Source organism: Leisingera sp. NJS204, from assembly GCF_004123675.1.
Classification (GTDB): Bacteria; Pseudomonadota; Alphaproteobacteria; order Rhodobacterales; family Rhodobacteraceae; genus Leisingera.
On sequence record NZ_CP035417.1, the window covers coordinates 993,516 to 1,051,005 of the forward strand.

The window sequence follows — 57,490 nt, forward strand, 5'->3', positions numbered from 1 at the left end:
CACGACATCATTCTATGTTTGTTTCACCTGATCTAGTCGCCACCGATGACTACAAATCGTTCTGGTCAGACTTGGCGAATGGCAAAGTGTTCTCAGACCAGTTTCCTCGAGTGACAAAATCCGGTGAAACGATCTGGATTCAGGCCACTTATGCGCCAGTTGAAGGCGAAGACGGTAAGGTAGAACGGGTTGTAAAAGTTGCATCAGACATCACAGAACGCCGCCGAGACCTTGAAGAAATCGGAGAGGGGCTTCAAGAGTTGAGCAAAGGCAACCTGACGCACAGAGTGGCGATTTCTGATCTGCCGGACATTGGAACACTGGGAGAAACCTTCAATCATTCTCTGGAACAGCTTAGCACGTCTATAACGGCGGTGAAGCAAGTGTCATCGGCGGTTGGCCGCACTGCAGATGAGATTTCACAATCTGCCAATGATCTTTCGCAACGAACTGAAAGCCAGGCAGCGACTTTGGAAGAAACTGCTGCAGCAATCGAAGAACTGACTGCGACCGTGAAAGCATCTGCTGAGGGCGCTCGGACGGTCGAAGGCATTGTGGCTGATGCTAAAACTTCTGCCGTGCAAAGCGGCGAAGTCGTGGGTAGTGCAATTGACGCTATGGCGAAAATCGAAAGCTCTTCAGAGCAGATTTCGAAGATCATCGGCGTGATTGATGATATTGCCTTCCAGACCAATCTTCTGGCACTGAACGCTGGGGTTGAGGCAGCACGTGCCGGAGAGGCCGGACGCGGCTTTGCCGTCGTCGCCTCTGAAGTGCGGGCGCTTGCGCAGCGGTCCGCAGACGCGGCTGGCGAAATCAAACAGTTGATAGGCGAGAGCAACCAGCAAGTGGACACGGGCGTCGCCCTTGTTGGGAAATCCGGCGAAGAACTGCAGCAGATTATTAAGAGCGTTGCCACTATCTCCGAACATATCCAGGAAATTGCCACCGGAGCTTCGGAACAATCAACAGCGTTGCTGGAAATCAATCAGGGCGTATCACAGCTTGACCAGGTAACTCAGCAAAACGCAGCCATGGTGGAGCAAACTTCGGCGGCCAGCCAGATGTTATCGAATGATGCAGGCCAGCTGACTCAGGAAGTGTCCAAGTTCAGAGACGGGTATGAGGGTGCGGAACCGGTTTCTCGGCCTGAAAAGCGGGATCAGTCAAACTCCTATCCGGAACCTGCGTTCGAACAGGAAGAGCTTCGTGCGGCCCAAGGATGGGATAACTTTTGAACAACGACAGTTCCAGTGAAGGTATCAAGTAAAACAACGGGCATCTTAAAAAATGCCCGTTGTTTTTTCAGGCCGTGTCGGCAAGAGGGGTTCACATGAAATTCGATAGGGTCGCAATCTGCGCAAACTTGCCGTTAGCTGCGAGCTATCATGGGTTTATACGATTGCGGAGAGGGCAGGTAGGAAACGGCGGTTGCCTGCTCCCGCAACCAGCACTAATACGTTAGATATATCAAAGGCTTAGGGTGAGCTGTCTGGGGCCTTGGCTGTGTTCGCGCCCTCCGCACCCGCCGCAAGGCGCAAGAGACCCGCCAGGTCGCCCTGAGCCTCCCCCAAAGAAGTGGTCCGCCCCTATGATTAGGAAACGGAGGACCATAGATGGCGACCAAAAGGCCCAAGCCTGAAGAGATTGTCGTGAAGTTACGGCAAGTTGAAGTCCTGATAGGGCAAGGCATGCCTCGGATAGACGCGATCAGACAGATCGGTGTGACTGAACAAACCTATTACCGCTGGAAGATCGAAGCATCGAACGCCATTGGTTCGAGAGAGATGCTGAGGGTACGGCGGAATGGGCACGGAACAACTCAAGGAACTGAAGCGGCTCCAGAAAGAGAACGAGCGTCTTCGCCGGGCCGTCTCGGATCTGACATTGGACAAATTGATCCTGTCGGAAGCCGCAAAGGGAGTGATGGCCGTCTAGGAATTGATCCTGTGGATCAATTCAGGCCTGAACGGGCGGAGCCCCTGAGCCCTTCGCGTCGTCGCGCCTGCATCGAATTGGTTCGCGGCAAGGTGAAAGTTTCGGAGCGTCGCGTTTGCCGCGTTCTGGGCCAACACCGATCCACACAGCGGCGAGTGCCGCAGGGACGTGCTGACGAGGAGCGCTTGATCGCGGACATGATCGAGCTGACCCGCCAGTACGGCCGATATGGCTATCGACGGGTTGCTGCCCTGCCGAGAGATGCTGGCTGGCAAGTGAATGGCAAACGTGTCGAACGCCTGTGGCTGAACCCTCTCGGGACATTGCTTCGCAATGCCTTGCCGGGCAGTGGACGGATCATGTGTCCGGCTGCGTCTCGAGTATCGTAATCACGTCTGGTCGTATGATTTCATGCATCATCGAACCGATGATGGCAGGGCATTCAGAACATTGAACATTCTGGACGAGCACAGCCGGGAATGTCTGGCGTGCGCATTCCGACGTATTCGGCCACTGATTCCGATTTTTCCGGCCACCTGTACCGAAGTATTCGGCCACCTTTGACGCGTCGCCGTGAGGCATAGGTTTCGGGGTATCAGGTCTAAGGTGTTCCGTCATCCATTTTGGCGATGGTTTTACGCATGGACTGCCCCTCAAGTTGGAGTCGGTAGGCATTGTGAACGATGCGGTCGAGGATGGCGTCCGCAAAGGTCGGCTCGCCGATGACATCGTGCCATGCCTTGATGGGCAGCTGGCTGGTGATCATGGTTGAGCCGCGGCGGGCGCGGTAATCGACATCTTCCGGGCAGGCGCCCACATGGCGCAACCTGGCCGCGCGCATGCGGGCGTCAAAGCGCTTGGTCTCGCGGCTGGCGGCTTCACGGTCGGCAAGCAGGCCCAGCCATTCGGCGTGGGTCAGACCAGCGGCGCTGTCCTGCGCCTGCAATTCGGCAAAGGCTTCCGCCATGCCATCGAGGCGCAGGGCTTTCAGGCGGTCGAGGGTTGGGTGGGGCAGCATGAATATCCTTTCAATGGAAGTAGTCGGCGCGTCCCGCCGAAGGCGGGCCATGAGTAACAGGCGCCCCTTTGGGGGCGGCGGATGTTGGGGTGGGTGATTGCAGGCTCCTCCGCGGCGCGGGTGCAGGGCTTGCGCTCCAGCCCGTTCTTCAGGATCGAATGGACCGATGAATAGGAACGGGCGTTGATCTCGAGCGCCCGCTTGCAGGCAGCGTCAAAGCGGTCCCGGCCGAACTTGTCGGCCAGGCGGATCACACCCAGGCAGGTGCGGTAGCCCTGTTCGGGATGTTTGCGCCCGCGCATCACCACCTCGGCGAAGATCGCCACATTCGGGCCCACACGGGCGGCCCGGGCATGGATGCGCTGCGGCGTCCAATCTTCGCGGAACCGGTGATGGGCGGGCATATGATCCCGCTGGGTGGAGTGCTGTCCATTGCCGGAGGTGCGGACATGCGAAGCCATACGTTGTCCGCCGTGGAAAGCCTCGACGGTGCGGGCGGTGATGCGGGTCCACAGCTCTTTCTTCACCAACTGATGCGGCACGGAATAGTAATGCCGGCCGAATGCGATGTGGTAATCGATCCCCGCGCGGTATTTCTTCCATTCGGCATAGACGTAAGGCTCCGCCGGCAGCGGCTTCAGGGCGGGCCTGTCCAACTGATCGAACAGCTGCCGGCGGCTGGCGACAAGGTGGCGGGAGACCTTGTTGTTGAGCCTGTCCAGCAACGGGCGGATGGCAGCGTTTACTTCCTCAAGGCTGAAGAATTGCCGGTTGCGCAGCCGCGCCAGGATCCAGCGTTCGACCAATAGGAAAGCGCTCTCGGCCCTCGCCTTGTCTTTTGGTTTGCGAGGCCTCGCGGGCAGTGAGCCCGTGAAGGCGCCACTGGTTCAAGCCCACTGGCGAACGGCAGTATCGTAGTGCGCGGCCAGATCCGCGCAGGTACGGTTGAGCTCGGGATCGTAGAAACGGGCTTTGTTGACGCCGGCCCGAAGATTATCGGGTACAACTTGAGCGGTCACACCGCCAAAAAAGGAAAAGGCCCGCACGTGGCTGGAGATCCAATCCGGCAGCGTCTGGGTCCAGGTCGCCTCGGCGAAGGTGAAGTTGGAAGCACCGAGGGTAGCGACAAACAGCTGCGCCGCGCGGACCTCGCCGGTCTCGGGGTCGATCACGTCAATCGTGGCACCGGCATAGTCGACAAACAGCCGCTCGCCTGCGGGATGGCGCTGGCGCATGACCGGCGACAGCTTACCTTCCCAGCAGGAATAGAGGTCACAGAAACGGCTGTATCCGTAGCCATCGGGGTGGGCCGCGCGGTACTCCTCCCAGAGCAGGGAAAGCGTGACGCCCTTGCGCCGCAACTGCAGGTGGACATAGGACCAGTCCGGTTGAGAGGCGCGCCGGGCTGCCTCCCGGGCAGTGCGCGGATAGAGGTGTCGTTCAAGCTCGCTGTCCGACATCTCCGCTGGCAGCGGCCAGCTTAAGCCTGCCTCATGAGCGCGATCCAGATACCCTTGCAGCGTGGTGCGGCCAATCGCCAAGCTCGACGCCATCTGGCGGGTCGATAAACCCTCGGCTGAAAGTCGCAGTACGTCTCGTATCTTCCGCATCGGTAATCTCTTCATCGTGCTTCCTTCGGTCGGGAAAACCGAAAGGGAGCGAGTTGAAAGGTGCCTCGCAGCTGGGCGTCAGAAGGGTGGCCGGATGTTCCGGATTCAGTGGCCGGATAAAATCGGAACCAGTGGCCGGATGTTTTTGGAATGGGTGGCCGGATCAAACTGGAATACGCTTGGCGATCCGAGTGAAAAGGAAACTGAACGCGAACGAGGTCATCGACGCACTGACGGACCTGTTTATCCTGCGTGGCGTGCCTGCTTACATTCGGTCAGACAATGGCCCTGAGTTCATAGCTCAGGCCGTCAGGGGGTGGATCAAAGCCGTTGGCGCCAAGACAGCCTGCATTGAGCCTGGATCCCCTTGGGAGAACGGATACTGCGAAAGCTTCAACGGGCGAATGCGGGATGAATTGCTGAACGGTGAAATCTTCTATTCGTTACGCGAGGCTCAGATAATCATTGAAAGCTGGAGGAAACACTACAACACTAGGCGGCCCCACAGTGCTCTGGGCTACCGCCCACCTGCGCCAGAGGCCATCGTCCCGATGGACCAAAGGCCAACCATGCACTAACTTTCAAACTGGACCACTCAAGTGGGGCTGCTCACCCCTCCAGGGGCAGATCCAGGCCAGCGCCCTCCGCCGCAGGCGGCAGCACGATCCGCTCCACCAGTGCCCGCAGCGCCTCCTTGGCTTCATACATGCCTTCGGCAGAGCCAGCTTACCGTCATTTGGGTCGGAGTCTCCGCTTGTCGCATTCACGATCAGGTGGAACGTCGGGTTCAAAGGTGTCTCAGAAAGTCTATAGCTGTTCTGTGACCGCACGCCCCAGGCCCGGATGTCCTGCCCTTGGAACTTCCCGAATTGATGCATGGCTTCAATCCCATAGTACAAAGCACCTTTTTCGCCATAATTTCCCCCGCCAATGACTGCAAACTTGCTGGTCCGGTCAATACCGGCGAAGAGATACAGCTTGCCCTCCGCAGTCTGCAGCTCGGCAATATTTATATGAAAAAAGCCGATAGGACAGCGCTTGGGCTTCTGCCACTTACGTGACCGGCATTCTTGCTTGTAGTGACATGATCCCGCCCTCGGAATGGCTGCCCCATGTCTGGGGCGAGACTGGCGAAGCACATTTTCCTGACCGGAAAGCCGCAGAAGAAACGATCGGTGCCGTCATGGCGCATTACAATTCGGTGGCCGAGGCGATGTCCCGCTCGTTTTGGATCGAACCTGTTTACGAGGTTGATCCCAACAGCGACGAGACGATGTGGGAGCCTTGGGTCGACGGCTTCACCCGTTCCATGGGCCTGCGGGCGGAAGCTTGGGAACGCCTGCTCGATCAGGCCGACGAAGAGACGCGGGCTACGATGATCTTCTTGATGGCGTTACAGGACATCTACACTGGTCAAAGCAAGTTCACGGACGACGAAATTGACCAGATCGACCTTGAAGCCCCCGATCTGATCCCGAACTGCGTTGCGACAATACTGGACCAGTCACGTCCTGAACTTTCCCGCCCTGAGCCTGAAAATCTTTCCGGCATGCCGTTCAAGGCTAGTCCTCGACCAGGTCGAAACGATCCGTGCTCCTGCGGGTCTGGCCGCGAATACACGCAGTGTTGCGGTCGGAACTGACTGATCTCCAAAGATTTCATAGCAACCACCTGCAGAGCGAGGCACCGGTCTAATCGGGGAGGAGCTCGCAAACTGCACCTGTCATCAGATCGGACCGCATGGGGCGGATCGGCTGCACCCAGCCCGATGCGGCCACTGGGTCAGCAACCTGCATCTAAAGACACTAATCTAGCCTTCAAAGGCCAGGCCGGGGGATCGCGAGGCCGTCTGGCCTTTTAGAAATCAACCGCCCGGCAGAGTGGACGTAAGCCAAGGGCCTCAGGAAAAACTCCGGCGCAATTGGATTGCGCCGGAGCTCAGGGCTTAGGACGTGAATTTCTTCAGCTCGCCACCTTTCAAGCGAGCGGTGTAGGAAAAGAGTTCCTTTTTCACCAGTTTCATCAAGAAGTAGAGGCAGAAGATGTTGACCACAGCCATGGCAAAGATCGCTGCATCAGAGAAGTCGATGACCGGACCCAGGCTTGCTGCTGCACCAATCACGATGAAGATGCAGAAGATGATCTTGAAGGTCAGCTCCGCCAGTTTGCTTTCGCCAAACAAGTAAGTCCAAGCCTTCAACCCGTAGTAGCTCCAGGAAATCATCGTCGAGAAGGCGAAGAGCACAACTGCGATAGCCAAGACATAGGGGAACCAGCTGATGCCGGAGGCAAAAGCGGCGGAGGTCAGCGCAACACCGGAGTTGCCATCGACAGTTGCAATGGCTGTGCCCGCTTCGTTCAGCATGTAGTTGCCCGTCGCCGGATCGATAAGCAGCTGCTGCGAGATGACGATCACCAGCGCCGTCATGGTACAGATGACAACAGTATCAATCAGCGGCTCGAGCAGGGACACAAAACCTTCGGTGATCGGTTCCTTGGTTTTTACCGCAGAGTGCGCGATCGCCGCCGAACCGACACCAGCCTCGTTTGAAAACGCCGCTCGTTTGAAGCCCTGGATCAGCGCGCCGACCATGCCGCCTGCCACGCCAAGGCCGGTAAAGGCGCCGTCAAAAATCTGGCCGAAAGCCCAGCCGATCTTGTCATAGTTCACCGCCAGAATGACCAGTGCGGCGCCGACATAGAGGATCCCCATAAAGGGCACGACCTTTTCTGTCACATTGGCAATGGATTTGATGCCGCCAATGATCACGGCAAAGACAATGCCAGCAAAAACGAGCCCGGTGATCCAGCCCGGATAGTCTCCGACGATGCCGGATATCTGGGCATGTGCCTGGTTCGCCTGGAACATATTGCCGCCGCCTAGCGCACCAAGGATGCAGAAGACCGAGAACATGATCGCCAAGAACCGTCCGCCCGGCAGGCCAAGTTCTTTGAAGCCCTTGGAGATATAGTACATTGGTCCGCCGGAAACGGTCCCGTCAGAGTATTCGTTACGGTATTTCACACCTAGGGTGCATTCGGTGAACTTGGATGCCATGCCCAGAAGACCTGCAAGTATCATCCAGAACGTCGCACCAGGCCCGCCGATTCCAACGGCAACCGCGACCCCTGCAATGTTGCCAAGGCCGACCGTGCCGGAAAGAGCGGTGGCCAGCGCCTGGAAATGGCTCACTTCGCCCGCATCGTTGGGGTCAGAGAAGTCGCCTTTGACCAGCTGGACAGAATGTTTGAAGAAGCGGAACTGAACAAAGCCGAAGTATAGGGTGAAGATGCTGGCAGCGATGACCAGCCACATTACAATCCAGGGAAAGCTGGTGCCTGGAAACGGTGCAAAGATCAGCCCTACAAAGGGGCCGGTCAGATCCGCAAAGACCTGATTGACCTTTTCGTCAATACCCATCGCCTCCTGGGCGGAAAGCGGGGTGGACGCGAAGGCCGCGGCTGCGGCCAGCCAGAGTTTGGTCATTTTCATGATCTGCCCCTATCCTACAACCGTGACAGGCACATCGGCGTGCATCACGAGGTTCTGCGTCGAGCTGCCGAAAATGCGTTTGGCAAATCCGTCCGAAGAGGCCCGGCCAACGATGATCTGCGACCCGCCGTTTTCGACTGTGATCTTGTTCAGGGTCTCAGCCACATCGCCGTGCCGCACCAGACCGGTTGCCTTGAACCCGGCCTCTTTCAGTGCGCTGACAGCAGGTTCGACAATCCGGCTGTTGGCCAGTTTGATCTCCTCCTCGCGCCGTTTGTGGCGCTGAGCGTTTTCTTCGGGAGTCTGAAACGTAAATGGCGACCATTCGATGACATAGACGGCAAGCAGCTCACAAGCGTCGATTTTCGACGCCAAGTCCTTTGCAAAAGTGAGTGCGCGTTCACCGGTATCTGTCCCGTCAAGCCCTATGACGATTTTGACAGTCATTTTTTCCTCCGTGTGCAGTGTTTTTTTGACTTGGAGCGCGGCTGCTCCTGGACTGAGGCAGGCGGGATGCAAATGATTGACACCCTTGATCCCCAGGATCAGTATCAGTGATATTCACTAGTAATTGGGCATGTTGTCAGCGTTTGTGCAGGAAATGTTGCCTGCAAACAGCCGAAGAACAGGGAATATCACTGATGAGCAGGGATTTGGATAAGATTGACAATCGGATCCTGGAAGAACTGGAATCTGACGGGAGACTTTCGATTGTCGAGCTTTCTCAGCGGGTGAACCTGACCAATACCCCCTGTTCAGACAGGGTCAAGCGCTTGGAGAAATCCGGCTATATCAGCGGTTACCGGGCAGTTTTGAACAAGGAAAAGCAGGGACTGGGCCATTTGACTGTTGTGCAGGTTTCACTTGCGGCAACTGGCGGTGACAATTCGCTTGATGCGTTTAACGCGGCTGCGGCCCTAGTTCCTGAAATTGAAAGCTGCCTGATGATCGCCGGTTCATTTGACTACCTTCTGACAATCCGCACCCGGGACATCTCGCATTTCCGCCAGGTTCTGGGGGACAAAATCAACAGGCTGCCGAACATCCACCAGACCAATTCCTACACAGTTATTGAAGTTGTAAAGTGATCTGTGGTGGAGGGTGCGGAGTTCGGCACGGCTGGGTTGCCAAGCTCAGCAAAAAAACAATCCAGAAAGTTGGAACTCGCGGCAATGTTCCTCGGCGTTTCCTGGCAGAAAACCCTTGCCGCAGCCGGGGCCGCCACTTCCTGCTGGATTGCTGCTTTCGGAACAATGACCCAAGTGCTTCGCACTCGCAGCAGAGCAGTCACTGCGCCTGATGCGAGGGTCGTGGAGTTCGTCCCGATTTCCGGACAGATTGATTATTGACCCTATGCTGCGATTTTCCAAGTCATGGTCACGTATGCTTGCGCAGGGGGTGATTGCGGGAGCTGCGATCATTGCCTTGGCCGCCCTCAATGTGCTCGCGGCAGCCCTCGTTGCGGCCTTGATCGAAGCCGGAATTGATACGGGCTGGGCCGCTTTGATCATCGACGCTCTGTTTGGGGGCTGGCATTTGTCTTGATCAGTAAAGGCCTCAATGACCTTAGACTCTCAAACCTTGTGCCGACACGGACGGTCAAAAACGTCCAATGTGATGCAGCGGCCGTAAATGACGCATACGATGACAAATGATAACCGCAGCCCGAAGGGAATCGAACGAGAGATAGAAGAACAGCGTTCGGATCTTACGTCAAATCTCGAGGATTTGCAGGACAAGTTCTCTATCGACACCGCCGTTCGCCAGATCAGCGAACAATTTCGCGAACATGGCGGCGATATGGGGCGTTCCATCTCCGATCAGGTCAATGCAAATGCGATCCCGCTGGCGCTAACCGGTATTGGCCTGGCCTGGATGATGTTTGGAAGCCAGCAAAGACCGGCAGCAGCTTCGCGTTCATATGAGGATGAAGGCTGAAGCAGTGCTGAACGTGATTTCCGCCGCTCCCGACGGGAACAGCACCGCTCCTATACACCGCCATCTTCCTATGCGCTGCAGCATGACAATACGCCGTCATGGGCGCGGGATGAAAGCCATGACAAGGGCGCATCCATTGGCGAGAGGTTGTCTGGCGGCGCCGGCAGTGTCCAAGACAAGGCTGCGCAAGCCGGAGCGTCTGGCAAAGCAGGTGTGTCCTCAGTTGTTGATGGCGCATCGCGCGCCGGGTCTTCAGTTTCAGACACCGCTGTACCTGCCAGAACGTCTGCCGCCAGCAGCCTGCAGACCGCGCGTGAAGGGGTGGCAGCAGCGGGCAGCCGCATTGCCGAGGGACAGAGGCGATGACGCAAGAGGCCCGGCAACGGGTCATCACAGCACGCCGCAAAGCAATCGAGATGCGGAACTCTGCGTTGCGTTCGATGAACGATGGCGCAGATGCAGCCGCGGTTTTCTACGACCGCCAACCGCCAACCGCTGATGGCGGGTGCGCTCGCGCTTGCTGCCGGTGCCGCGCTGGGCGGTGCGCTGCCCCGGACAAAAACCGAAGATGATATGATGGGCGCGCAGAGCGGCACTCTCTTTGATCAGGCAGAACGCATCTCCGAGGAAGAAAAATCCAAGGCGATGTCCGTTGCAAAATCTGTTAAGGATGAGGTCAAGGATATTGCCTCTGAAACCAAGGTTGATCTCGATCCAGGCGCGCCCGGTGGCAAATCCGCTGTTGAAGCGGTTGGGGGCAAGGCCAAATCAGCCGCCAAACGCGTTGTAGATAAGGCTCAACTCCTTTGCCAAGGACGAGAAACTTGGTAGGCCCGGTACCTGAGATACGAATAGGGGGGGCGAGATTGGCCCCTATTGAACAAACTGGAAGAGGGCAAGCTATGGCACGTGGCCGCACCGCTGAAACACCTGCCGGCGTTCCGGCCGCTGGCTGGAAGGACATTGCATTTCGCGTGAAGGATGAAGTCGCAGAAGACCGGGTAGGGCTTATCGCTGCCGGTGTTGCCTTCTATGGCTTGCTGGCGCTGTTTCCCGCAATCACAGCATTGGTTGCCATCAGCGGTCTGCTGGTTGAACCAAGCGCAATTGTAGAGCAGCTGCAGGCGTTGTCCGGAATAGTGCCCGAAGAGGTGATAGCGATCGTTACCAAACAGGCAGCCGCTGTGGCGGGCTCTCGTGAGGGCGGTTTGGGGCTGGCCGCCGCCTTTGGTGTTCTGGTGGCGCTCTATTCCGCGTCTAAAGGCATGGCGAGCCTGATGGAAGGCATAAACGTCGCATACGATGAACAAGAGGAACGCGGCTTTATCAAGCTCAAGCTGGTGACGTTCGCGCTAACGATCATTCTTATGACCGGGCTGCTGATCGCGTTGCTGTCGATGCTGGGCCTCCCGGCTGTGCTTGCGTTTGTGGATCTGGGCACCTTTGTTGAGACAATCATCACCATTGGTTTCTGGATCATCCTTCTTGCGCTGTCGATCTTCGGGCTTTCGCTGCTGTACCGCTATGCGCCATCCAGAGACGAGCCCGAGTGGAAATGGGCCTCGGTGGGCGCCGTGGCTGGCTGTGTGCTTTGGGTTTTGGCTTCGGCCGGGTTTGCATTTTATGTCAGCAACTTTGGATCATACAACGAGAGCTTCGGGACGTTGGCAGGGGTCATTGTGTTGTTGATGTGGTTCTGGATCTCGGCGTTTATCATCCTGATGGGTGCGGAGCTGAACGCGGAACTGGAAGCACAGACGCGCTCGGATACCACGCAGGGCCAAGATGAGCCGATGGGCCACCGGGATGCCGAAAAAGCAGACAATTTGGGAGAGGCAGCCGGCAAGCAATGAACGTATCAGTTAAATGTTGAGTGCTCTTTTCTGGTCGCTTGCTATTGCTGTTCTGGTAGTGACAGCATTGCCACTGACAAACAGCGTGCAGTGGTGGATACGGATGTGGGATTTTCCACGTCTGCATATCGCAATTGCTGCAGTGATCCTTATCGCGGCAACTTTGCCTTTTCCGGTACAATTCAAACCAATCCTATTGGGGGCGCTGGCAACCGCGTTTGCCTATCAAGCGGTGCAGATCTTTCCTTACACGCCCTTGGCATCAACCGAGGTCGATCTGTCGCCTGCACCCTCTGCAGCTGAGGAAGTGAATATGCTGGCGGTTAATGTGCTGATGGAGAATACCCGCTACGATGATCTGGTCGAGATTATAAATCGCGAAGATCCCGACGTGTTGCTGCTGATGGAAACCGACGCCGCTTGGGCAAAGGCACTGCAAGGTGTTTTGGCACGCTACAATACCGTCAAATCGCATGTGGCGGACGACCACTATGGCCTCATTTTCGCGACCCGTCTGGATGTTGTCAGCGCGGAATTTCTGTGGCCCGCCGATGATGATACGCCTGCGGTCAAGGCCGTCTTGCGCGCTCCGAACGGGCCTGAATTCAACTTTATTGGCCTGCACCCGCGACCACCGGTTCCGGGCAACGATACAGAAACCCGGGACAGGCAGATCAAGAACGCGGCTCTGATGACCTCATCATCGGATCGCCCCACTATTTGCATGGGCGACTTTAACGATGTGGCCTGGTCCTGGACAACCAAGCGTTTCAAACGCTACGGCAATTTTGCTGAGCCGCGTGTCGGCCGTGGAATGATCTCCAGCTTTCACGCCGATTACCCATTCATGCGCCTGCCCATTGATCAGATTTTTGTAACAAATGACGTCGGTCTCGTCTCTTTTTCACGGCTGGAGAGCTTTGGTTCGGATCATTTCCCGATGATCGCCACCGTGTTCTTCGAAGAGGGCAGGAGGGTAAACAATGGACAACGATGAACAGCCTGCCGGATCTGACACTGTTGAACCCGCAGAAACGCCCGGTTTTAAGCGTCTCGAATTTCCAATTATGGGTATTTTTGGCCTTTTACTGCTGCAAGCCCTGGTATCTGCCAGCGATTTCCTGGTTCCAGTCATAACAGCGGTGTTGGGTTATTTTGTCCTGAACAGGCCCCGCCGCTGGCTGGGCCAGGCCGGTGTGCCGCCAGTGCTCTCTGCCGCCTTGTTTACGGTTCTGCTGGCGGTGATCATCGTTATCCTGCTGGTCCAACTCAGCAGCCCAGCTGCGCAGTTCATTGAAGATCTTCCGTCGCTGATGGAAGAGATCAAGCAAAAATTAACGGCGTCAGGCGGCGCTCTGGAAGCGATTAATGACGCTGCAGACGCTGCGGAAGAGATCATGGCGGACCAGGATGCGGATACTGTTGCCGTCGAAGTGGTGTCGAACACAGGTGTCGCAGCAACGATTTTCAGCATGGCTCCGGGCTTCTTGAGCCGGATTGCGTTCGCTCTCCTTCTATTGTTTTTCTTGGTCGCCTCCGGTGACATGTTTTTGACCAAGACAGTGCAGAGCTTCAACAGGTTCAGTGACAAGCGGCGCGCAGTGGAGGTCCTCTATGCGGTCGAAGATCGATTGGGCTACTATCTGGGTGGAATTACAATCATCAACGCGGGCCTGGGTGTCGCCATTGCCATCGCAATGCATCTATGGGGGCTGCCCAACGCACTAGTATTCGGGTTCACAGCCTTCGGCCTGAACTTTGTTCCGTTTCTGGGCGGGCTCATGGGGGCTAGCATTGCTGCAGCCGTCGCGTTCGTCAGTCTTGACGGGACATGGGCCGCCGCCGGGGTATTTGCGACATATGTCTTGCTTACATCCATCGAAGGGCAGCTCATTACTCCACTCGTCATCTCCCGCCGGATGAGGCTGAACACAACAGTTGTTTTCCTGTCTGTCGCGTTCTTTGCGTGGATTTGGTCGGTCATGGGGATGGTGATTGCTCTGCCAATCTTAATTGTGATCAAGATCGTCTGCGACGAAACCGGGACGCTTCAAACATTCACAAGATTCATTGGCGATGAGGAAGACGCTCGTTCTGACAAGAACGCTTAGGCCATAAAACACGGGCAGCCCGTAAACTTGTGGTCTGAGCTACTTCCCAATGTTTGGGCAGGATCTGGCGTAGTTTAAGCTACTTTCTGCTCCTGCTGATTGGTTTGGGGTTCATTATTTCTCAGCCAATAGACCGTGGCGGGAGGTTTGCCGCCAAGGTCGGAATGTGGGCGTCTCCGGTTATAGAACTCGATCCATCTGCCGACACCCGTTTTGGCTTCCGATCCGGTCTCCCAAGCATGCAAGGTAAGCGTTGTGCCTGGCGCACATTGTAGGGTTGCTTTGGTACTGCGAGATATCGCCCATCTCATAGTGGGGAGTGCGTTTCGCAATGTGTGCTACAAATTCGCTTCTCAAATCGTTGGGCGTCGAGATTTATTCGTCAGGTTACCGTCGGTGGCCGGATGCTGTGAAGGCGCAGGCTGTTTCGGAAACGCTTGAGCCAGGAGCGACGGTGAATGGGGTGGCGGCGCGGTATGGGGTGTTGCCAAACCAGCTGTCGGCCTGGCGCGCGCTGGCGAAGCAGGGGAAACTGGTATGTGCCTGCCCGTTGAACCCGACCTGTTCCGGCAGGGCTTGGCCTGTTACGCTGCTTTGGCAGCGTAACGCCAGGGTAGGAGCTCGTCGAGGCGTGTGATTTTGTGGTCTGCAATTTGGGCGAGAACCCATGTTAGCCAAGTCTGAGGATCGACGTCGTTGAGTTTTGCCGTTTCGATGAGGGTGAAGGCGATGGCCATGGCTTTTCCGCCGCCTTCAGAGCCTGCGAACATCCAGTTCTTCCGGCCGATGGCCACAGGCTTGACCGCACGCTCGGCTGTGTTGTTGTCCAACGCAAGGTGGCCGTTATCAAGGTATGGCCGCGCCTTTGGTATCCGGCCAAGGGCGTACCTGACAGCCTGGGCCAGTGGCGACTTGCCCGAGATTTTGGGCAGTTGCGCATGCAGCCATTCTTCCAGATCATCGAAGATCGGTTTTGATCGCGACTGTCTCAGCGCAACGCGCTCATCGGGCGCTTTGCCGCGCCCGTCTTTCTCCACTGCATAGAGTTCCGCAATCCGGCGGATGGCCTCCTCGGCGATGGCATTACCTTGGGACGCAAAGACATCCACGAACTTGCGTCTGACATGGGCCATGCAGGCCATCTCATCGGCCTTGCCCTCACCAAACAGACCATTGAAGCCAGAGTAGCCGTCAGCATGAACCCAGCCCTTGTAACCTGAGAGATGACTAACGGGATGCTCACCTTTGCGATCAATTGTGAACTGATACCATGCACAAGGCGGTGATGCTCCCGACCAGGGCCGCTCATCGCGCACATAGGTCCAGACCCGCGCGGTTTTGGTCTTCTTCTGACCGGGAGCCTGCATCTTCACTGGCGTATCGTCAGCAAAGAGAGCCCCACCGCGCCGGACGATCCGCCCGATCTCGTCGGCCAGGGGTTCCAAGAGCGCCGTTGAACGGCCCACCCAATCAGCCATGGTCGAACGATCCAGGTCGATCCCTTCGCGAGCATAGATTTGGCTCGTCGATACAACGGCAGATGATCGGCATACTTGCTGACCAGCACATGCGCCAACAGGCCGGGGCCGGGCCGCCCGCGCTCGATGGGGCGCGATGGAAGTGGCGATTGCACAATCGCGTCACAGTCCGAGCATGCCTTGCGGGGACGAACGATCCAGTTCACAACGAAGCGACCGGGGACGTATTCCAGTTCTTCGGTGACATCCTCACTGAGTGTCTTCAGCTTGCCGCCGCAGCGGGCGCAGTCTTCGCCCGGCGACAGCACTTCGTCATGCCGGTCCAGATGATCAGGCAGCGGCTTACGGCTGTGTTGGCGCGGCACCCCATCTTCACCGGATGATGGTTTGGTCCTGGCCTGTTCCTCCGCCACCTCAGCGATCTTCTCATCTGCTTCAAAGGTCAGATTGAGCTGATCCAAGTTCTCTGATCGTACACCAAAACGATGGCGGCTTTGCCCCGCTAATTGATGCTTCAGCTTCTCGATCAAGAGCGCCTGGGATTTGACCTCATCGGCCAGCAGCCGGTTCACAGCCCGCAGCTCTGCGGGATCGTCTGGCGTGATATCGAGGTCCTTGATCATCGCCAATCATATACTGGATCAGGGACAGAACGTGAATCCCGAAAGCGGTCAAAGCATTGTATTTATTGACTTAACCGACCTGCAATGGTCGCCAGGTCTTCTGTGGCATCCGCCAGTCGATCCCTTCCAGCAGCATCGACAATTGCGCTGGTGTCACACTGATCTTTCCATCCTTTGCAGCGGGCCACACGAACCTTCCCTTCTCCAGCCGCTTGCTGAACAGGCAGGCACCTTGCGCGTCCCACCAAATGATCTTGAGCAGATCCCCGCGCCGCATGTCCGTGACACCTGCCGCCAGCCAGACGCGCGTATTGCTAGGAACCGGGATCAAGCCATTAAGCCCTGTACCAAACCAATGATGGACCCAAGCGGCATCGGCCCTTCGATCAACACGCGCCACCCATCGGACAGCGTAATATCAACCTTGTTTGCGGAAAGAACTGTGGCTGGCGTGGCAACAATATCCGGAACTGGATGGGAGGCTGCGGCCGACACATCCAATTCGATGAAAGGCGCATCCGCAGGCATGGCAAGATCTTCCGCATCCGGTGCAAAGCGCGGATCCTTCAACCAGTTGTGGATCATATTGGCATTGGCGCAATAACGCCGCGCAATCTGTGCAACCGATGCCCCTGGAAGAACGGCCTGCTGGCAGATCTCCCGCTTTTCCTCATCAAACCACTTCCGGCGTTTTTTGCGATTACTCATAACTGACCCCTAAGTGTCCATTCAGCTAAGTGGACACTTAGATCACCGAGAAACGACGCGTGAGGTCGGGTTCATCGGACGCTCACCATGCAAGTAGACGCACTTGTATTTCAGGCTCCGCCACAGACGTTCCACGAAGATGTTGATCCACTGCCCTGCAGGGCAGTGCGAAGCAATGTCCCGAGAGGGGAGGAACCGGCCTTTGCCATCCATCCGCTGGCGTCGAACTTGAAGATGCGCTGAGCATCGCCGAGCAAATCGACATTTGAACCAAGTTGGCGGGCGGCACGTGCCGTTTGCCAATCCGGACCAGACCTGCGCTCGCGCCGCAGCAGTGGGCCGGGTCGGAGAAGCGCTCAAGCGGGAAATCGCGGGGTTGGGATTGGGCGGACCACCCCAGGTCTATGGGGATTTGAGCCGGTTGTTTGCCTTGGATTTTGCGGAGCTGGATGAGGCGGCAGCACTCTTGCAGGCGGCCTCAGCATAGGTTTTGCGGGCTTTGCTCAACATGCGTTGTATCCTGCGGTTTTCGTGACCTTCTGAACCACGGGCATCTGGGTTCCGGCCATGCCGGTGGGGTCGCAACCGGTTTTGAGCGCGGTTGAGATTGGACTTCCGGTTTTTGGCGCGCGTGTCATGCAGAAGCCCTCGCTGTTCCTGGCGGCGCTCTGGGGCGCCGTTCTGGCGCCATGGTTTCGACGATGACCAACCGCCCGCCGCAGCAGGGGCATGGCAGCGCGAGGACGCTGGCAAGTGCATCGGATGCATCGATATTGTCATCGCGAGCGTGACCCTGATCTGATCTTTCGGCCCCGAGCAGTTCCTTGATCCTGGCGATATTGGCGGCACGGTTGCCATTCCCGAAGAAGCCGTAGTGGCGGATGCGATGCTGCCCCTTGGGCAGGACATGGATCAGGAACCGGCGGATGAACTCGCCGGTCTTGAGGGTCATGGTGGTATGCCGCCCGGGACCGTTGACGCGGTAATCCTTGACGCGGAAGGTGACGCTCCGGCTGTCCATGCGGATCAGGCGGCTGTTGGAGATCGCGACACGGTGGGTGTAGCGCGATAGGTATGCCAGCACGGCCCTGGGTCCGGCGAAGGGCTCCTTGGCATACACAACCCAATCGATCTTGCGCAGCGGTCGCAGGAAAGCGTCGAAGGCCGCGCGATCGACAAGCCCGGCATGATCGCCGAAGAAATGCAGCTTCCCGGCTTTGTGCAGCCGGGCCAGCCCGTCCAGGATGAGGCGCCGGTAGAGGCGGGACAGCACCGGACAGAGAGGAAGAAATTCCTGCGGCAGGCGACCCAACCGGTGCCATCGGCAGACAGGCCACCGCCCGGTACGATCATGTGGACATGCGGATGGTGCGTCATCGCCGAGCCCATCGTGTCGAAGACGCGCCTCCGGCACGATGTGTGCAGGACGGATGTGATGCCGGCCCGGACGCCAAGGTGCTTGGATCCGGGCACGCCCGGGTCCTGGCTCGCGGGGCGTTGGGTCCACCACTCGCGCAACAAACCCAGAATGTCCCCGGGCAACATCACGTTGCGATCCTTGCGGCCTTTGGCCTGCACAATGCGGATGATCTTCTGTTCCCCGTCGATATCGCCGACCTTCAGCCGGACGACCTCGCCCGCGCGCATGCCGCACCCATAGGCGAGCGACAGCATTACGCGCGCCTTCAGGCCGGGCGCCATGGCCAGAACGCGTTTGACCTCGTTGCGGCTCAGCACCAGCGGCACCTTCACCGGTTCCTTCAGGTGGAAAACCTCGGCTGCCAGATCATGCCGCCGCAGGGTGACCCGGAACAGAAACTTCACCCCGGTCTTGGTTTGGTTGCGGGTACAAATGCTGGTCCCGGTCTCGATCAGATGCTGCTGGAAGTGCTTCACGTCATCCGGTGAAGCTGTGTCCGGAGATCGCCCGAGCCAGGAGGCAAACCGCTTGCAGGCCCGCAGGTGGCTGGTCTGCGCGGCTGGTCCGAGATTGCGTGCCGACATATCCGCGATCATGCGGCTACGAAGCGGTGTCGTCGGTGTAGGATGCTGAATGGTCATGGCGAAACCCTCTGTCAATCGAGGTAAAATCACCTCGACCAACAGCACACACCCGACATCGAAAACCGCGAAACAAATCCCGGTTCAGCGCAACGCCTGCCACACAGAACCCCTATCGCTGAGCGATTTAGTGCCTGAGCCCGTTTTACCAAATGCTGCGCAGCGCATTAACTGGTGCGAAGCCGACGTTGGCCGCGGTAAGATCGGCGCTGTTTTCTGAATGCCGTCTACCTCAACCCTGCAGTGCGGCCCGGGAATCTCCAGTTCGTTTCAGACGCTGCATCTATGCTGCACGACCATGATCAACAGCTTCATCTCTCGCAGCTTGCGGACACTCTCAATCCAGAAATACCGCATGGAGCAGGTTATCAGGCGGAGGCATGGCTGACCGGTGCGACATTGGTGATGGCCTGGTTCCTTGGATGGCAACCGGGTTGCCAATACCCACTGCGGGGGACTGTGCCCGCAAGGCAACCTGGAAGAAGCTGGGAGCCAGCAATGGAAACCCCGCCACATTCAGGAGAGTCCAGATGAGTGTTCCCGAACCGCAGACCGTATGGGCACAGGACCGCGCCCATCTTCTGCACCCCTACACGGATTTTGCCGCCTTTGCCGAAGAAGGCAGCCATGTCATCGCGCGTGCCCAGGGCATGCATGTCATCGATACCGAGGGCAACCGGCTGCTGGACGGCATTGCCGGGCTGTGGTGCGTGAACATCGGCCATGGCCGCGAGGAGATGGCCGAGACCATCGCCAAACAGGTGATGGACATGCAGTATTACAACCCGTTCGGGCACAGCACCAATGTGCCGGCGGCCCAGCTGGGCGCCAAGCTGGCGGAATTGGCGCCGGGGGATCTGAACCACATCTATTACACCTGCGGCGGCTCCACCGCCAATGATGCCGCAGTCCGGCTGGTCCACTACTACTTTGACATGAAGGGCCAGCACCGGAAGAAAAAGATCATCTCGCGGCAGAACGGCTACCATGGCGCCACCTATGTGGCGGCCTCGCTCACCGGCATCCATGGGACCAAATACGGTTTCGACCGGATTGGCGAGGAGTTCATCAGCCACGTTTCCGAAGCCAATCTCTATGCCAAGCCGGAGGGTTGGAGCGATGCGGATTATTGCGACCATTTGGTGCGCGAGTTCGAAGCCCGCATTCAACAGCTGGGCCCTGACAATGTGGCCGCTTTCATCGCCGAACCGATCATGGGTGCCGGCGGTGTGCTGGTTGCGCCCGCGGGCTACCACAAGCGCATGTATGAAGTCTGCAAGCGCCACGGCATGCTCTATATTGCTGATGAGGTGGTCACCGGCTTTGGCCGTCTGGGGGAGTGGTTCACCTCGGAAACGCTGTATGGCTATACGCCGGACATCCTGGTCTGCGCCAAGGGGCTGACTTCGGGCTATATCCCGCTGGGGGCAACGCTGATCTCGGATGAGATTTACGGCATCATCGCCAGGCCGCAGTGTGAGGGCGGCGTATTCTCAATGGGGCTGACCTTTTTCGGGCATCCCGTGGCCTGCGCGGCGGCGCTCAAGAACATCGAGATCATCGAGCGCGAAGGCATTCTGGATCATGTGCGGACGGTTGGCCCTTATCTTCAGGAAAGCGCCCAATCTCTGCTCAATCTGCCGATTGTGGGCGATGTGCGTGGCAGCCATCTGATGCTGGGCATCGATCTGGTTGCCGACAAGGCAAGCAAGGCCCCGCTCGATCTGTCCGAGCAAGCAGCCAGCAAGGTGTTCAAGGGCTGCATGGAGCGGGGCGTCATCGTGCGCCCGGTTGGCGACCGGCTCGTCCTGTCACCGCCGCTGATCATCAACAGGGAGCAATGCGACCAGCTGATCGGGGCTGTTGCCGGCTCAATCAAGGACTTCATTGAGCCAGGAGTGAATGCATGCGACAGATAACGCTTGCTGCATCCCAGATGGCCTGCAGCTGGGACATCGACGAAAACATCACCAAGGCTGAGGCGCTGGTGTCCAATGCCGCCGAAGCAGGGGCCCAGGTTATCCTGCTGCAGGAGCTGTTCGAAACGCCCTATTTCTGTCTTGAACAGTCACTAGACCACCTGCAGCTCGCCCGGCCGCTCGAGCAAAGCCGGGTGGTGTCGCATTTTGCGTCGCTGGCGCGGAAACTGGGTGTGGTGCTGCCAATCTCCTATTACGAGGAGGCAGGGCTGGCGCGCTACAACTCGCTGGCCATCGCCGATGCTGACGGGACCATCCTGACCAACTACCGTAAAACCCATATTCCGCAGGCACCGGGATATGAGGAGAAATTCTATTTCTCGCCGGGCGACAGCGGCTTTCAGGTGGTTGAAACCCGCTTTGGCCGCGTCGGCTGCGGCATCTGCTGGGACCAGTGGTTCCCGGAAACCGCCCGCTGCCTGGCGCTGCAGGGGGCTGAGGTGCTGCTGTTCCCGACCGCCATCGGCACCGAACCGAAGAACCCTGAATTGGACAGCAGCGGCCATTGGCGGCGCACGATGCAGGGCCACGCCGCGGCAAACATGATCCCGGTGGTGGCGTCCAACCGCGTGGGCACCGAACAGGGTGGCGAAACAGCCGGTGTCTTTTACGGCACCTCCTTCATCGCGGGCTATACTGGAGAGATTCTAGCGGACGCCAACCGCACGGAGGAAACCGTCATCACGGCAGCTGTCGATCTGGACGCCGCCGCGCGCTACCGCAGTGCCTGGGGGGTGTTCCGGGACCGCAGGCCGCATATGTACGGGGCGCTGCGTACCTTGGACGGCGAAACAGGGGCACTGCGATGACAAACTTGCTGACGATCCGAGCGGTTGAACAAAGCGACCGTGAATGCTGGGACCGCCTTTGGACCGGCTACCTCACCTTTTACAAGGCTACGCTGCCGGCGCGCATCTACGACAGCAGCTTTGCAAGGCTGCTGTCGGCGGATGCGCGGGAATACAGCGGCCTGATTGCTGAACTGAATGGCGAAGCCGTTGGACTCGCCCATTATTTGCTGCACCGCGACATGTGGTCGGTGGAAGATACCTGCTATCTTCAGGATCTGTTTGTCGATCCGCAGGCGCGTGGAGCCGGTATCGGGCGGGCTTTGATCGATGAAGTGGCGCGGCGGGGGGCGGCCGAAGGTGCCTCTGTCCTCTACTGGCACACGCAGGAATTCAATCACACTGCACGCAAGCTCTACGACCGGATTGCCGCGCTCACACCTTTTGTGAAGTACGACAAGCCCCTCTCCCGCAACTGAAACAGGGGCCAAGCAATTGGCCCCTTCTTTTTTGCTCTCAAACCGCGGGCACCTGCTGGGTGATGCAATGCACCCCGCCACCGCCGCCGCCGATCATGCGGCCTGAAACGCCCACAACGCGACGGCCGGGGAAAGCCTCGCGCAGGATGGCGAGGGGCTGGTCATCCTCGCCCTTCCTGCCGGACACCGGAACGACTACAGCGCCATTACAGATGTAGAAGTTCATGTGAACAACGTCATAGCTGGTCAACGGGATCTCAATAACCTCGAAGCGCCGCCCGTGGACGCCGGTTTCCTGCTGCAGGATGCGCTTGGCATCCTGGGTGATTTCGTAGTTCGGATCGGAGCGGTCATCGGTTGTGTGCAGCAGCACGACGCCCGGCGCGGCAAAGGCTGCCATGCCGTCCACGTGCCCGTCGGTGACCGGGTCCGGGGTGAGGCCGCGAGGCAGCCAGATCACCTTCTGAACACCCAGACCCGCCTTCAGCTCTGCCTCCACCTGGGCTTTGCTCCAGCCAGGATTGCGGTTCTTGTGCAGCAGGCATTCCTCGGTGGTCAGCAGGGTGCCCTGGCCGTCCACCGCCACAGCGCCGCCTTCCAGCACCAGATCGGACGTATACATTGGCAGGCCAAGGTGTGCCGCAAACCGGCCTTTTGCCAGCGTGTCGTGTTTGTAGGGCGGAAACTTGCGGCCCCAGCCGTTGAAGGTAAATCCAGCGATCCGGCGCGCGCCTTGCGCGTTCTGCACAATCATCGGCCCGCTGTCGCGCGACCAGGCATCGTTCAGCGGCATTTCGATCAGGCTGATCTCCGAGGACAACAGCTTTTTCGCCGTTGCCATATCGCGCCGCCGCACTGCCATGGTGACGGGCTCATACTCCGCCACGGTATTGGCCGCCTCCGCCCATTCCTTGCGCGCAGCGTTGAGCTGGTTGGGATACCAGTTCTGCGGCGGCGGGAATTGCATCAGCGTGCGCTCGTGCCGGACCCATTCGGCGGGAAAGGCAAATCCGTCCGCACCCGCGCTGCCCGGAATGATCTCAGCCCCGGTTTTGGCGTAGTTCACAGACCGGGCTGCCGCGGCAGGGCTTGCTGTCAGCGCACCGGATAGCGCCGCCGCCCCGGAGGCGAGAAAGTTTCGTCGGTTCATATCAGGGGTTCCTTGTTCAGATGCCGGCTTCGGACGCGCCAAGCGAAGGGTCGAGGTGGTCGCGCAGGCTATCGCCAAGCAGGTTGAAGCCGATTGCAACCAGGGCAATCGCGCCGCCGGGGAACACCGCCAGCCACCACGAGGCCGGCTGGTGAGTGAGGCTGTCAAAGATCATCGCGCCCCATTCCGGCGTTGGCGGCTGCGCACCCAGCCCAAGGAACGACAGTCCGGATGCCGCCAGGATCACAAAGCCCACGTCGGTGGTGGCCTGGACGATCACCAAGGGCCAGACCATCGGCAGCAGGTCCGAGAAGATCAGCCGCAGGTGCGAGGCGCCCATGCAGCGGGCGGCGGCAATGAACTCCTGCTCTTTCAGCGACAGGATGCGGCTGCGGATCAACCGGGCGTACCAGGGCCAGAACACCGCCGACAGGGCAATGGTGGTCGACAGCATCCCGCCGCCAAAGCTGGCGGCAATTGCCGCCGCCAGGATCAGCGCAGGGAATGCCAGGAACAGGTCGGTCACCCGCATCAGGATCTCATCCGCCAGCCCGCCGGCATAGCCCGCAATCAGCCCGAAGCTGGTGCCGATCACCGCAGCAACCGTCAGCACGGCAAAGGACACCGACAGCGAGATCCAGGACCCGGCCACCACCCGCGCCAGCATGTCCCGGCCGATCTTGTCTGTGCCCATCCAGTGCTCTGCCGAGGGCGGATCAAGCCGCGCCCGGATGTTCATCTTCAGCGGATCAAAGGCGGTGATATACGTGTCCATCGCATAGGCACCGAAGGCAAGAAGCGAGATCGTCAGCACCAGGGTGACAATTGCCACTGCCAGAGCAGCCTGGCCCGATGAACTGGCAAAACCGGCAACCGGGCGGATGATGCGGCCCAGGGTTTTTGGCAGGCGGGTGCGAGACGGGGGCAAAGAGGTTTCAGCGCTCATGTCAGATCCACCCGCGGGTCGAGGAAGGAATAGCTCAGATCAACCAGGAAGTTGATCAGCGTATAGGCCATCGACACCACCAGGGTGATGGCCATGATGGCGTTATAGTCGGAGGCCGAGATTGCATTGGCGGTGTAGCGGCCCAGCCCCGGCCAGTCGAAGATCAGCTCGATGAACACCGCGCCGGAAATCAGCAGCCCGGTGTTCAGCCCGAAGATGGTGACGATCGGCAGCAGCGCATTACCCAGCGCATGTTTGAAATAGACCCGGACCGGCGAAATTCCTTTGGCGCGCGCGGTGCGGATGAAATCCTGCGACAGCACCTCCAGAAGCGAGGTCCGCACCACCCGGATGGTGATCGCCATGGACGGGATCGCCAGCACAGCAACCGGCAGGACCATATGGTGCAGTGCGTCAGTGAACAGGTCGAACCGGCCCGCAATCAGGCTGTCGATGGTCATGAAACCGGTGACAAACTCAGGCGCTGCAATCCCGGTGCCAAGCCGTCCGCCAAAGGGCACCAGCCCCAGGGTAGCAAAGAAGATCAGCTGGCAGACCAGCGCAATCCAGAAGTCTGGCACTGACAGGCCCAGAACCGCCACGCTGCGCACGCCGGCATCCGCGGGCCGGCCGCTTTTGACCGCGGCCATAGTGCCCAGCAGCACCCCCAGAACCAGTGAGATCAGCCCCGCCGCAATGACAAGTTCCAGCGTTGCAGGAAAAAAGGCCTGGATGTCCTCGGATATAGGCCGCCTGGTAACAACCGAGCGTCCGAAATCGCCCTGCAGCACGTTGCCTGCATAGGCCGCGAATTGCGTGGTGACCGGGTCATCCAGGCCAAGCCGCTCGCGCACCGCAGCCACGGCCTCTGCATCGGCGCGGGCGCCGGCGATCAGGCGCGCGGGATCGCCCGGCAACAGCCGGGCGAGCGCAAAGGTCATCAGCACAACACCTGTCAGCAGAACCAGGGTGGCTGCCGTGCGCCTGAGAATGAAACGCAGCATTCAGACACCCCTCATGACGTGCGCGACAGGTTGTACATATCGAGCGTCGCCACATAGACCGGGTTGTTCTCCAGCCCGGCAATGTCGCTGCGCGATACAAACTGCGACCGCTCCTGCAGGATCGGCAGCCACGCCGGGTCTTCATTCGTCAGAATACCGGCAAGGCGCTGGAACTTGGCCGCCATTTCGTCATTTATCACCTGATTGCGCAGCTCGTCGATCAGCGCCGTCGCCTCGGCATTGCCGTAACGCCCGGTATTGCCGTCAAAGGTCGCCGCATCGCCGCTGAACAGCCCCCAGGCAAAGCTGTAGGGATGATCCACATTGGGCCACCAGGAGAAATAGAACAGGTCCGGGCGCTCCTCGGCGGCGCCTTCGCCAAAGAACACGTCGAGATAGGCGGAGAAGGACATTTCCTGCAGTTTGAGGCTGATGCCGATCTCGGACAGCCAGGCTTGCAGCAGCTGGCCTTCAATGTCCCCGAAACCGGAGTAATAGGCCATCGTCAGCTCGGTGTCTCCGGCAATCCCGGCCTCGGCCAGCAGCGCGCGGGCCTTGTCCAGGTCAAACGGCAGCAGCCGGTCCTTGCCGTCCATGCCCTGCATCAGCGATGGAAATACCGAGGTAGGTTTGTCAGCGGTGCCAAGCGCCACTTCCTCGATATAGGTGTTATGGTCAAAGGCATGGCAGAGCGCCTGGCGGGCGCGCGGGTCGGCCAGTTTCCCGTCGGTGGCAAAGGCCACATACTGCACGGTGAAGGTCGGCGTATCGGCCAGGGAGAACCGCGGGTCATCGCGCAAAACCACCATATCCTCGGGTTCCATCGCCAGGGTCATATCGGCTTCGCCGGTTTCCAGCAGCTGGCGGCGGGTGGCGGAGACCGGAATGGTCTTGGTGATCACCCGGTTGAAATGCGGATGGTCCCAGCCGCCGCGGAATTCTGTATTGGCGGCAAAGGTTGCATCCTGACCGGGGTTAAGGCTTTCCAGCGTATACGGGCCGGTGCCCACCGGATTGGCCTGCAGGTATTGCGACCCCATGTCATCATCACCCTTGGAATGCGCCTCGGCCGCGGTGGGGCTGGCGATCCAGAACCCGTATTGCGAAGACACCTGGCGATCGAAGAACGGGCGCGGCTCGCCCAGGTCAAAGCGGATGGTTTTGGCATCCACCACCACGATCTGGCTGTCCGGGTCATCCAGCTGCCAGGTGCCGGCCAGCCCGGCGGGATGCAGCACCAGACGGGTGACCGCTTTTTTCACCGCTGCGGCATCGCAGGCGGTGCCATCGTGGAACATCACCCCCTCGGCCAGGGTAAAGGTCCAGCTGCTGGCGTCTTCGCTGGCCTCCCAGGAGGCTGCCAGCGCCGGTGCCGCCTTCAGCGTATCGGTGCCGTCCAGCACGGTCAGCGTTTCATAGACCGGGCGCAGCCCATAGGCCCATTCGATATTGGTCGCCGGGTCAAGGTTTTCGACTGTCGCATCCACCAGCACTACCAGGGCATTGGGATCGCGGGCGCCAAGGCTGGGCGGAACCGCAGAACCTGCGGCCCAGGCCACCGTATCCGGCGCCGCCGCCAACGCGGCAAAGGCACAGCTGCCGGCCAGAAAGGACCGGCGCGGCAGATGGAATTGCGGTGTGTTCGGGCGTTTGGGCGGATGGCTCATGTTCAGCTCCCTATGTTGTCAGGAAATCTGCGCCTCGGCCAATCAGGGAGCCGCTTACCGTTTCCTTGCTCCTAAACTCCCAAAATAGTGCTGTTCCTGTCGATACCACCTATGGGGCACAGCCACCTGAAGCGGATGGGCTATAGTAATTTGCAATGCCCCGGTTCTCTCTGTGTGCCGGGGACACCCTGGCAAAAAGGATGTTGCGCGCGCCATGGCACTATTGGACGTCACGGATCTGAAAGTAAGCATCAAGGCAGGCGATCGGACGGCAGCAATTGTCGCCCCCCTTAGCCTGCGCCTTGCAAGGGGCAAATGCCTGGGCATCGTGGGTGAAAGCGGCTCCGGCAAAAGCACTGCGGCGATGGCCATTATGGGGCTGCTGGCAGATGGGCCTCTGCAGGTCTCCGGGCAGATCCTGTTCGATGGCGCCGATCTGGCACAGCTGCCCGCTGCGGAGTTCCGCAAACTGCAGGGCACCGGCATTGCGATGATCTTCCAGGACCCGATGAGCAGCCTGAACCCGGTGATGCGCATCGGCGATCAGATTGTGGAATGTCTGCAGGCGCACCGGCGCCTGACCAGAGCCGAGGCCCGCCGCAAGGCCATAGAGGCGCTGTCACGGGTCGGAATGCCGGACCCCGAAGGCATGATGGCCCGCTATCCGCATCAGTTGAGCGGCGGCCAGCGCCAGCGTGTCATGATCGCGATGGCCATTGTTTTTGAACCCAAGCTGCTGATCGCAGACGAGCCGACCACCGCGCTTGATCTGACGATCCAGGCGCAAATTCTGCAGCTCCTCAAAAAACTCTCACAGGATCTGAACATGGCGCTGGTGCTGATCACCCACGATCTGGGGGTGGTCGCCGGAATGGCCGATGAGGTGATCGTGCTTTATTCCGGGCGCGGCGTGGAGCGCGGACCCACTGCTGAGGTAATGGAAAACCCGCAGCATCCCTATACGCAAGGATTGCTGGGGGCGCATCCGTCAATGGACGGCGAGCACGCCCGGCTGACGCCCATTCCCGGAACCCCGCCGACGATCTGGCAGCGGCCCTCGGGCTGTGCCTTCCGCGACCGCTGCCCGGCAGCATTTGACACCTGCGCCCTGGTTGAACCGCAACCCGTTGCAATGCCGCAGCAGGCGCATAAGGTCGCCTGCCTGCTGCACGCCACCCTTTCCCAGGCAAAGGAAACCGCATGAGGCCGACACCGTCCCCGGCGCTTGAGATCAACAATCTTGCCGTCGAATTCCGTGCCTCCGGCAGCCGGGCGCTGTTTGAGAAACCCGCAACCTTCAAGGCGCTCAGCGATGTAACCCTGGAGATCCGGCAGGGCGAGGTGCTGGGCCTGATTGGTGAATCCGGCAGCGGCAAGACCACGCTGGGCAAGGCCATCGTCGGCCTCACCGGAACCTCTGCAGGCGGCATTCAAGTCAACGGCCAGCATATTGATCCTTCCTGTTCACCAGAGCGGCTCACTCTCGCGCGGCGGGTTCAGATGGTGTTCCAGGATCCCTATGCCTCGCTGCATCCCAGAAAGACCATCGGACGCATTCTGTCGGAACCGTTCAGGATCCAGCAAACCGCCTCGGGCCCTGAGCTCCAGTCCCGCGTCCGGGCGCTGCTGCGGCGCGTCGGGCTGAGCCCGGACCATGCGGCGCGCTATCCCCAGCAGTTCAGCGGTGGTCAGCGCCAGCGCATCGCCATCGCAAGGGCGATTGCCAATGATCCGCCGGTGATCATCGCAGACGAGCCAGTCAGTGCCCTGGATGTATCGGTGCAGGCGCAGATCCTGAATCTGCTGGACGATTTGCGTGCCGAACAAAACATGGCGATGCTGTTTATCAGCCATGATTTGTCGGTGGTGCGGCACCTGTGCCAGCGTATTGCGGTGATGTATCTGGGCCGGATTGTCGAGATCGGTCCGTCAAAGCAGATGACCGCTGCGCCTGCGCATCCCTATACAACGGCCCTCTTGTCGGCAGCGCCGCGGGTCAAGGCCAGGAACCGGGCACAGGCCGCGCCGATCGTGCTGTCCGGCGACGTCCCCTCACACGCCGCCATCCCCGCCGGCTGCCCCTTCCACACCCGCTGCTGGCTGTATGAGCAGAAGGGCTGCCCGGCCCGCTGCCGGACCGAAGTGCCGCAGCTGGAAACGCGGGCGGGTGGACGCCAGTCGGCCTGCTTTTTCCCGGATGAGGCGGCCAGACCGGCACCGCCCCCTGCGGCAGCCGGCCGCTAACTGCCGCCGGTTTCTGTCAGCATCCAATCCCATAACGCCCGGACCGCAGTGCGCTTCAGATTGCGTTCCAGGGTCACAAGGCGGTATTGGCCGCCGCCGCGCAGGCTGACAGGGCTTAGCACCTGCAGCCTGCCCGCGCGGACCAGCGGCTGCGCCAGCGTCCTGTCGCACAGGCACATCCCCAGCCCGCGCGTGGCGGCATCAACTGCCAGTGCGGTATCGGAGAAGTTCAGCCCCTTGGCGCAATCCGCCCGCTCCAGCCCGGCGGTCAGGAACCAGCTCTGCCAGTCATCGGGGTGTTCGTCATGGATCAGGGGGGCCTCGCCCATGCGGTTTTGAAAATCCGCCGCCAGACCGGGACTCGCCAGCGCAATGCGTTCTTCGCGCAAAAATGGCGCCGCGGCAAAGCCTTCACCAATCGGCGCCTCTGTTGTCAGCGTGATGTCAAATTCGGATTCGGTGAGATCGACGTCGTGGCTGCCGGTATAAAGCCAAGGGTCCACATCGGGATGGCTGCCGCGCAAACGCGCCAGCCGGGGCGCCAGCCAGAGCGCCCCGAAAGCGGGCGGCATGTGGATGACCACCGAACCGGGCTTGGAATAGGCGTCCAGCCGCCGCACCCCCAGCCGCACCGTCTCCAGCGCCTCCTGGGCAGAGACCATCAGGTCGCGGCCGGCGTCTGTCAGTTCCACCCGCCGGCTGATGCGCAGGAACAGCGGTTGCTGCAGATGAGTCTCCAGCGTCCGGATCTGATGCGACACTGCCGATTGCGTCATGTTCAGCTCTTCCGCCGCCAGCGAGAAACTGCCGAGCCGGGCCGCGGCTTCGAACCCGATCAGGGCGCCCAGCGGCGGTAAGGGGCGATAGGGGTTATTCATTAAAATATCTCATCCTAACCCGTAGAAATCCGCGTTTGTGCATTACATATTCTCACATTTAGACTGGTCGGACAACATTTCCTGCATAATGGAGCCCTCCATGTCCGACCAGCAAACACCAAAATCCGCGGGCTTTTGCATGCCCGCTGAATGGGCGCCGCACCAGCGCACCTGGATGATGTGGCCGACGCGGGAAGGGTTCTGGCCCGATATGCAAGAGACCCGCCGCAACTACGCCGCCGTGGCCCGCGCCATCCGCGAATTCGAACCGCTGACCATGCTGGTCCGCCCCGAAGATGCGGCAGAAGCAAAGTCGCTGCTGGGGTCGGATATCGACGTCCTTACCAGCCCGATCGACGACAGCTGGGCGCGCGATGCCGGCCCCTGTTTCCTGACCGATGGCAAGGGCGGCCGCGCCGGCGTGTCCTTTGGCTTCAACGCCTGGGGCGGCAAGTACCAGCCGTTTGATGGCGATAATGCCGCTGCGGATGCGATCCTGAACGCCGCCGGTGTGCCAATCTTCCACTCCGGTCTGATCGCCGAAGGCGGCGGCGTCTCGGTCGATGGCGAAGGCACCATCCTGACCACCGAGAGCTGCTTTCCCAATGCCAACCGCAATCCTGGCTGGAGCCGCAGCCGCATCGAGGAAGAGCTGAAGGCCATGCTTGGCGGTGACAAGGTGATCTGGCTGCCCGGCAATGTGGAGGAAACCGAAACCGACGGCCATGTCGACGGCATCGCAAACTTTGTCGCACCGGGCGTGGTGCTGATCGAGGCGGAAGGCCCCGCTGATCACGATTGGCACGGTATCAATCTGGCCAATATCAGCGCGATAGAAGACCAGACCGACGCCAAGGGCCGCAGCCTCAGGCTGGTGAAGATCCCCGATGCCGCCAGTGCCGACTCTGACGATCCGCGGTTCTGCCGTTCCTACGTCAATTCCTACATCTGCAACGGCGGTGTGGTGATGCCTGAATACGGGATCCGCGAGGACGGGCTGGTGCGCGAAATCTTCGAAGAACTCTTCCCCGGCCGCCGCGTGGCGCAAGTGCCGATCCCTGCCATCGCCATTGGCGGCGGCGGCATTCATTGTATTACCCAGCAGGAGCCCGCAGCATGAACATGCTTACCTCAACAGACCTGACCGCAGCCCTTGCCAGCGGCAAGAGCCCCGGAGAACTGGGCTTTGTCATGCCGATCGAAACTGCGCATCATACCGCCTGCTGGATGGCCTGGCCCTGGGACGGCCACGAAGACAACTGGGGCAGCGGCCTGGCTGCCGCGCAGGAGAACTTTGTGCGGGTCGCAACTGCGATCTTAAGGTTTGAGCCGGTCCGGGTTGCCGCGCATCCCGATCACGCCAGCATTGCGCGCCGTCTGCTGCCGCCTCAGGCCGATGTCGTACCGCTGGCGCAGAATGATCACTGGTTCCGCGACACCGGCCCGCTGTTCGTGACGGATGGCAACGGGCGGACCATCGGATCCAATCTGATTTTCAATTGCTGGGGCGAAAAGTTCCCGGACTACGAGCTTGATGCAGGCATCGGTGCCGCACTGGTACGCCACCTCAACCTGCCGCTGTTCCAGTCCCCCTTGACCGGCGAAGGCGGCGGCTTGCATGTGGACGGCCGCGGCACCGTCATCACGACGGAGACTTGCTTTCTCAATCCCAACCGCAATCCGGGCATGACCAAGGCGGATGTGGAACGCGAATTGTTCCATGCCATCGGCGCCCGCAAGGTCATCTGGCTGCCGGGCGACGAGGAGGAATGGATCACCGACGGCCATATCGACGGCATGCTGACCTTCACTGCGCCGGGCAAGCTGCTGTTCGAGCGCAACCCGGACCCGGCAAACCCGCGCCACAGGGTCTGCGAGGAAAACCTGAAAGCCCTGCGCGGCCAGACCGATGCCGATGGCCGGGAGATAGAGATCGGGCTGATCGACGAGGCCTATATGGTCGAACCCGAAACCGACACGACGGCCCTGTCTTATGTGAACGCCTATATCGCAAACGGCGGCGTGGTAGTCCCATCGTTCGGAACGCCCACTGATGCGGCAGCGCAGGAAATCTTCGCCAAGGCTTTTCCCGGCCGCGAGATCCTGGCGGTGGATATGCGCGGGATCTGCCATGCCGGCGGCGGCATCCACTGCATGACACAGCAGCAGCCGGCCTAGATGCCGGCAGGCGGTCAAGGTTATTCTGATTTGAACGTTGGGAATCACGATGTTTGACGCAAGGACGATGATGCAAAGCTCCAACAGAACAGGTGAGTCTGGCTGCCTTGCAGGCCTTGCCCGGGCCATCGAGCTTGCCGGGCAGGACGGGTTCCTGGCCGCCCTCGCAGACCTGTGCCAATCGGCATCAGGATATGACAGCACCTTCATTGCAGCCTTTTTCCCGGATCACCCGCCGATGGAGCTGTTCGACAACCTGTCGGATGAATACAGTGCCGCGACGATCAAGCCCTATCTGGATTTCGCCTATTTCCTCGACCCTTTTTATAATCTCTTCCAGCAGGGGGTCGGGGACCGCGTGGTTACGCTTGGCGAATGCGCGCCTGATGATTTCATGTGGTCAGAATACTACCAGACCTTCTATGCAGACACCGGTCTGTTTGACGAAACCAGCGTGTTCGTCGGCTTCGGGAACGGTGCTGCTGCGGTGATCTCGCTGGGCAGCAGGGAGGAAGGCTTCCAGTTTGGTCCGGATCAAAGGGCCGCGCTTGCCGGGCTGCTGCCCTGCATTGCGGCGCTGTGCCGCCGCCATTGGCCTGCGCTGGACTCCAATTCTCTGGCCGGCAGCGGCCGCATGGGGCTGCATCTGAAAAAGTCCTTTGACCGGTTTGCCACCTCGACGCTGAGCGGTCGTGAGGTTGAAATCGTGCAGCTGATCCTGAAGGGGCATTCCTCGAAGTCGATTGCACGCGAGCTGGGCAACAGCCCGGAAACCGTCAAGGTCCACCGCAAGCGCATTCACAACAAGCTGGGTATCACCTCGCAGGGCGAACTTTTCTCGCTGTTTCTCGAAGCATTGACCAAGGCACCGGCCAATGCCACCGAAGACCCGCTCAGCTACCTCGACAGGCCAGTGAGCGGGCAGCTCTGAGCTCATTCAGCGAACAGCCCCGCGTTGTCAAAGACCGCTTCGCCCTGCAGCAGGGTCGCCTCAACGGCAACGCTGCTGATCTGGTTGGCCGGGATCTTCAGGATGTCTTTACTGAGCACCACCAGATCCGCGAATTTGCCAACCTCGATGGAGCCGGTCCGGTCTGCGTGGCGCAGGGCAATGGCCGGGTTGATGGTCATCGCCGCGATGGCCGTGGCGACATCGGGCAGGCCGTTGTGCCGGCGGCTGACCGCGGTTTCGATCTTGATCAGCGGATTCAACTCGTCCGCGTCCCAGTCACTTGACAGCGTAACGGTCGCTCCGGCTTCCAGCAGTGCCCCGGCAGGCAGCAGCCGATCGGTGCGTTCGCCGATGAACTCTGCCATGAAGGCCTCGTAGTCCTCGGCGACCGCGCTGGGAGCCAGCTGCAAATCAGCAATGGCGCCAAGCTCGGCAAAGCGGGGGTAATCGGCGGGGTCGGCAAGGTAAAGATGGGTCAGCCGATGCGGTCCAGATTCCGGCGCGGCCTGGGCAATCGCGTCCAGCGCCAGCCGCGCGCCGTAATCCCCGGTCACATGGAAATGCAGCTGAAAGCCGGTTGCGGCAAGTTCCCGCGCGGCGCGCATCAGCTCGTCTTTCTCGAAATAGAGATACCCGTATTCCGCGCCGTCCTGCAGGTCCAGCCCTGCTTCATAAGGTTCCAGCAAGGCGCCGGTGGCCTGACTCAGAATGCCGTCGACATAGATCTTGGCGGCGTTGAAGCGCACCAGCCGGTCCGGGTCGTTGTGGTAGAGGGTCTTGATCTCCGCGATTTGCGCGTCCAATGGCCGGTCAGGATAAATGTAAAAGGCGTTCGAGGCCCGCAGGGGCAGCTCACCCGCTTCCTCGGCCCAATCCCACACCTTGTGATGGCCCTGCGGCCAATATCCGCCTGCATCGCTGATCGAAGTGATCCCGTTGGCATTCAGTTCTGCTGCTGCGTTCAGCAGGCTGTCATAGGCAAAGTCCAAGTTCTCCTGAGTTGGCGGGAAGGCAAGTGTGCGCAGGTTGTGCGGTGCGTTTTCCAGCACCACCCCGTTGGGCCGCCCATCAGCCCCGCGCAGGATGATATTGCCGTTGGCCGCATCCTTGGCCGTGTCATATCCCGCTGCCTGCAGCGCCAGGGAATTGGCCCAGGCGCCATGGCCGATGTCGTCGAGGATCATCACCGGGCGGTCCGGCGAGATTTCGTCAAGTACCGTAACCGGGTTGCTGTGCATTTCCAGCAGGTTGACCATGTTCACACCGGCCCCCAGCACCCAGGCGCCGGTATCGCCGTTTTCGGCGCAGTCTTGTACCGTGGCCTTGTAGCCCGCAAGCGTGTCGAAGGCTTCGAACGGGCAGAGAACCGCATTCACCCCGGCTTCCACCGCATGCAGGTGGGTGTCCTGGAACCCCGGCAGCACCATTCGCCCGCCCAGATCCACAATCTCCGGGTCTTCACCTGCGGCAGCCAGTACCTCAGCCTCGCTGCCAACGGCGGTAATGATGCCGTCTTCATCAATGGCAAGCGCCTCGGCCCTGCTGCGCGCCTCATCCACCGTGTAAATGGAGGCATTGGTCAGCACCAGACTGTCCGCATTTGCGGCACCGCCTGCCAAAAGGGCCCACCCCGCCGCAACTGCGCAGAGATGTTTCATGTCGCACCTTTCTGTTTCTTGATTTTGTCAAACACATACCGGGGATAGGTGGCCTTTGCATCCCGTGCGGCACCGGCGCTGACTGACACCGTGGCATAGGGCTGCTCTTCGCTGGTCACCGCGAGAATTTCACCGTCCGGATCCACCGCCACGGAAAGCCCCTCAAAAGCAAAACTTCCTGCCGGATAGGCAAAATTAGAAGACAGGACATAACAGCCGGTCCGCACCGCCAAGGCGCGGGCGCCGGAGACCCAGATATCGGTGCCCAGATCCGGGCTTGCGCGGGGCACCAGAAGCACTTCTGCCCCCGCCTGCGACAGGCGGCAGCCATGCGCCGGGTCCCAAAGCTCGGTGCAGATGGCAAAACCGATCCGCACCCCGTTCCAATCCAGCGGCGCCGTTTGCTGCGCACCCGCTCCATACCAGCGGCTCTCCCAATAGCCGTCTTCCTCCGGCAGGGCGGCTTTTTCGTGCCGCACGGCGGCGAACCGGCTGTCCTGCCACAGGAAAGCACGGTTTCTGGGCTGGCCGCCTGCATTCAGGACCGGCCGCGATCCCGCCAAACCCGTTCCCAGCTGCTCACCAAGTTCATCCAAACCGCTCTCGTGGTCATGGACGGACTGTTCCCACAGCGCCGCGTCACGTTCCGGACTGATGGCCAGCCAAGCGCTCAGCGGCATTTCCGGCAGCAGCACAAGGTCGCTCTGCTCTGCCGCCGCATGGTCGGCCAATGCGTCCGCTTGCGCCGCCTTTGCCTGCGGCCGCGGATCCCAATCGGCAATGGTGATCCTCATTCCGTGCCCCCCGCAAATGCCTGCACACCCGCTGCTTGCAGCGCGACATCCAGCAGCACGTTCGCACCGGCCTCGACATGTTCCGGTGCCGTGTATTCCCGCTCGTTGTGGCTGATGCCATCACGGCAGGGCACAAAGATCATCGTTGCGGGTACCAGTTTGGCAAGATGGAACGCATCATGCCCGGCTCCGGAGACCATATCCCGGGAGGGATAGCCCCGCGCTGCAGCACCGGTTCGCACCGCCTCAATCAATTGCGGATCGAATGACACCACGGGCGAGTGCCAGATCTGCTCAAGACGAATATCCACGCCCTCGGCCGCGGCATTCAATCGCGCAATACCCTCGGCCAACGCGCCATGCATGTGCTCCAGCGCGGCCTCGCCGGGGTGGCGCAAATCGACCGACAGGCAAACCTGACCGGGCATTACATTGATCGAACCCGGCAGCGTTTCGATTTTTCCGATGGTCGCGCGGGCATCCGGATCCGACAGGCCACTCCGGTAAACAAGCTCCGTCACTGCTGCCAGATGCCGCACCGGATCGCGCCGCATCGCCATGGGCATCGGACCTGCGTGGGTCTCTTCGCCGCTCAGTGTCAGGGTATACCAGCGGATTGCCTGTCCGCCGGTGACTACACCGATGGTCTTCTCCTCCTGCTCAAGGACCGGCCCCTGCTCGATATGCAGTTCCAGATAGCTGCCGGTTGCGCGGTTTCCCGGCTCCATACCGCTTTCGTAGCCAAATCGTTTGAGTTCCTGCGCAACCGGGATGCCGGATGCGTCGGTCGCCGCCAGTGCCTTTGCAAGGGGATGCACACCGCAATGAACGCCCGAGCCCATCATGGCGGGCTGAAACCGGGCGCCTTCCTCGTTGGACCACACGGCAACCTCTACCGGCGTTACTGTTGCAATGCCGAGATCTTCAAGCGTTTCCAGCACTTCCAATCCGGCCAGCACCCCCAGCACGCCGTCGAACCGGCCGCCATTGGGCTGCGTGTCCAGGTGGCTGCCGATGACAACCGGAGGCGCTGCCGGGTTCCGGCCCGCACGGCGGACGAACAGGTTGCCGATCTTGTCGAAGACCGGTGCAAAGCCGCGGTTTTTGCACCATGCAAGAAACAGCTCGCGGCCGTCCTCGTCATCCTGGCTGAGCGACAGCCGGTGCGAACCGCCGTCTGTTGTGGAACCGATTTCGGCCATGTCCATTAGCCGGGACCAAAGCCGCGTTCCGTCTACCGAATAACCTGTCATCGAACGCTCCTTCAAAGCTTCGCGAAATACCCGCATGATCCCCGCCGGGGCAGCTTCCCGGTAGTCCCCCATCTGTGGGACTGGCGAACCGCCCCCAGTATCGTGGTGCATTTGGTGCCGCTTTTGGCAGTCCTCTTCAGGCTGGCAGTGGTTGCACGCACAGGCTGCATAGAGGGCAGATTGGCGCTGGACTTACGGGCTGCCCGGAAACTGCGCCGTAGGGAAGGGTGACGGGTGACTTTGGTTGACCGGAATATGACCCACGTCCGGGAACTGCTTGTTTTCGATGTTGCAGACCACTGGGGTGTCCCTCCAATGGGGCTGCGATGAGCGTGAAGGCGAAGATGCCGAAGCGAACCGAATGGGGCGGCTTCCCGGGCAAAATTTCTGGCTACTGCAGCCGGGAGATTGCATGGGGCTGAAGTTTTCCGTGGCTTCGACCTTCCCATGTTATTAGGTAATGTAGACAAAAGGCGCACCCAAGGCCGGATGAACGTGATGTCTATGAAACCAAGGAAGCTCTCAGCGGTCTTGTCGTAGCCTGTGGCGCGCATTCTTGAGCTTGTTGAAGCACAGCTCGACGAGATTGCGCGGGACTATCCTGAATTTTGTGCCCTGGCGTGGTAGCTCAATTTTGAAGAGACCCACGTATGAGCATAGACAAAGACCTGTCGGGCCGGCTGATGGAAGGGCGTTCGCCGGGCGACCTTTTCGGCAAGGAGGGTATGCATGCGATGACACGGGCCGCTGGCTACAGGAAACAGACCTGCCAACAGGCAAGCTGCTGCTTCTGCTGCGGATCGCCACGGCCTTCGGCTCCCCGGCTGCGGTAGGCGTGTAGCTTACCCGTGGCGCCGTGCTGATCCTGCGCAACATTCCTCCCTGCGGGTTTTCAAGCGCGGAAAGTCTCCTTAACCACGCCCTGCTGCCGCCGGGCTTTTCAGTGTAGCGGCCGCAGGCGGAACAATAGAACGGGATGTTCCCCCGAATGCGATTCTGGAAACGGATTTCGACCGCCAGCTCTGCATCCACATGACCGGCCGGGCGGCGGAGCGGCTCGTCTTGGTCACATCGGTGTCCGGTATGATAAGTGTGATGCTCGCCGATCATCTGAGCCCGGCCGGCGTTGATCTTCCCCAGGCTTGCGCTGATGGCCATGCGCTGACCACTGACAGGCCCTCTTTGATGCATCGCGCGACGGTCGTCTCGAACAGGTGCCGCAGCAGTTCGCTATCGCGGAAACGCCCGCGCCGGTTCTTAGAGAAGGTTGAGTGGTCAGGGACCCGGTCGCTCAGATCAAGGCGGCAAAACCAGCGATAGGCCAGGTTCAGATCAACCTCCTCGCAAAGGCGTCGTTCTGATCGGATACCGAAGCAATAATCGTCGAGGATCGTGGACAGGTAGAACCAGCCCCAGCCGATGACCTTCAGGTAAGTAAAGTCGGTCTGTTAAAGCTGGTTCGGTCGGGTCGTCTTGTCACGGAACTCGTCAGATGCGGACAGAACCACATAGGCCGGGTTGGTGATCAATTCATAGGCCTTGAGGATGTCCCTCTCGGGACATTGCTGCGCAATGCCCTGCCGGGCAGTGGATAGGTCGAAGCCTCTGACATCGAGCCATTGGAGCGCCATTGGTCCGAGAGACAATGGGCGAGGGTACTTTTCCGTGTCAGTGAATTGCACGGCCAACTCGCGCGGCGACAGATCGCTTTGGTGCAGGGCCAGGTCCTTGATCTTCTCGCGCACCGGCTCAGGAATGCGGTTCCAGACCCGCGACGGCCTGGGGCTGCGATCTTCCAGCGCCTCAGGGCCGCCCGACAAATACCGATCATACCAGCGGCAGAAGGTCGTTCTGGGGATGCCGGGCTTGTCCTGCCTGCGCCTGGCCGGCAGGTGCGACCCTTCCACCAGCCGGATGCTCTCCAGATTCTCAGATGCGGGATACCTCATTCGCCGTCATCCCCATCCGCGATCAGGCTTATTTGAGCAGCCGCAACTCCAGGTCCTGCTCAGCGACAACTTCCTTTCGATCTCGGGCTTCACGGCTAAGGTCATTGACCTCGCTCTACGTCGCCGCACGCGCCGTATCGCCCGCCAAGCGTTTCTTCCCGGCTTCGAAGAATTCCTTGGGCCAGCTGTAATACAAGCTCTGCGCAATGCCCTCGCGGGACACAGCTCTGCAATGCTGTCCTCGCCCTTCAGGCCGTCCAAGACGACCCTGATCTTCTCCTCAGCTGAATACTGCTTTGGGGTGGCACGGCGGATTTCCTTGACGACCTTCTTGCCGTGGCTCCGCTTGGTTCCGGGTTTCTGTCTCATCTCCACTCCTCGGTGGTTACGATGTGCCAGAAACCCTCTTATCAAATCAGTCTAAACTGTCCCATTGGCGCTGACGTCAGAAAGATTCAACAGTCGCCCGGCACCGCCCTGATCCACTACGATTGTCTTCACAATCGCCAGTCCCAGCCCGCTGCCGGGCACAACCTGCCCCAAACGCTCAAACGGCCGGAACACCCGCTCAAGATCCTCCTCTGCGATGCCTGGGCCGAAATTGTCGATGGTCACGACCGCTACATCGCCTTCTTGGACAACCGCAGCCCGCGCCTGCCCACCGTACTTGCATGCATTTTCAACCAGGTTGGACAGGCACCGCTGGACAGCATTCACACGGCAAGACACGATCACCGGTGCGGCTTCAGCCATTTCTGCATCCTCACCCAGTTCCGCCCGCTCATCGACGACCACTTCAAGCAGCTGGCCCATATCAACTTACTGAAAATCCCCGTCGCGCATCACCGCCCGTGAAAATTTCATAATCGATTCCACAACGGTCTCTACATCTTTCACCCACGTTTCAATCAGATCGCGTGTATTATCCTGGGCCACTGTCTCGACAAACCGGTTCACCGCTGCCAGTGGCCCTAAAAGGTTATGAGCAAGGCTGCGCAAGAGCCCGATCTGATAATCACGGTCTGCGTCACGCGTTCGTTCATACGGTTGAACGACAAAGTAAATTCCCGGGTGTCCCGGGGGGATCAACGACCAGCACCTCTGCAACCTCGCCCCGCCCAAGCCGCGCGGCTTGCCGCGAGAGGCGATACAATGGCCGCATGACACGGCGGCCGATGATCAAAACAACTACTGCCAGACAGAGCTATACCACACTGGTGGTGAACAGCTTCGTATACGCAGCATTCACCGGTGGGGGCCGTTGCAAATGATAGACCGTTAGCCAGCGGCCGGTCACTTCGTGCCGCAGTGCGATCCGGTGAACTTCTGTGCGCGGCTGGAACCGGAACAGGTTCAGCATGTTTTCCGGCGGTGCTGGTGCTTCCTCTAAAACCTAATGGCGCAATCGATGAGGTTCATTTTCCCGTGCCAAGAGTGTGGGCGGTCTCTCGCCAATGTCCAATAAGGCAGAGCGTTCAGCTGCAATTCCCGGTACTGGAGGTGGCGACGGATACCCCCGTTTTGTCATCACAACGGCATCCACCGGCACGCCCGCATCGCCGCTCAGCAGTGTTCGCAGCTCGCCCCACTCAACTTGAACTGCCTTATTCGACAGCGCCCGGGTGAACATGGCGCTCTGGCCTTCCGGAAGCGCGGCCACGTCGCGCAACGCCTGGCCAGCCAAGATCAGGTTTTGGCTTTGCTGTATCGCGGTGGTCTGTTGGACATCTGCAAACCGCGCCACAATAACATTGGCGACCTGACCGCGAAGACGAGCCCGATGACCAACACTACAAGCTGTTGGCCCAGCGTCAGGCGGTTCAGCGTCAGCATCTTGTTCATCTCCTAAAGCTGGCATTTGTGCGCAACTGCACTATCCCCGCATATCGCGGTTCTCTGCAAAGCCCAATGGAACCAGGTGTTGTTAAGATGAACGAAAACGTATTGATCGTAGATGACGAAAAGGCTTTGGGAACTGATCTGGCAGCCGCCTTGTCCAGCGCGGGAAATGTAACACGGCACCGGACAAATGTTCCCGAGGCCCGGCAGGCCTGGTCCGAAGAAAAGGCAGATCTGTGCCTTGTTGATATTCTCATGCCGGGCCCATCGGGCAAAGTATTCTGTCGCGAAATCAGCGAACATTCCGATGCCTCCAACATTATGATGAGTTCGCTTGGCGATCATGAAACGGCCATCGCGCTTCTCGACATTGGCGCCGATGACTGCATCGTCAAGCCGTTCTCGATGTCTGAGATGATGGCGCGCGTTCGCGCGGTCCTGCGCCGTCGCACGAGCCGGTCTGCCCCGCAGGCTGCGTCCTCCATAGAGATTGGCGATTTGGCATTCGATCTGCAATTGCGCCGTCTGTCGAAACCTGAAGGGCTGACAATTCCGCTTTCTTCAGCAAGCACTATATCGCTCCGCGATAGGGGCTCATCGAAACTCCTGCGCGTGGCGAGCAGGAGATTGCCCGGATGACCGGTGGCCTGCCATTCGGCACAGCTGGTCTCGACGCAATTAACCCCCGCGCTCCGGCCCATCGCGCGGCTTGCACTGGTCATGTTGCGGTTTGATACCGCTCCTTTGATAGAATTTATTGCACCTAAGTAGACGAACTCTGGAACTGAATTGGACGGAGGAATTCCGCGCTGATGCGGTACGGATCGCGCTGACCAGTGGGCTGACATGCAAACTGGTGGCGTCTGATTTGGGCGTGACCGATGCTCAGATCCGTATGCTGACGCTTTACGTCCTTTGGAATGCTGAAGAAGTTCCAAGCTGAAGAAAATCCACGCTTTCGAAAGGCCATGTACCTTCTGATACTGGCCCTTCCGGCAGGCTATCCCGGCTTCAAGGCCTGGCATTTTCAATGGCGTTTGGGGTTTTGGACGGGCAGGTTTTGGACGAACCTGTATCCGGTGCCGCAAATTCGAGCATTCGAAGGAAGGTGTTGGCAGAAATGAGTTTTAACGCAATGACACCTTTTGGATTATGCAGGTTTTTCGGCTTCCCGCTCTGCTTCCAGCGCGCGGATTAAACTTTTCATCCCGCGGTTGCCTGTCAGCACATCTTCAAGCGTCCGGCTGTCCAAAGCGGCAAAAAACGCCTCTTGCGCCTCGTTCAGAATCGGCAGCAGCCCGCAGGCCGGGGTCATCACGCAGCAACCGCCGTCTTCTTTCATACACTCCACCAAGGGGGTGCCGCTTTCTGACTTTCGCAGCAGCGCACCAATCGAGATTGCCTCTGGCGGAAGCGCTAAACGCATGCCTCCGTTCCGGCCTCGCACTGAGTCCACATACGCCTCATGGGTCAGCCATTGAGAAATCTTGGCCAAGTGATTGAAAGGCAGTTTCTGCATCGCCGCGATCTCGCGGGTCGACATCAACCCTTCCTCATGCGTGGCGAGGTGGATCAGGATGCGCAGGGCGTAATCTGAGAACTTTGATATCTGCATAAGTGTTCCTCCCATAATTAATATGCATTGAAAAGGCGCATTTTGTTAAGGTGTATCGCCGCCCATTCACTAATAGGCATAGTTAATGCTTATTAGTGGGGGCGGCACATGCTCATCATTGCCCGCAAAATCCGTGCCTGAAATGCCGCGCATCATTCAAATGTCGCGCACGGGGTCCGAGAAACTTACAGCAAAATTCTCTATCACAGGGCGTAGTGATGCGTTTGAACGGTTTCTGAGAGTGCCGGTAAGCAACGGCGGTTGCCTGCTCTCGCAACCGCTGCTTCCAAGAGGCATGATCCCGGCCAATTCGCCAACAACGTCAAGCTGATGGCCATCGGATACCACATTGTCCGGAACCATCCGCACCTCCGGAATCCAGGCGCGCAGCACTGCTGCGGCCTCCTGCCTCGCCTCTGGCGCGTACAGAGACCGGGCGGGATCTTGGACCGGTTCTGTGTGCCGGGCCGAGAGGCTGGGATGCAGCCGCAGGGCAGGCACTTGCGGGTGACAGCCCAGAGCATCGTTGGCGCATTGCGGCATGAACTTTGCGAAATGCGGCGGAAAGCTGCATCCGGCTAGGAAATTGTTAGAGAGTGCAGCTTAAACCTGCTGGCAATATGCACGTAACGAAGGTTCCGCACTAATGCTCCGACTCCCCGATTTTCTTTACCGTCTGCCTGTTCGTATCTATGCGCTGGCGGCGCTGGCTCTCAGCCTGACGGCTGTGCTGACTTTCCTGCTGCTGTCACAATCCGTCAAAAACGCCTATGAAATGCGCTATACCGAGCTGCACAACGTCACAGACACCGCAGTCAGCCTGCTGCGCGATCTGGAAGAAGGGGTGAAATCCGGCCGTTTCACCGAGCAGGAGGCCCGGGACATCGGCCGAGAGCGGCTCACCGCTCTGCGTTTCGGCGATGCAGGCTATGTCTATGTCTTTGATCATGATCTGGTGGTGCAGGCGCATCCGATCGTGCCTGCCTGGAACGGCACCAACCAGGGCGCCTACGAGGATGTGACAGGCATGAAGGTGTTCCAGGAGCTGGAGAAAATCGCCGCAGCTAATGGGGCAGGGGAGCTTACATATTACTTCAAGAAACCGGATTCCGACGTGATCGAAGCCAAGATCGGTTATGTGCAGGCCTATGAACCCTGGGGCTGGATTGTCGGCACCGGCGCCTATGTCTCGGATATCGAATCGGACGTGGCGCTGATGCGCAATGAGGCGCTGATCATTCTGGGCATCAGCCTGGTGACGCTGTCGATTGCCGCCTATTTCATCACCCGCAGTGTCACCGGACCGCTGAACGGTCTCAAGTCACGCATGCAGACCTTGGCCGATGGCGACACCGACAGTGAAATCCCCTCCGCCAATGCGCGCAGCGAAATGGGGGAGATTGCCCAAAGCCTCGATGTGTTCCGCCAGGCTCTGATCCGTCAGAAAGATCTGGAGAAGGCCGAGCAGCAACGCAATGAAAAGCGCAGCAATGTCGTGGCCGTGCTCAGCGGCAAACTGTCAGCCCTGTCGCAGGGGGACCTGACCGCGCAGATCACCGAGGTTTTCCCTGAGAATTACGAGCAGCTGCGCCAGGATTTCAATACCACCGCGCAAAACCTCAGCGCCACGGTTGAGCAAGTGATTGCCGCGGCCGCCAGCATCCGCAGCGGTGCTGCAGAAATCAGCCAGGCTTCGGATGACCTGTCGCACCGCACCGAAAGCCAGGCCGCCACGCTGGAACAGACCGCCGCAGCGCTGGATGAGCTGACCGCAAGCGTCAAATCTGCCGCCGACGGCGCCCGCAGCGTCGAAACTACCATGGACGAGGCCAAAGAAGAGGCCCGCACCAGCGGCGAAGTGGTGCAGAGCGCGGTGTCCGCGATGACCGAGATCGAAGAAAGCTCCAACAAGATCAGCCAGATCATTTCGGTGATCGACGACATTGCCTTCCAAACCAACCTTTTGGCGCTGAACGCGGGTGTCGAGGCGGCGCGCGCAGGCGAGGCAGGGCGCGGCTTTGCGGTGGTGGCGTCTGAAGTGCGGGCGCTGGCACAGCGGTCTTCGGATGCGGCGATGGAGATCAAGACGCTGATCTCTGACAGCTCCGGCCAGGTGGCCCGCGGTGTGGATCTGGTGGGCAAGGCGGGGGATGCGCTGCAAAGCATCGTCAGCCAGGTTACCCATATTTCGCAGCTGGTTTCTGGCATTGCAGAGGGCGCGGCGGAGCAATCTACCGGCCTGAATGAGATCAACACCGGCGTCACCCAGCTGGATCAGGTCACCCAGCAGAACGCGGCGATGGTGGAGGAGGCGACGGCCGCCGGCCATTTGCTGAAGACCGATGCCTCCAAGCTGACCGATCTGGTGGCGCACTTCAAAATCCCCGGCGGCCGTATGGCAGCTGCTCCGGTCCAGGCGGCCAGCACGCCGGCATCTGTGCCGTCCGCCCATGGCAACGATGACTGGGACATGCAGCCCGCCGCGCAGCCTGTTGCCGCGGCCGACGGCAATGCGGCCAAGAACATGTGGCAGGATTTCTGATCCATTCGGCAACCTTCACAGGTAAACAAAAAAAGCGCCCGGGGAAATCCCCGGGCGCTTTTTTGTTTCGGACTGTCCGGAAAGATCAGCCGATGATCGCGTTCAGCGTGGCACTGGGACGCATCACCTTGGCCTTCAGCTCGACACTCGGGCGATAGTAGCCGCCAATGTCGGCTGCCGGGCCCTGGGCAGCGGCCAGTTCGGACAGGATTTGCTCTTCCTTGGCGCCAAGCTCTTCGGCAATGGGAGCAAAATGCGCCGCCAGACCTGCGTCTTCGGTCTGTGCTGCCAGGGCTTCGGCCCAATAGCGGGCAAACCAGTAGTGGCTGTCGCGGTTGTCCGGCTGGCCAACCTTGCGCGAGGGCGAGCGGTTGTGGTCGAGAATGCCTTGGGTGGCGTCCTCTGCCGCGGCGCCCAGCACACCTGCTTTGGCGTTGCCTTTGTTGTCGGCCAGGAAGTTCAGGCTTTCCCCCAGGGCGCAGAATTCACCCATCGAATCCCAGCGCAGGTGGTTTTCCTCGACCAGCTGCTGCACGTGTTTCGGGGCGGAACCGCCGGCGCCGGTCTCAAACAGCCCGCCGCCTTGCATCAGCTTGACGATTGACAGCATCTTGGCCGAGGTGCCCAGCTCCAGGATCGGGAACAGGTCGGTCAGATAGTCGCGCAGCACATTGCCGGTGATGGCGATGCTGTCCTTGCCTGCGGTGATGGTCTCCAAGCTCTGGCGGGTCGCTTCGCGCGGGGCCAGGGTCTGGAACTTGTCAGCAACGCCAGCGGCTTCCAGCGCCGGGGTCACATATTTGATCAGCTCGGCGTCATGGGCGCGGTTAGCGTCCAGCCAGAAGATCGATTCCGAGCCGGTCAGCCGCTGGCGGTCCATTGCCAGCTGGATCCAGTTCTCGATCGGCGCCTTCTTCACAGTGCAGGCACGCCAGATGTCACCCGCCTCGACGTCATGCGAATGCAGCGTGCCGCCATTTGCCAGAACCACCCGGATGGTACCGTCTGCGGGAGCCTCGAAGGTGGTGGGGTGGGAGCCGTATTCTTCGGCTTTTTGCGCCATCAGGCCGACGTTGGCGACCGCACCGGCGGTGGTCACGTCCAGCGCGCCATTGGCTTTGAAGAAATTGATGGTCTCGTCATAGATCGTGGCATAGCAGCGGTCGGGGATCACGCAGTTGGTGTCGCCCTTGTTGCCGTTCTGATCCCAGCCCTTGCCGCCGGCGCGGATTACTGCGGGCATCGAGGCGTCGATGATCACATCGGACGGCACATGCAGGTTGGTGATGCCCTTGTCGCTGTCGACCATATACATGTCGGGGCGCTCGGCGCGGACCGCGTCGATGGCGGCCATGATCTCTGCGTTGTCCTTGACCCGCGCCAGCAGGTCGCCCAGACCCGAGTTCGGGTTCACACCCAGCGCGTCCAGTTCAGTCCCGAATTTGCCGAACACCGGCGCCAGCCAGGCCTTGACGGCGTGGCCGAAGATGATCGGATCGGAGACCTTCATCATGGTGGCCTTCATGTGCAGCGAGAACATGGTGCCGTCACTTTTGGTGTCTGCGATCGCCTCGGTCAGAAAGGCGGCCAGGGCCTTGGCAGACATGAAGGTCGCATCGGCCACGGTGCCGTCTTCCAGCGGCCAGGCGTCTTTCAGCACGGTGACGGAGCCATCTTTGGCGGTGAATTCGATTTTTGCGTCCCCGGCCTGCGCGGCGGTGATGGTGGCGGATTTCTCGTTTGCATAGAAATCATTGCCCGGCATCGACGACACTTTGGTCTTGCTGTCTGCGGACCATGCGCCCATCGAATGCGGGTTCTTTTGGGCAAAGTTCTTCACCGCCTTGGCGGCGCGGCGGTCGGAATTGCCTTCGCGCAGGACCGGGTTTACAGCCGAGCCCTTGATCGCATCAAAGCGCGCGCGGATGTCTTTTTCGGCGTCTGTGGCGGGTTCTGCCGGGTAGTCCGGAATGGCATAGCCCTGGCCCTGCAGTTCCGTGACAGCGGCAACCAGCTGCGGCACTGAGGCAGAGACATTGGGCAGTTTGATGACATTGGCGTCCGGGGTTTTCACCAGCTGGCCCAGTTCGGCCAGATCATCGCTTTGGCGCTGTTCTGCGGTCAGCCCTTCCGGGAAGGCTGCAATGATGCGCCCCGCAAGCGAAATATCCTTGGTTCCGACCGAGACACCAGCGGCTGCGGCAAACTTGCGGATGATCGGCAGGAAGGATGCCGAGGCCAGTTCGGGCGCTTCGTCTACAATGGTATACAATATGTCCGGGGTTTGATTTTCTGCCATGTTTCACAACCTTTCAGCGATCTCGGAGGCTTTTGTGACGTCAGCGCAGACAGGCCGCGCCAGGTTCGGGTATTCCGGTGCTGCCGCGGCGGTGCCCTGAAAATGGGCGGAACCCGGCCTGGCAGCCAATGGTATGGCCCCCATGTAGAACACGATTGCTGCGGGTGCAATGGTTTGGCGCATCTGCACCCCGCGCGGATTGCCGCGGCAGGCCCAGTGGCGGGCGGGAGAGGGGCGCTGCCCCTCTTGGGCCTGCGGCCCAATTCACCCCGGAGTATTTGGGGAAAGATGAAAATTGCGAGAGAAGGGGGTTATTCGCGCAGCTCTTCCGGAGCAACGCCCCAGAGTTTTTTCTTCGGTGCCCAGCCGCTGTAGCCGCCGGCCGAGATTTCACACCAGCTGGTTTCGCAGTCGCCGAGGCGGGCAACCACGCCCAGTTCAAATGCGGCGGTTACCGGCGCGCGGGAGTCCGGGCGCGCATGCACGGTCAGCATGTCTTCTTCTATCAGCACCGTGCGCACGCCGGACAGCAGCGCGTAATGCACCCAGCCGCCGGCCCCCTCGCGGTCTTGAACCCGGCGCCAGTGGCCGTATTCCGCGGTGATCTCCAGCGGCATGCCGCGGCGTTTGAACACCCAGTCGATCTTATGGGTCAGCGAAGGGCCGCGGCGCACATTGCCCTTGGCGGCCTTCATCGAGACATAGCGGGGCAGCGGCAGGTTGGTGACAGGGCCGCGGGATTCGGCGGCGCACACAGCCCCCGCCAGCGCCAAGGATACCGCTGCCGCTGCCAGATGGCGCATTGCCATTGCCGCTTTTTTCACTGCCTGCTCGCCTCTTTTTGCCCAGCCGGATCAGGCCCAGCCTCTTGTTCCGGTCTTCTGCCCGCCTTTTTGCACTGGCCGGGAAATATCCGGCCTGCGGCAAGGGAGTTGCGCTTGGGTTCTTGTGCCCGCCCGCGTCCTGCGCCACGATGCCATGGAGGCGTGCGGAATGAAAAGCCCAAGGGAGAGCGCAAGTGCCAAGAGACCGACTGAGTGTTGTTGTTACGCGACGGTTGCCGGAGCCTGTGGAAACCCGGCTGAGCGAGTTGTTTAATGTGCGCCTGCGCGAGGATGACGCGCCGATGTCCCGGGCCGAGCTTGCCGCGGCGGTGAAGGATGCCGATGTGCTGGTGCCCACGGTCACCGATACCATTGATGCAGGGATCCTGGGTCAGGCGGGCGAGCGGCTGCGGCTGATTGCGAATTACGGCGCGGGCGTCGATCATATTGATGTGTCCACCGCCCGCCAGCGCGGCATTCTGGTATCCAACACCCCCGGGGTGCTGACCGATGATACGGCTGACATGGCAATGGCGCTGATCATGGCAGTGGTGCGCCGCATGCCCGAGGGGCTTGCCGTGATGCAGAAGGGCGACTGGAAAGGCTGGGCGCCCACAGCGCTGTTGGGCGGGCGGATTGCCGGGCGCCGTCTTGGCATCCTTGGCATGGGACGGATCGGCCAGGCCGTGGCCAAGCGCGCGGCGGCCTTTGGCATGCAGATCCATTACCATAACCGCCGCCGGTTGCGTCCCGAAATCGAAGAGGCATTGGAGGCCACCTATTGGGAAAGCCTCGATCAGATGGCGGCGCGGATGGATGTGCTGTCGATCAACTGCCCGTCTACCCCTTCGACCTTTCACTTGATGAATGCGCGGCGGCTGAAACTGATGAAACCCTCGGCGGTGATCGTGAACACCTCGCGCGGCGAGGTGATCGACGAACACGCCCTGACCCGCATGCTGCGCTCGAAAGAGATCGCCGGTGCCGGTCTTGATGTCTATGAGCACGGCACCGACATCAACCCGCGCCTGCGCGAGCTGCCCAATGTGGTGCTGCTGCCGCATATGGGCTCGGCCACAATCGAGGGCCGGATCGAGATGGGCGAGAAGGTGCTGTTGAATATCAAGACCTTCGAGGATGGTCACCGGCCGCCGGATCAGGTGGTGCCGTCGATGCTGTGAGATTCGTGGCCGAATGATGTCCCGGCTGAATCCTGTATGTTGAGAATGTGTTCTGATTTTTGATCGATATGCAGAACTAATTTCTGAATTTTTAAGGGAATTCAGAAACTAATCCCAAGGTCAATCGGCAACTTCCGCACATGTGCGTGTGCGGCCCGCTGTTGTTGTGACCGATTGTCGCGCCCCCGGATTGGTGGCAGCATTACCCGGCAAACGGAATTTCCACAGGAGAAAGTCATGCGCATGCGCTGGCAAGAAGGCCTTTTTCTATTGTCGTTCGGGGCCGCGTCCCCGCTTGTTGCACAACAAGCCGCAGATGGGGTTGCACCGGAGGCGGCGGCTGGCGGCAGCTTTGTAGCGGTTTCCCCTGACGCGGCAGCCGCGCTGGAGGCCAAGGCCAACGGCCAAGCCGTGGAAGCTGACAACTGGATGGTCGCCGCCGCCAATCCGCATGCGGTGGAGGCCGGCGCCGCCGTGCTGCGCGCAGGCGGCACCGCGGCTGATGCGATGGTGGCGGTGCAGACCGTGCTGGGGCTGGTGGAGCCGCAATCGTCGGGCCTTGGCGGCGGCGCGTTCCTGGTATGGTATGACGCTGCCACGGGCGAGCTGACCACACTGGACGGGCGCGAGACGGCGCCGCTGGCTGCCACACCAATCTTGTTTCAGGATGAAAACGGCGAGCCGTTGAAATTCTTTGATGCGGTGGTCGGCGGTCTGTCTGTCGGCACGCCGGGCACACCTGCGCTGCTGGAAGCCGCGCACCGGCGCTGGGGGCGCGCCAACTGGCCGTCGCTGTTTGAACCGGCGATCCAGCTGGCCGAGGAAGGATTTTCCGTCTCGCCGCGTCTGGCTGCGCTGGTGGCGGGCGATGCAGAGCGGCTGGCGCGTTTTCCGGCTACGGCGGAGTATTTTCTGCCGGACGGCGCACCCATTGCCGAAGGCGCTATGCTGCTGAACCCTGACTATGCCGCCACCTTGCGGGCGCTGGCACAGGGCGGGGCAGGGGCGTTTTACACCGGTCCCATCGCGGCAGAGATCGTCCGCACCGTCAACACGGCCGAGGGCAACCCGGGCGTTTTGTCCGCCACCGATCTGGCGCTTTATCAGGTCAGGGAACGTCCGGCAGTCTGCGCCGCCTACCGCGATTTCGAGGCCTGCGGCATGGGGCCGCCGTCCTCCGGTGCGCTGACGGTGGGGCAGATCCTGGGAATGCTTGGACAGTATGATCTGGCGGAGCTGGGCGCGGACAGTGCCGAGGCCTGGCGGCTGATCGGCGATGCTTCGCGGCTCGCCTTCGCCGACCGGGGCCGTTACATGGCGGACAGTGATTTTGTGCCGGTGCCGACGCATGGGCTGGTGGCAGCGGATTACCTCGCCAGCCGGTCTAGGCTGCTGCAAAGTGGTGATGCGCTGCCCGAGGTGGCGCCGGGCACGCCCGAGTTCGATCACGCGCTGCTGCTGGCAGATGACGAGTCGATCGAGCTGCCCTCGACCTCGCATATCTCGATTGTGGACCAGTACGGTAACGTGCTGTCGATGACCACGACGATAGAAAACGCCTTTGGCTCGCGTCTGATGGCGGGCGGTTTCCTGTTGAATAATGAGCTGACGGATTTCTCCTTCCGCACCCATGCGGACGGCGTGCCCATTGCCAACCGGCTGGAACCGGGCAAGCGTCCGCGCTCCTCGATGGCGCCGACGATCGTGCTGCGGGACAGCAAGCCGGTGCTGGCCATCGGCTCTCCCGGCGGCAGCCGGATCATCGGCTATGTGGCGAAATCCATCGTGGCATGGGCGGATTGGGGGATGAACATCCAAGAGGCACTGGCGCTGCCGCATCTGGTTAACCGGTTCGGCACCTATGATCTGGAGGCAGGCACCAGCGCCGAGGGGTTGGAACAGGCGCTGACAGACATGGGGTATGAGGTCAATATCCGCGATCTGACCTCCGGCCTGCACGCGATTGAAATCGGCGAAGGGCTGAGGGGAGCTGCGGACCCGAGACGGGAAGGGATTGCGCTGGGCGGTTAGCCCGTTACTGCCCGGCCGCCATGCCGGGCGGCATCAGCGCTACGGGGTTCTGGGTATTGCTGAACTGCAAGTTCGGAGCGTAGGTTAACAGGTGAAGTTCCGGGCTTTGTGCCCTGACCCCGAGGAGACCCATTATGGTGCAAGCCATCTCATTGCCCCGCAACGAGGCCGGGATCGCCGCCGCTGTCGAGACGCTGAGCCAGCGGTTCTGCGATCAGCTGCAAACCGGCCAGGCCATCCGCGATCAGCACGGCCACACCACCACATGGATCACCAATCAGCCTCCGGATGCGGTGGTCTTCCCCACCTCTACGGAAGAAGTTTCCGAGATTATCAAGGTCTGCGCCGAATACGGCGTGCCGGTTATTCCCTTCGGCACCGGTACCTCTCTGGAAGGCCATGTGAACGCCCCCGCCGGCGGTATCTGCATCGACATGATGCGGATGGACAGGATTATCGCCGTCCATGCCGAAGACCTCGACGTGGTGGTGCAGCCCGGCGTCACCCGTGAGCAGCTCAACACCTATCTGCGCGATCAGGGTCTGTTTTTCCCGATCGATCCCGGCGCCAATGCATCCTTGGGCGGCATGGCGGCGACGCGGGCCTCGGGCACCAACGCGGTGCGCTATGGCACCATGAAGGACAATGTGCTGGCGCTTGAGGCGGTGATGGCCGACGGCGGCGTGATCAGCACGGCGCAGCGGGCCAGGAAATCCTCGGCAGGTTATGACATGACGCGCCTGCTGGTCGGCTCCGAGGGCACCCTAGGCCTGATCACCGAGCTGACGCTGAAACTGCAGGGCATCCCCGAGGCGATCCGCTCCGCCCGCTGTTCCTTCCGCACCGTGGATGACGCCTGCCGCGCGGTGATGATGACCATCCAATACGGCATCCCTGTTGCCCGGATCGAACTGCTGGATGCGCTCAGCGTGCGGGCGGCCAATGCCTATTCCGGCCTCGACCTGCCAGAGACGCCGCTGCTGCTGCTGGAATTCCACGGTTCGGACGCGGGTGTGGTGGAACAGTCGGACATGTTTGCCTCCATCGCCGAGGAATTCAGCGGTTTTGACTTTGCCGCGACCTCAACATCCGAGGAACGCAACAAACTTTGGCAGGCGCGCCATGACATGTATTGGGCCAGCCTGCAGCTGCGCCCCGGTGCCAAGGGGATCTCGACCGATGTCTGCGTGCCGATCTCGCGCCTTGCGGAATGCGTCGGCGCCGCGCGGGACAAGGCTGAGAGCATGGGACTGATGGCGCCGATTGTCGGCCATGTGGGCGACGGCAATTTTCACGCGCTGCTGCTGATTGATATGGACAGCGGTATCGAACGGCAGAAGGCGGATGATTTTGTCGGCTGGCTGAACGATCTGGCGATCTCGATGGATGGCACCTGCACCGGCGAGCACGGCATCGGACAGGGCAAACGTCCCTATCTGCAAAAGGAGCTGGGCGAGACGACCCGCTATATGGCAGCCATCAAGGCCGCACTGGATCCGGAGAACATCATGAATCCGGGCAAGATCCTGGAGATATGAGCCGCAGGAGCCGGCTGCGAACCATGCTGGATCAACGGCGGACTTTGTGTATTTAGAAAAAGCTGAAGCACTGCCCTGTCGCTTCATCTTTTCTCAAATACTCACTGCGCAACGGGGGCAACAGGATGCAGCGCCAAGATGTTGCACCCCCGGCGCACGCCTGCCTCAGCGTATCTTAAACCCGCTCTGTCATGATCCCGCTTGATCGCGGTCACCGCCGGGCCTGACACCCCCGGCATTTTGGAACAGGGCCCTTTGGCAAGGGCACGCAGAGACAACGTTGAGCGTGCGGGAGGAACCTCCCGTCCCGCCTCCGCCTCCTTGGCGGCGCCGCCATTCCTAACTGCTGACAATCAAAGCATCAGACAGCACCCAAGGATCAGCACCGGCAGAATGCGGCAGCAACCGGCAGGGCAGGGTCCTGGCCGGACAGCGGCGATTGCACTGCACTCTTCCCTGAATTGCCGGAAAGCTGCCGCAATTCTGCGCCGGGTCCTGAATTGGGATGAAGCCGGAGCGTTTCGCAAAACCGGAGAACGGCATGGGACTGAAAAAGGCAATGGGCATTCTGGTGTTCAGCACCCAGGCGGTGATCGGCTATGATTACTACATCCAGACCCGTGCCGCGGGGCTGAATTGGGGGGATCTCAGCGCCACCGACTACAGCACCATCCTGCAGGACCGCTTTACCCGCGCCCGTGCCGCCAAGGAGGCAACCAGCCTTGCCGGTCTTGCTGCCGGGGACGGCCAGTCGATTTGGAGCGAGGCGGCCGGCTATGGCAAGAGCCTGCTCTCGGGCGGTCAGCAGGTTGCAGATGCACAGAACAACGAGGACGCGCCGCAGCCCGTCTGCATCCGCCGCGGCAATGTTGCGGACTGCTGACAGCCCCAAACCAGCCTGATCAAGGGACCACATGGGGCGCCGGCATGCTTTTTGCTGCGTAGAAAAACGCCATTTCCGGCAGGACTTCCATCAAAATCCTGTATGCTGTGGCGCGCAAGGTCGGTTTTGGCTGTTTTTGCGTCGGCCTGATTTTGCGCCGATTGCGCGGCTTGGGCATAACCGCAGGCAAGAATCTCACAAAGCTGGAGAGCCGGAGAATGAAAACCCAAGTCAAAGCGCTTGTTGTTGGCGGCGGCGCCGTTGGCACCTCGATTGCCTATCACCTGGCCAAGGCCGGCTGGGAAGACGTCATGCTGATCGAGCGTGACGAGCTGACCTCCGGCTCGACCTGGCACGCAGCCGGCCTTCTGCCGCTGTTCAACATGTCTTATGCGACCACCCACATCCACAAGTACTCGGTCGATTTCTACAAGACCCTGGAAGAGGAAACCGGCCTGAACGCAGGTTTTGCCGTGGTCGGCAACCTGCGCATGGCGCAGACCCAGGAGCGCATGGACGAATACATGCTCTATGCCTCCATCGCGGAAACCTGCGACGTGCCTTATGAATGGCTGACCCCGGATGAGATCAAGGCGCGCTGGCCGCTGATCGAGACCTCTGATCTGAAGGGTGCGATCTACCACACCGAGGACGGCTATATTAACCCCGCAGACGTGACCCAGGCGATGGCCAAGGGCGCCCGTCAGCGCGGTGTTGAGATCGTTCGCAAGCTGCAGGCTGATGAATTCCATTGGACCGGCACCCACTGGGAAGTCACCTGCACCAAAATGGTGGAGAAGGGCGGCAACCTGGTGGAGAGCGACGAGAAGGTTGTGATCACCGCCGAGCATGTCGTGACCGCATCCGGCAACCACGCGCAGCGCACCGCCAAGATGCTGGGCATCAAGATGCCGGCAATCCCGGTCGAGCACACCTTCATCGTCATGGACAAGGACCCCGAGCTGGTCAAATGGCGCGAAGCAGGCAACCCCGAGCACCCCGTTGTGCGCGACGCCGACAATGAATCCTATGCCCGTGAAGAACGCGGCGGCTGGATCCTGGGGATTTATGAGCGCGGGGCACCTGCGCGTTTTGAGCACGGTGTGCCGGACAGCTTCCGCGCCGACCTGTTCCCGCTGGAACTGGACCGGATTGCCGATCAGTACATGGCGATGGCCGAACGGGTTCCGTCCTGCGCTGAATCCGGCCTGAAAGACGATTTCAACGGCCCGATCTGCTACACTCCCGACGGCAACCCGCTGGTCGGCCCGGCACCGGGCCTGCGCAACATGTGGCTGGCGGAAGGCTTCTCCTTCGGCATCACCGCCGCAGGCGGCACCGGCTATTATCTGGCGCAGATGATGGTCGACGGCGAAGCCGAGATCGACATGGCGTCGCTCGACCCGAAACGCTACTCCTCCAACTGGATGACCACCGAGTTCGCGGCCCGCAAGAATGAAGAGTGCTATGAGCACGTCTACATCCTGCACCACCCGGACGAAGAGCGCCCGGCAGCCCGCCCGCTGCGCACCGCGCCCGCGTTCGACCGCCAGAAAGCCCGCGGCGCGCAATTCGGCTGGGTCAACGGCTGGGAACGTCCGAACTACTTCGGTCCCGTGGACGCCGCCGACAACTTTGACGAGGAAGCCCGCTCCTTCCGCCGCGGCGGCTGGTGGCAGCACGCTGTGGACGAAGCCAAGGCGATCCGCGAAGGTGTTGGCCTGGTCGATGCAACTGCCTTTACCAAGCACATCGTCAAAGGCCCTGGTGCGACTCAGTTCCTTGACTGGTTCACCTGCAACAAACTGCCCAAGGTCGGCCGCATCAACCTGACCTATGCGCTGACCGTAGCCGGCACCACCCGGACTGAGTACACCATCGTCCGCCTGAAGGACGACGAGTATTACCTGGTGTCCGCAGGTGCCTGGACCGAATACGACGCCGACTTCCTGAAGAAGGCGATCGCGGATAAGGAAGCTGAATTCGGCCGTATCGAGCTGCAGGACGTGACCACCCAGTGGGGCGTGTTTGCGATTGCCGGTCCGAAATCGCGCGACGTGCTGAAAGAGATCATCGTCGATGCCGATCCGGAAACCGCGCTGTCCAACAAGCGTTTCCCCTGGCTGTCGGCCCGCCAGATCGAACTGGGCATGTGCCCGGTGAACGCGATCCGCGTGGCCTATACCGGTGAACTCGGCTGGGAACTGCACCACCCGATGGAGATGCAGAACTACCTGTTCGATCTGCTGGAAAAAGCCGGTGAGAAGCACGGCATGAAACTGGTGGGTGCTCGCGCCCAGAACTGGCTGCGCCAGGAGAAATCCTATCGCGCCTTTGGCAACGAACTGGGCCGCGACGCAACCCCGGCCGAAGCGGATCTGCCGCGCTTTATCGACCTGGAAAAAGATTTCCACGGCAAGGAAAAGCTGATCGAGACCGGCGTGCGGGTGAAATGCTGCACCCTGCTGATCGACGGACCCGAAGACGCTGATCCCTGGGGCCGTGAGGCGCTGTACGCCGAGGATGGCACCCGTGTGGGCCGCCTGACCTCGGGCGGCTATTCGGTGGCCTTCGAGAAATCCATCGGCATGGGCTATGTAAAGCCCGAGATGGCGGTGGAAGGCACCAAGCTGAAGGTCAAGATCCAGGACAAGCTGTGGGACGCGGTTGTGACCTGCGACAGCCCCTATGACCCGAAGAACGAGACCATCCGCCAGAACGGGTGATCTTTGGTCCGGGCCCTTTGGGGTCCGGCAGCCCGTCCAAGGGACGGGTTAAGGAGATCGCGGCGGAGCCCCGGATCTGGCTCAGGAAACAGCAATATACCCCGGCCTGTGCGCCGGGGTATTTTTTGTTCGGCCTGGCATTGGCGGCCTGGTCGTTGCCTTCGGTGCCATGTGTCAGTCAGCTGAATGTCTCACGCGTGCTTTGCGCAGATGATTTCCCCTTTAAAGTGTGATATAATTGCTGTCGGAATGCAGGCCTTCCACACTGCAAGTTCCGCAGTTTGCCGAACCTTTTAAAGTACAGAACGGCACGGCGTGGCCGCTGAAACATACCTTGGCGCGATGCAACCGCGCAGCAGCTAAGCTTGCGGGCAAGGCGTTGAAAAACTTGCCTTTTTATGGGGCTTCCCGTTTCGAGCCATGTTGCGCAATGCCCGTGCGCCGCCTCTTGCGGCATGTGCAAGGAAGCGTGCCGCACAGGAATCCGCAACCCCGCGTCCAGGTGTTTTGCCGCCTCTGCTCACTGAACGCGGCCTGCACTGCGATACCAGTAACGATTGTCCGAAAAGGAGGTTTGAAATGGCCGCTCGCAAAACCCAATCCAGCCGCATCGAGGAACTGGAAGACCGGATTGACGACTTAGAGGAACAGCTTGGCCAGGACCCGGACTGTTATGGCCGTTCCGGCAGCGCGCCTCAGGTTTGCTCGTTGCCGGTGCTGCCGGAACGTGCATTTGATGCCGGAGTGTCTTCCGACCGGCAGCGGGCAATACTGGCGACCGGCGATAAATGGGTCAATGGCACCAATATTCACTATTTCCTGTTTTCCAGCGGGTTGTTTGGCGGTGCCAGCGACCAGCGGGCGGTTGTGCAGCAGGCGTTTCAGGTTTGGAAGGATCTAGGCATTGGCCTGAATTTCACCGAGGTGACCGATATCCGGGATGCAGAGCTGCGCATCGGGTTTCTGCGCAACGATGGCTCATGGTCCTACATCGGCACCGTGGCGCTGCGTTTGGGCCAGCAAGAGCGCACCATGAATTTCGGCTGGGACATTACCCAGGCCGGCCCGAACGGGCTGGACACAGCCATCCATGAGATCGGCCACGCGCTTGGGCTGAAACACGAACACCAAAACCCCAACGCGGGAATCGTCTGGAACCGCCAGGCGGTGTACGACTACTTTGCCCGCACGCAGAACCCGCCCTGGGACGAGGAAACGACCGACCACAACATTCTGAACAAACTCGACCCGGCGACGGTCGA

The 57,490-nt window shown here is 60.3% G+C and carries 46 protein-coding genes and 12 pseudogenes (2 of these 58 only partly in view); 31 read left to right on the plus strand and 27 right to left on the minus strand.

What is annotated here, in order from left to right:
* Both ETW24_RS04985 and ETW24_RS04990 read left to right on the plus strand, forming a co-directional pair.
* On the plus strand, positions 1-1,238 hold the 3' portion of the coding sequence (locus tag ETW24_RS04985) for a methyl-accepting chemotaxis protein (RefSeq protein ID WP_129370020.1). The gene continues 175 nt to the left of window position 1, outside the view; the window shows 1,238 of its 1,413 coding nt (coding positions 176-1,413); the start codon falls outside the window, past its left edge; its stop codon occupies positions 1,236-1,238.
* Between the two features lie 378 nt (positions 1,239-1,616).
* Positions 1,617-2,442, plus strand: a pseudogene (locus ETW24_RS04990) (IS3 family transposase); the annotation flags it as partial.
* Positions 2,443-2,539: 97 nt separating this feature from the next.
* Here ETW24_RS04990 and ETW24_RS04995 read toward each other — a convergent pair.
* Both ETW24_RS04995 and istA read right to left on the minus strand, forming a co-directional pair.
* Positions 2,540-2,956 carry an ATP-binding protein gene (locus tag ETW24_RS04995; RefSeq protein WP_129370021.1) on the minus strand — a complete coding sequence of 139 codons (417 nt, stop codon included), beginning with the start codon at positions 2,954-2,956 and terminating at the stop codon, positions 2,540-2,542.
* A 71-nt stretch (positions 2,957-3,027) separates the two neighbouring features.
* Positions 3,028-4,566: pseudogene (istA, locus tag ETW24_RS05000) on the minus strand (IS21 family transposase); the annotation flags it as partial.
* A 179-nt stretch (positions 4,567-4,745) separates the two neighbouring features.
* Here istA and ETW24_RS05005 point away from each other — a divergent pair.
* Positions 4,746-5,144 (plus strand): annotated as a pseudogene (locus ETW24_RS05005) (integrase core domain-containing protein); the annotation flags it as partial.
* Positions 5,145-5,348: 204 nt separating this feature from the next.
* Here the strand turns inward: ETW24_RS05005 and ETW24_RS25170 are convergent.
* A pseudogene (locus tag ETW24_RS25170) lies at positions 5,349-5,525 on the minus strand (alginate export family protein); the annotation flags it as partial.
* A pseudogene (locus ETW24_RS24700) lies at positions 5,502-5,606 on the minus strand (IS481 family transposase); the annotation flags it as partial. The pseudogenes ETW24_RS25170 and ETW24_RS24700, both read right to left, overlap by 24 nt.
* Positions 5,607-5,623: 17 nt before the next feature.
* Here ETW24_RS24700 and ETW24_RS05015 point away from each other — a divergent pair.
* Entirely contained in the window at positions 5,624-6,208 is a 585-nt protein-coding gene (locus ETW24_RS05015) for a UPF0149 family protein (RefSeq protein ID WP_254695700.1), read from the plus strand.
* Positions 6,209-6,511: 303 nt separating this feature from the next.
* On the opposite strand, the gene ETW24_RS05020 is transcribed toward ETW24_RS05015, so the two are convergent.
* Both ETW24_RS05020 and ETW24_RS05025 read right to left on the minus strand, forming a co-directional pair.
* The gene (locus ETW24_RS05020) at positions 6,512-8,059 is read right to left on the minus strand and encodes an alanine/glycine:cation symporter family protein (RefSeq protein WP_129370024.1); all 1,548 of its coding nucleotides are present in this window, start codon (positions 8,057-8,059) and stop codon (positions 6,512-6,514) included.
* 9 nt (positions 8,060-8,068) lie between these two features.
* The gene (locus tag ETW24_RS05025) at positions 8,069-8,506 is read right to left on the minus strand and encodes a universal stress protein (RefSeq protein WP_129370025.1); all 438 of its coding nucleotides are present in this window, start codon (positions 8,504-8,506) and stop codon (positions 8,069-8,071) included.
* Positions 8,507-8,613: 107 nt separating this feature from the next.
* Here ETW24_RS05025 and ETW24_RS05030 point away from each other — a divergent pair, with 107 nt between their 5' ends.
* The 7 genes from ETW24_RS05030 to ETW24_RS05060 all read left to right on the plus strand — a co-directional run bounded on the left by ETW24_RS05030 (position 8,614) and on the right by ETW24_RS05060 (position 13,961).
* Positions 8,614-9,147 (plus strand): winged helix-turn-helix transcriptional regulator, encoded by a 534-nt coding sequence (locus tag ETW24_RS05030; RefSeq protein ID WP_254695701.1) that lies wholly within the window; start codon positions 8,614-8,616, stop codon positions 9,145-9,147.
* A gap of 265 nt (positions 9,148-9,412) precedes the next feature.
* Positions 9,413-9,604, plus strand: a complete 192-nt coding sequence (locus tag ETW24_RS24445; RefSeq protein ID WP_205877360.1) for a hypothetical protein — start codon at positions 9,413-9,415, stop codon at positions 9,602-9,604.
* 99 nt (positions 9,605-9,703) lie between these two features.
* Entirely contained in the window at positions 9,704-9,997 is a 294-nt protein-coding gene (locus ETW24_RS05040; RefSeq protein ID WP_164982693.1) for a DUF3618 domain-containing protein, read from the plus strand.
* A gap of 447 nt (positions 9,998-10,444) precedes the next feature.
* Positions 10,445-10,828 carry a hypothetical protein gene (locus ETW24_RS05045; RefSeq protein WP_129370027.1) on the plus strand — a complete coding sequence of 128 codons (384 nt, stop codon included), beginning with the start codon at positions 10,445-10,447 and terminating at the stop codon, positions 10,826-10,828.
* A 71-nt stretch (positions 10,829-10,899) separates the two neighbouring features.
* Entirely contained in the window at positions 10,900-11,850 is a 951-nt protein-coding gene (locus tag ETW24_RS05050; protein ID WP_129370028.1) for a YihY/virulence factor BrkB family protein, read from the plus strand.
* Between the two features lie 13 nt (positions 11,851-11,863).
* A complete protein-coding gene (locus ETW24_RS05055; RefSeq protein WP_129370029.1) occupies positions 11,864-12,847 on the plus strand; it encodes an endonuclease/exonuclease/phosphatase family protein in 984 nt (327 codons plus the stop codon).
* On the plus strand, positions 12,834-13,961 hold the full coding sequence (locus ETW24_RS05060; RefSeq protein WP_129370030.1) for an AI-2E family transporter: 1,128 nt from the start codon (positions 12,834-12,836) through the stop codon (positions 13,959-13,961). The genes ETW24_RS05055 and ETW24_RS05060 overlap by 14 nt, the downstream gene beginning before the upstream one ends.
* Positions 13,962-14,035: 74 nt before the next feature.
* Here ETW24_RS05060 and ETW24_RS05065 read toward each other — a convergent pair.
* Positions 14,036-14,206: pseudogene (locus tag ETW24_RS05065) on the minus strand (integrase core domain-containing protein); the annotation flags it as partial.
* Between the two features lie 86 nt (positions 14,207-14,292).
* Here ETW24_RS05065 and ETW24_RS25330 point away from each other — a divergent pair.
* A complete protein-coding gene (locus ETW24_RS25330; RefSeq protein WP_441328127.1) occupies positions 14,293-14,598 on the plus strand; it encodes a transposase in 306 nt (101 codons plus the stop codon).
* Here ETW24_RS25330 and tnpC read toward each other — a convergent pair.
* From tnpC to ETW24_RS05085, 3 genes and pseudogenes are all read right to left on the minus strand, one after another.
* Positions 14,546-16,062, minus strand: a pseudogene (gene tnpC, locus ETW24_RS25335) (IS66 family transposase). The gene ETW24_RS25330 and the pseudogene tnpC overlap by 53 nt on opposite strands.
* A gap of 70 nt (positions 16,063-16,132) precedes the next feature.
* Entirely contained in the window at positions 16,133-16,393 is a 261-nt protein-coding gene (tnpB, locus tag ETW24_RS05080) for an IS66 family insertion sequence element accessory protein TnpB (RefSeq protein WP_129370032.1), read from the minus strand.
* The gene (locus tag ETW24_RS05085; protein WP_129370033.1) at positions 16,390-16,770 is read right to left on the minus strand and encodes a transposase; all 381 of its coding nucleotides are present in this window, start codon (positions 16,768-16,770) and stop codon (positions 16,390-16,392) included. The genes tnpB and ETW24_RS05085 overlap by 4 nt, the downstream gene beginning before the upstream one ends.
* 265 nt (positions 16,771-17,035) lie before the next feature.
* Here ETW24_RS05085 and ETW24_RS05090 point away from each other — a divergent pair, with 265 nt between their 5' ends.
* Positions 17,036-17,257 (plus strand): hypothetical protein, encoded by a 222-nt coding sequence (locus ETW24_RS05090; RefSeq protein ID WP_129370034.1) that lies wholly within the window; start codon positions 17,036-17,038, stop codon positions 17,255-17,257.
* Between the two features lie 147 nt (positions 17,258-17,404).
* Here ETW24_RS05090 and ETW24_RS24450 read toward each other — a convergent pair.
* A pseudogene (locus ETW24_RS24450) lies at positions 17,405-18,231 on the minus strand (IS91 family transposase); the annotation flags it as partial.
* Positions 18,232-18,324: 93 nt separating this feature from the next.
* Positions 18,325-18,831, minus strand: a pseudogene (locus tag ETW24_RS24455) (tyrosine-type recombinase/integrase); the annotation flags it as partial.
* On the opposite strand from ETW24_RS24455, the gene ETW24_RS05100 reads away from it, so the two are divergent.
* The 4 genes from ETW24_RS05100 (at position 18,830) to ETW24_RS05115 (ending at position 22,077) form a co-directional block, all read left to right on the plus strand.
* Entirely contained in the window at positions 18,830-19,051 is a 222-nt protein-coding gene (locus ETW24_RS05100; protein WP_129370035.1) for a hypothetical protein, read from the plus strand. The pseudogene ETW24_RS24455 and the gene ETW24_RS05100 overlap by 2 nt on opposite strands.
* Before the next feature lie 310 nt (positions 19,052-19,361).
* Positions 19,362-20,750, plus strand: coding sequence for an aminotransferase (locus tag ETW24_RS05105; RefSeq protein ID WP_129370036.1), 1,389 nt, complete (start codon positions 19,362-19,364; stop codon positions 20,748-20,750).
* On the plus strand, positions 20,738-21,619 hold the full coding sequence (gene aguB, locus ETW24_RS05110; protein ID WP_129370037.1) for an N-carbamoylputrescine amidase: 882 nt from the start codon (positions 20,738-20,740) through the stop codon (positions 21,617-21,619). The genes ETW24_RS05105 and aguB overlap by 13 nt, the downstream gene beginning before the upstream one ends.
* Positions 21,616-22,077, plus strand: a complete 462-nt coding sequence (locus ETW24_RS05115) for a GNAT family N-acetyltransferase (RefSeq protein ID WP_129370038.1) — start codon at positions 21,616-21,618, stop codon at positions 22,075-22,077. Before aguB ends, ETW24_RS05115 begins: the two co-directional genes overlap by 4 nt.
* Before the next feature lie 37 nt (positions 22,078-22,114).
* On the opposite strand, the gene ETW24_RS05120 is transcribed toward ETW24_RS05115, so the two are convergent.
* Genes ETW24_RS05120 through ETW24_RS05135 form a run of 4 tightly spaced genes read right to left on the minus strand, consistent with a single transcriptional unit; the run spans position 22,115 to position 26,844 of the window.
* Positions 22,115-23,227 carry an agmatine deiminase family protein gene (locus tag ETW24_RS05120; RefSeq protein ID WP_129370039.1) on the minus strand — a complete coding sequence of 371 codons (1,113 nt, stop codon included), beginning with the start codon at positions 23,225-23,227 and terminating at the stop codon, positions 22,115-22,117.
* Between the two features lie 16 nt (positions 23,228-23,243).
* Entirely contained in the window at positions 23,244-24,173 is a 930-nt protein-coding gene (locus ETW24_RS05125) for an ABC transporter permease (RefSeq protein ID WP_129370040.1), read from the minus strand.
* Positions 24,170-25,177 carry an ABC transporter permease gene (locus ETW24_RS05130; RefSeq protein ID WP_129370041.1) on the minus strand — a complete coding sequence of 336 codons (1,008 nt, stop codon included), beginning with the start codon at positions 25,175-25,177 and terminating at the stop codon, positions 24,170-24,172. Before ETW24_RS05130 ends, ETW24_RS05125 begins: the two co-directional genes overlap by 4 nt.
* Positions 25,178-25,188: 11 nt before the next feature.
* Positions 25,189-26,844, minus strand: coding sequence for an ABC transporter substrate-binding protein (locus ETW24_RS05135; protein WP_129370042.1), 1,656 nt, complete (start codon positions 26,842-26,844; stop codon positions 25,189-25,191).
* A gap of 214 nt (positions 26,845-27,058) precedes the next feature.
* Here ETW24_RS05135 and ETW24_RS05140 point away from each other — a divergent pair, with 214 nt between their 5' ends.
* Together ETW24_RS05140 and ETW24_RS05145 are read left to right on the plus strand one after the other, a co-directional pair.
* Positions 27,059-28,048, plus strand: a complete 990-nt coding sequence (locus tag ETW24_RS05140; RefSeq protein ID WP_129370043.1) for an ABC transporter ATP-binding protein — start codon at positions 27,059-27,061, stop codon at positions 28,046-28,048.
* Positions 28,045-29,088, plus strand: a complete 1,044-nt coding sequence (locus ETW24_RS05145) for an ABC transporter ATP-binding protein (RefSeq protein ID WP_129370044.1) — start codon at positions 28,045-28,047, stop codon at positions 29,086-29,088. Before ETW24_RS05140 ends, ETW24_RS05145 begins: the two co-directional genes overlap by 4 nt.
* On the opposite strand, the gene ETW24_RS05150 is transcribed toward ETW24_RS05145, so the two are convergent.
* A complete protein-coding gene (locus tag ETW24_RS05150; protein WP_129370045.1) occupies positions 29,085-29,966 on the minus strand; it encodes a LysR substrate-binding domain-containing protein in 882 nt (293 codons plus the stop codon). The genes ETW24_RS05145 and ETW24_RS05150 overlap by 4 nt on opposite strands.
* Before the next feature lie 100 nt (positions 29,967-30,066).
* On the opposite strand from ETW24_RS05150, the gene ETW24_RS05155 reads away from it, so the two are divergent.
* The 3 genes from ETW24_RS05155 to ETW24_RS05165 are packed head-to-tail and all read left to right on the plus strand — an operon-like array spanning position 30,067 to position 33,075.
* Complete coding sequence (locus tag ETW24_RS05155; RefSeq protein WP_205877362.1) at positions 30,067-31,086, plus strand: agmatine deiminase family protein; 1,020 nt, start codon at positions 30,067-30,069, stop codon at positions 31,084-31,086.
* Positions 31,083-32,144: an agmatine deiminase family protein gene (locus ETW24_RS05160; RefSeq protein WP_129370046.1), complete on the plus strand. Its 1,062-nt coding sequence runs from the start codon at positions 31,083-31,085 to the stop codon at positions 32,142-32,144. The genes ETW24_RS05155 and ETW24_RS05160 overlap by 4 nt, the downstream gene beginning before the upstream one ends.
* Positions 32,145-32,193: 49 nt before the next feature.
* Positions 32,194-33,075: a helix-turn-helix transcriptional regulator gene (locus ETW24_RS05165; RefSeq protein WP_129370047.1), complete on the plus strand. Its 882-nt coding sequence runs from the start codon at positions 32,194-32,196 to the stop codon at positions 33,073-33,075.
* Between the two features lie 2 nt (positions 33,076-33,077).
* Here ETW24_RS05165 and ETW24_RS05170 read toward each other — a convergent pair whose 3' ends face one another.
* The 7 genes and pseudogenes from ETW24_RS05170 to ETW24_RS24190 all read right to left on the minus strand — a co-directional run bounded on the left by ETW24_RS05170 (position 33,078) and on the right by ETW24_RS24190 (position 40,583).
* Positions 33,078-34,754 carry an amidohydrolase gene (locus ETW24_RS05170; protein ID WP_129370048.1) on the minus strand — a complete coding sequence of 559 codons (1,677 nt, stop codon included), beginning with the start codon at positions 34,752-34,754 and terminating at the stop codon, positions 33,078-33,080.
* Complete coding sequence (locus ETW24_RS05175) at positions 34,751-35,548, minus strand: carbon-nitrogen hydrolase family protein (protein ID WP_129370049.1); 798 nt, start codon at positions 35,546-35,548, stop codon at positions 34,751-34,753. The genes ETW24_RS05170 and ETW24_RS05175 overlap by 4 nt, the downstream gene beginning before the upstream one ends.
* Positions 35,545-36,801, minus strand: a complete 1,257-nt coding sequence (locus tag ETW24_RS05180) for a Zn-dependent hydrolase (protein WP_205877364.1) — start codon at positions 36,799-36,801, stop codon at positions 35,545-35,547. The genes ETW24_RS05175 and ETW24_RS05180 overlap by 4 nt, the downstream gene beginning before the upstream one ends.
* A gap of 461 nt (positions 36,802-37,262) precedes the next feature.
* A pseudogene (locus tag ETW24_RS05185) lies at positions 37,263-37,392 on the minus strand (IS5/IS1182 family transposase); the annotation flags it as partial.
* A gap of 515 nt (positions 37,393-37,907) precedes the next feature.
* A pseudogene (locus ETW24_RS25340) lies at positions 37,908-39,119 on the minus strand (transposase).
* 51 nt (positions 39,120-39,170) lie between these two features.
* Positions 39,171-39,563, minus strand: a complete 393-nt coding sequence (locus ETW24_RS05205) for a sensor histidine kinase (RefSeq protein ID WP_129370053.1) — start codon at positions 39,561-39,563, stop codon at positions 39,171-39,173.
* A gap of 873 nt (positions 39,564-40,436) precedes the next feature.
* Entirely contained in the window at positions 40,437-40,583 is a 147-nt protein-coding gene (locus ETW24_RS24190; protein WP_164982695.1) for a hypothetical protein, read from the minus strand.
* Between the two features lie 96 nt (positions 40,584-40,679).
* Here ETW24_RS24190 and ETW24_RS05210 point away from each other — a divergent pair, with 96 nt between their 5' ends.
* Positions 40,680-41,228, plus strand: a complete 549-nt coding sequence (locus ETW24_RS05210) for a response regulator transcription factor (protein WP_164982696.1) — start codon at positions 40,680-40,682, stop codon at positions 41,226-41,228.
* Positions 41,229-41,367: 139 nt separating this feature from the next.
* Positions 41,368-41,466 (plus strand): annotated as a pseudogene (locus tag ETW24_RS25345) (hypothetical protein); the annotation flags it as partial.
* A gap of 273 nt (positions 41,467-41,739) precedes the next feature.
* Here the strand turns inward: ETW24_RS25345 and ETW24_RS05220 are convergent.
* Positions 41,740-42,219, minus strand: coding sequence for an Rrf2 family transcriptional regulator (locus ETW24_RS05220; RefSeq protein ID WP_368075943.1), 480 nt, complete (start codon positions 42,217-42,219; stop codon positions 41,740-41,742).
* A 631-nt stretch (positions 42,220-42,850) separates the two neighbouring features.
* Between ETW24_RS05220 and ETW24_RS05225 the strand changes: the two genes are divergently transcribed.
* Entirely contained in the window at positions 42,851-44,746 is a 1,896-nt protein-coding gene (locus ETW24_RS05225) for a methyl-accepting chemotaxis protein (protein WP_129370057.1), read from the plus strand.
* A gap of 85 nt (positions 44,747-44,831) precedes the next feature.
* On the opposite strand, the gene ETW24_RS05230 is transcribed toward ETW24_RS05225, so the two are convergent.
* Together ETW24_RS05230 and ETW24_RS05235 are read right to left on the minus strand one after the other, a co-directional pair.
* On the minus strand, positions 44,832-47,045 hold the full coding sequence (locus ETW24_RS05230; RefSeq protein ID WP_129370058.1) for an NADP-dependent isocitrate dehydrogenase: 2,214 nt from the start codon (positions 47,043-47,045) through the stop codon (positions 44,832-44,834).
* Between the two features lie 311 nt (positions 47,046-47,356).
* Entirely contained in the window at positions 47,357-47,854 is a 498-nt protein-coding gene (locus ETW24_RS05235) for an SH3 domain-containing protein (RefSeq protein WP_129372846.1), read from the minus strand.
* A 209-nt stretch (positions 47,855-48,063) separates the two neighbouring features.
* Between ETW24_RS05235 and ETW24_RS05240 the strand changes: the two genes are divergently transcribed.
* From ETW24_RS05240 to ETW24_RS05265, 6 genes are all read left to right on the plus strand, one after another.
* On the plus strand, positions 48,064-49,050 hold the full coding sequence (locus tag ETW24_RS05240; protein WP_129370059.1) for a 2-hydroxyacid dehydrogenase: 987 nt from the start codon (positions 48,064-48,066) through the stop codon (positions 49,048-49,050).
* Positions 49,051-49,293: 243 nt separating this feature from the next.
* The gene (ggt, locus tag ETW24_RS05245; RefSeq protein WP_129372847.1) at positions 49,294-51,081 is read left to right on the plus strand and encodes a gamma-glutamyltransferase; all 1,788 of its coding nucleotides are present in this window, start codon (positions 49,294-49,296) and stop codon (positions 51,079-51,081) included.
* 134 nt (positions 51,082-51,215) lie between these two features.
* Entirely contained in the window at positions 51,216-52,619 is a 1,404-nt protein-coding gene (locus ETW24_RS05250; protein ID WP_129370060.1) for an FAD-binding oxidoreductase, read from the plus strand.
* A gap of 541 nt (positions 52,620-53,160) precedes the next feature.
* On the plus strand, positions 53,161-53,502 hold the full coding sequence (locus ETW24_RS05255) for a hypothetical protein (protein WP_129370061.1): 342 nt from the start codon (positions 53,161-53,163) through the stop codon (positions 53,500-53,502).
* A gap of 218 nt (positions 53,503-53,720) precedes the next feature.
* Positions 53,721-56,228, plus strand: coding sequence for a GcvT family protein (locus tag ETW24_RS05260; protein ID WP_129370062.1), 2,508 nt, complete (start codon positions 53,721-53,723; stop codon positions 56,226-56,228).
* A gap of 579 nt (positions 56,229-56,807) precedes the next feature.
* A protein-coding gene (locus tag ETW24_RS05265) for a matrixin family metalloprotease (protein ID WP_129370063.1) crosses the window boundary here: on the plus strand, positions 56,808-57,490 show its 5' portion. 469 nt of this gene lie beyond the right edge of the window; only the first 683 of its 1,152 coding nucleotides appear in the window; the start codon lies at positions 56,808-56,810; the stop codon falls past the right edge of the window.

Coding starts and splice junctions, on each gene's coding strand:
- ETW24_RS04995 (WP_129370021.1), bottom strand. CDS start 2,956: ATGCTGCCCCACCCAACCCTCGACCGCCTGAAAGCCCTGCGCCTCGAT.
- ETW24_RS05020 (WP_129370024.1), bottom strand. CDS start 8,059: ATGAAAATGACCAAACTCTGGCTGGCCGCAGCCGCGGCCTTCGCGTCC.
- ETW24_RS05025 (WP_129370025.1), bottom strand. CDS start 8,506: ATGACTGTCAAAATCGTCATAGGGCTTGACGGGACAGATACCGGTGAA.
- ETW24_RS24445 (WP_205877360.1), top strand. CDS start 9,413: ATGCTGCGATTTTCCAAGTCATGGTCACGTATGCTTGCGCAGGGGGTG.
- ETW24_RS05040 (WP_164982693.1), top strand. CDS start 9,704: ATGACAAATGATAACCGCAGCCCGAAGGGAATCGAACGAGAGATAGAA.
- ETW24_RS05045 (WP_129370027.1), top strand. CDS start 10,445: ATGGCGCAGATGCAGCCGCGGTTTTCTACGACCGCCAACCGCCAACCG.
- ETW24_RS05050 (WP_129370028.1), top strand. CDS start 10,900: ATGGCACGTGGCCGCACCGCTGAAACACCTGCCGGCGTTCCGGCCGCT.
- ETW24_RS05055 (WP_129370029.1), top strand. CDS start 11,864: ATGTTGAGTGCTCTTTTCTGGTCGCTTGCTATTGCTGTTCTGGTAGTG.
- ETW24_RS05060 (WP_129370030.1), top strand. CDS start 12,834: ATGGACAACGATGAACAGCCTGCCGGATCTGACACTGTTGAACCCGCA.
- ETW24_RS25330 (WP_441328127.1), top strand. CDS start 14,293: ATGTGTGCTACAAATTCGCTTCTCAAATCGTTGGGCGTCGAGATTTAT.
- ETW24_RS05085 (WP_129370033.1), bottom strand. CDS start 16,770: ATGAGTAATCGCAAAAAACGCCGGAAGTGGTTTGATGAGGAAAAGCGG.
- ETW24_RS05100 (WP_129370035.1), top strand. CDS start 18,830: ATGGCGAAACCCTCTGTCAATCGAGGTAAAATCACCTCGACCAACAGC.
- ETW24_RS05105 (WP_129370036.1), top strand. CDS start 19,362: ATGAGTGTTCCCGAACCGCAGACCGTATGGGCACAGGACCGCGCCCAT.
- aguB (WP_129370037.1), top strand. CDS start 20,738: ATGCGACAGATAACGCTTGCTGCATCCCAGATGGCCTGCAGCTGGGAC.
- ETW24_RS05115 (WP_129370038.1), top strand. CDS start 21,616: ATGACAAACTTGCTGACGATCCGAGCGGTTGAACAAAGCGACCGTGAA.
- ETW24_RS05120 (WP_129370039.1), bottom strand. CDS start 23,227: ATGAACCGACGAAACTTTCTCGCCTCCGGGGCGGCGGCGCTATCCGGT.
- ETW24_RS05125 (WP_129370040.1), bottom strand. CDS start 24,173: ATGAGCGCTGAAACCTCTTTGCCCCCGTCTCGCACCCGCCTGCCAAAA.
- ETW24_RS05130 (WP_129370041.1), bottom strand. CDS start 25,177: ATGCTGCGTTTCATTCTCAGGCGCACGGCAGCCACCCTGGTTCTGCTG.
- ETW24_RS05135 (WP_129370042.1), bottom strand. CDS start 26,844: ATGAGCCATCCGCCCAAACGCCCGAACACACCGCAATTCCATCTGCCG.
- ETW24_RS05140 (WP_129370043.1), top strand. CDS start 27,059: ATGGCACTATTGGACGTCACGGATCTGAAAGTAAGCATCAAGGCAGGC.
- ETW24_RS05145 (WP_129370044.1), top strand. CDS start 28,045: ATGAGGCCGACACCGTCCCCGGCGCTTGAGATCAACAATCTTGCCGTC.
- ETW24_RS05150 (WP_129370045.1), bottom strand. CDS start 29,966: ATGAATAACCCCTATCGCCCCTTACCGCCGCTGGGCGCCCTGATCGGG.
- ETW24_RS05155 (WP_205877362.1), top strand. CDS start 30,067: ATGTCCGACCAGCAAACACCAAAATCCGCGGGCTTTTGCATGCCCGCT.
- ETW24_RS05160 (WP_129370046.1), top strand. CDS start 31,083: ATGAACATGCTTACCTCAACAGACCTGACCGCAGCCCTTGCCAGCGGC.
- ETW24_RS05165 (WP_129370047.1), top strand. CDS start 32,194: ATGTTTGACGCAAGGACGATGATGCAAAGCTCCAACAGAACAGGTGAG.
- ETW24_RS05170 (WP_129370048.1), bottom strand. CDS start 34,754: ATGAAACATCTCTGCGCAGTTGCGGCGGGGTGGGCCCTTTTGGCAGGC.
- ETW24_RS05175 (WP_129370049.1), bottom strand. CDS start 35,548: ATGAGGATCACCATTGCCGATTGGGATCCGCGGCCGCAGGCAAAGGCG.
- ETW24_RS05180 (WP_205877364.1), bottom strand. CDS start 36,801: ATGACAGGTTATTCGGTAGACGGAACGCGGCTTTGGTCCCGGCTAATG.
- ETW24_RS05205 (WP_129370053.1), bottom strand. CDS start 39,563: ATGGGCCAGCTGCTTGAAGTGGTCGTCGATGAGCGGGCGGAACTGGGT.
- ETW24_RS24190 (WP_164982695.1), bottom strand. CDS start 40,583: ATGCTGACGCTGAACCGCCTGACGCTGGGCCAACAGCTTGTAGTGTTG.
- ETW24_RS05210 (WP_164982696.1), top strand. CDS start 40,680: ATGAACGAAAACGTATTGATCGTAGATGACGAAAAGGCTTTGGGAACT.
- ETW24_RS05220 (WP_368075943.1), bottom strand. CDS start 42,219: ATGGGAGGAACACTTATGCAGATATCAAAGTTCTCAGATTACGCCCTG.
- ETW24_RS05225 (WP_129370057.1), top strand. CDS start 42,851: ATGCTCCGACTCCCCGATTTTCTTTACCGTCTGCCTGTTCGTATCTAT.
- ETW24_RS05230 (WP_129370058.1), bottom strand. CDS start 47,045: ATGGCAGAAAATCAAACCCCGGACATATTGTATACCATTGTAGACGAA.
- ETW24_RS05235 (WP_129372846.1), bottom strand. CDS start 47,854: ATGGCAATGCGCCATCTGGCAGCGGCAGCGGTATCCTTGGCGCTGGCG.
- ggt (WP_129372847.1), top strand. CDS start 49,294: ATGCGCTGGCAAGAAGGCCTTTTTCTATTGTCGTTCGGGGCCGCGTCC.
- ETW24_RS05250 (WP_129370060.1), top strand. CDS start 51,216: ATGGTGCAAGCCATCTCATTGCCCCGCAACGAGGCCGGGATCGCCGCC.
- ETW24_RS05255 (WP_129370061.1), top strand. CDS start 53,161: ATGGGACTGAAAAAGGCAATGGGCATTCTGGTGTTCAGCACCCAGGCG.
- ETW24_RS05260 (WP_129370062.1), top strand. CDS start 53,721: ATGAAAACCCAAGTCAAAGCGCTTGTTGTTGGCGGCGGCGCCGTTGGC.